Annotated in this window: 58 protein-coding genes and 4 tRNA genes (2 of these 62 cut by a window edge); 22 read left to right on the forward strand and 40 right to left on the reverse strand. The window is 62.3% G+C overall.

Going from position 1 to position 55,548, the window contains the following annotated elements; translation table 11 throughout:
* Positions 1-428 carry the 3' portion of a citrate synthase gene (gene gltA / locus J2X76_RS20625; RefSeq protein ID WP_113128956.1) on the forward strand. 862 nt of this gene lie to the left of the window's left edge, so the window shows 428 of its 1,290 coding nt (coding positions 863-1,290); its start codon lies beyond the left edge, outside the window; the stop codon is at positions 426-428.
* Between the two features lie 26 nt (positions 429-454).
* Here the strand turns inward: gltA and lpxB are convergent, their stop codons facing one another.
* From lpxB to J2X76_RS20715, 18 genes are all read right to left on the reverse strand, one after another.
* Positions 455-1,633 (reverse strand): lipid-A-disaccharide synthase, encoded by a 1,179-nt coding sequence (gene lpxB / locus J2X76_RS20630; RefSeq protein WP_310219171.1) that lies wholly within the window; start codon positions 1,631-1,633, stop codon positions 455-457.
* On the reverse strand, positions 1,633-2,514 hold the full coding sequence (locus J2X76_RS20635; RefSeq protein ID WP_310219172.1) for an LpxI family protein: 882 nt from the start codon (positions 2,512-2,514) through the stop codon (positions 1,633-1,635). Before J2X76_RS20635 ends, lpxB begins: the two co-directional genes overlap by 1 nt.
* A 6-nt stretch (positions 2,515-2,520) precedes the next feature.
* Positions 2,521-3,336, reverse strand: a complete 816-nt coding sequence (gene lpxA / locus J2X76_RS20640; RefSeq protein WP_113128953.1) for an acyl-ACP--UDP-N-acetylglucosamine O-acyltransferase — start codon at positions 3,334-3,336, stop codon at positions 2,521-2,523.
* Positions 3,333-3,800, reverse strand: coding sequence for a 3-hydroxyacyl-ACP dehydratase FabZ (gene fabZ, locus J2X76_RS20645; RefSeq protein ID WP_113128952.1), 468 nt, complete (start codon positions 3,798-3,800; stop codon positions 3,333-3,335). Before fabZ ends, lpxA begins: the two co-directional genes overlap by 4 nt.
* Positions 3,793-4,860, reverse strand: a complete 1,068-nt coding sequence (gene lpxD, locus J2X76_RS20650; RefSeq protein WP_310219174.1) for a UDP-3-O-(3-hydroxymyristoyl)glucosamine N-acyltransferase — start codon at positions 4,858-4,860, stop codon at positions 3,793-3,795. Before lpxD ends, fabZ begins: the two co-directional genes overlap by 8 nt.
* A 51-nt stretch (positions 4,861-4,911) precedes the next feature.
* Positions 4,912-7,275 carry an outer membrane protein assembly factor BamA gene (bamA, locus tag J2X76_RS20655; RefSeq protein ID WP_310219176.1) on the reverse strand — a complete coding sequence of 788 codons (2,364 nt, stop codon included), beginning with the start codon at positions 7,273-7,275 and terminating at the stop codon, positions 4,912-4,914.
* Between the two features lie 197 nt (positions 7,276-7,472).
* Entirely contained in the window at positions 7,473-8,594 is a 1,122-nt protein-coding gene (rseP, locus tag J2X76_RS20660) for an RIP metalloprotease RseP (RefSeq protein WP_310219178.1), read from the reverse strand.
* A 39-nt stretch (positions 8,595-8,633) separates the two neighbouring features.
* Entirely contained in the window at positions 8,634-9,467 is an 834-nt protein-coding gene (locus tag J2X76_RS20665; protein ID WP_113128948.1) for a phosphatidate cytidylyltransferase, read from the reverse strand.
* The gene (locus tag J2X76_RS20670; protein WP_113128947.1) at positions 9,467-10,210 is read right to left on the reverse strand and encodes an isoprenyl transferase; all 744 of its coding nucleotides are present in this window, start codon (positions 10,208-10,210) and stop codon (positions 9,467-9,469) included. Before J2X76_RS20670 ends, J2X76_RS20665 begins: the two co-directional genes overlap by 1 nt.
* A gap of 52 nt (positions 10,211-10,262) precedes the next feature.
* Positions 10,263-10,820 carry a ribosome recycling factor gene (gene frr / locus J2X76_RS20675; RefSeq protein ID WP_113128946.1) on the reverse strand — a complete coding sequence of 186 codons (558 nt, stop codon included), beginning with the start codon at positions 10,818-10,820 and terminating at the stop codon, positions 10,263-10,265.
* A 45-nt stretch (positions 10,821-10,865) separates the two neighbouring features.
* Positions 10,866-11,588 (reverse strand): UMP kinase, encoded by a 723-nt coding sequence (pyrH, locus tag J2X76_RS20680; RefSeq protein WP_113128945.1) that lies wholly within the window; start codon positions 11,586-11,588, stop codon positions 10,866-10,868.
* Positions 11,589-11,704: 116 nt separating this feature from the next.
* Positions 11,705-12,631 (reverse strand): translation elongation factor Ts, encoded by a 927-nt coding sequence (gene tsf / locus J2X76_RS20685; RefSeq protein WP_113283932.1) that lies wholly within the window; start codon positions 12,629-12,631, stop codon positions 11,705-11,707.
* Between the two features lie 231 nt (positions 12,632-12,862).
* On the reverse strand, positions 12,863-13,630 hold the full coding sequence (gene rpsB / locus J2X76_RS20690) for a 30S ribosomal protein S2 (RefSeq protein ID WP_113128943.1): 768 nt from the start codon (positions 13,628-13,630) through the stop codon (positions 12,863-12,865).
* Positions 13,631-13,804: 174 nt separating this feature from the next.
* On the reverse strand, positions 13,805-14,911 hold the full coding sequence (locus J2X76_RS20695) for a substrate-binding domain-containing protein (protein WP_113283933.1): 1,107 nt from the start codon (positions 14,909-14,911) through the stop codon (positions 13,805-13,807).
* Positions 14,911-15,528 (reverse strand): 5-bromo-4-chloroindolyl phosphate hydrolysis family protein, encoded by a 618-nt coding sequence (locus J2X76_RS20700; RefSeq protein ID WP_310219181.1) that lies wholly within the window; start codon positions 15,526-15,528, stop codon positions 14,911-14,913. Before J2X76_RS20700 ends, J2X76_RS20695 begins: the two co-directional genes overlap by 1 nt.
* 8 nt (positions 15,529-15,536) lie before the next feature.
* Entirely contained in the window at positions 15,537-17,120 is a 1,584-nt protein-coding gene (locus J2X76_RS20705) for a VWA domain-containing protein (protein WP_310219183.1), read from the reverse strand.
* Positions 17,117-18,193, reverse strand: a complete 1,077-nt coding sequence (locus J2X76_RS20710; protein WP_113128940.1) for a toxic anion resistance protein — start codon at positions 18,191-18,193, stop codon at positions 17,117-17,119. The genes J2X76_RS20705 and J2X76_RS20710 overlap by 4 nt, the downstream gene beginning before the upstream one ends.
* 227 nt (positions 18,194-18,420) lie before the next feature.
* Complete coding sequence (locus tag J2X76_RS20715) at positions 18,421-19,272, reverse strand: cell envelope integrity EipB family protein (protein WP_113283935.1); 852 nt, start codon at positions 19,270-19,272, stop codon at positions 18,421-18,423.
* 110 nt (positions 19,273-19,382) lie between these two features.
* Here J2X76_RS20715 and J2X76_RS20720 point away from each other — a divergent pair, with 110 nt between their 5' ends.
* Genes J2X76_RS20720 through J2X76_RS20735 form a run of 4 tightly spaced genes read left to right on the forward strand, consistent with a single transcriptional unit; the run spans position 19,383 to position 22,268 of the window.
* Positions 19,383-19,853, forward strand: coding sequence for a RidA family protein (locus tag J2X76_RS20720; protein WP_310219184.1), 471 nt, complete (start codon positions 19,383-19,385; stop codon positions 19,851-19,853).
* Complete coding sequence (locus J2X76_RS20725; protein ID WP_310219185.1) at positions 19,850-20,587, forward strand: glycerophosphodiester phosphodiesterase; 738 nt, start codon at positions 19,850-19,852, stop codon at positions 20,585-20,587. Before J2X76_RS20720 ends, J2X76_RS20725 begins: the two co-directional genes overlap by 4 nt.
* 8 nt (positions 20,588-20,595) lie before the next feature.
* Positions 20,596-21,792 (forward strand): GNAT family N-acetyltransferase, encoded by a 1,197-nt coding sequence (locus J2X76_RS20730; RefSeq protein WP_310219187.1) that lies wholly within the window; start codon positions 20,596-20,598, stop codon positions 21,790-21,792.
* 44 nt (positions 21,793-21,836) lie between these two features.
* On the forward strand, positions 21,837-22,268 hold the full coding sequence (locus J2X76_RS20735; protein ID WP_113128936.1) for an HIT family protein: 432 nt from the start codon (positions 21,837-21,839) through the stop codon (positions 22,266-22,268).
* A 1-nt stretch (position 22,269) separates the two neighbouring features.
* Here J2X76_RS20735 and J2X76_RS20740 read toward each other — a convergent pair whose 3' ends face one another.
* The 8 genes from J2X76_RS20740 to J2X76_RS20775 all read right to left on the reverse strand — a co-directional run bounded on the left by J2X76_RS20740 (position 22,270) and on the right by J2X76_RS20775 (position 29,342).
* Positions 22,270-22,608, reverse strand: coding sequence for an AzlD domain-containing protein (locus J2X76_RS20740; protein ID WP_310219189.1), 339 nt, complete (start codon positions 22,606-22,608; stop codon positions 22,270-22,272).
* Positions 22,605-23,354, reverse strand: coding sequence for an AzlC family ABC transporter permease (locus tag J2X76_RS20745; protein WP_310219190.1), 750 nt, complete (start codon positions 23,352-23,354; stop codon positions 22,605-22,607). Before J2X76_RS20745 ends, J2X76_RS20740 begins: the two co-directional genes overlap by 4 nt.
* 95 nt (positions 23,355-23,449) lie before the next feature.
* Positions 23,450-25,981, reverse strand: a complete 2,532-nt coding sequence (clpA, locus tag J2X76_RS20750; RefSeq protein ID WP_113128932.1) for an ATP-dependent Clp protease ATP-binding subunit ClpA — start codon at positions 25,979-25,981, stop codon at positions 23,450-23,452.
* A 10-nt stretch (positions 25,982-25,991) separates the two neighbouring features.
* The gene (gene clpS / locus J2X76_RS20755; RefSeq protein ID WP_007758328.1) at positions 25,992-26,345 is read right to left on the reverse strand and encodes an ATP-dependent Clp protease adapter ClpS; all 354 of its coding nucleotides are present in this window, start codon (positions 26,343-26,345) and stop codon (positions 25,992-25,994) included.
* Between the two features lie 257 nt (positions 26,346-26,602).
* Complete coding sequence (locus J2X76_RS20760) at positions 26,603-26,953, reverse strand: phasin family protein (protein ID WP_310219193.1); 351 nt, start codon at positions 26,951-26,953, stop codon at positions 26,603-26,605.
* A 297-nt stretch (positions 26,954-27,250) separates the two neighbouring features.
* The gene (locus J2X76_RS20765) at positions 27,251-27,454 is read right to left on the reverse strand and encodes a DUF3126 family protein (RefSeq protein WP_037087332.1); all 204 of its coding nucleotides are present in this window, start codon (positions 27,452-27,454) and stop codon (positions 27,251-27,253) included.
* A 162-nt stretch (positions 27,455-27,616) separates the two neighbouring features.
* Positions 27,617-28,438 carry a serine O-acetyltransferase gene (cysE, locus tag J2X76_RS20770; protein WP_113128930.1) on the reverse strand — a complete coding sequence of 274 codons (822 nt, stop codon included), beginning with the start codon at positions 28,436-28,438 and terminating at the stop codon, positions 27,617-27,619.
* Positions 28,439-28,553: 115 nt separating this feature from the next.
* Positions 28,554-29,342 (reverse strand): alpha/beta fold hydrolase, encoded by a 789-nt coding sequence (locus J2X76_RS20775; RefSeq protein WP_113128929.1) that lies wholly within the window; start codon positions 29,340-29,342, stop codon positions 28,554-28,556.
* Between the two features lie 172 nt (positions 29,343-29,514).
* Here J2X76_RS20775 and J2X76_RS20780 point away from each other — a divergent pair, with 172 nt between their 5' ends.
* Entirely contained in the window at positions 29,515-29,760 is a 246-nt protein-coding gene (locus tag J2X76_RS20780) for a zinc-finger domain-containing protein (RefSeq protein WP_310219197.1), read from the forward strand.
* Between the two features lie 13 nt (positions 29,761-29,773).
* Positions 29,774-30,937: an FAD-dependent monooxygenase gene (locus J2X76_RS20785; protein ID WP_310219199.1), complete on the forward strand. Its 1,164-nt coding sequence runs from the start codon at positions 29,774-29,776 to the stop codon at positions 30,935-30,937.
* Here the strand turns inward: J2X76_RS20785 and J2X76_RS20790 are convergent, their stop codons facing one another.
* Positions 30,938-32,128: a cystathionine beta-lyase gene (locus J2X76_RS20790; protein ID WP_310219200.1), complete on the reverse strand. Its 1,191-nt coding sequence runs from the start codon at positions 32,126-32,128 to the stop codon at positions 30,938-30,940. It lies immediately after the preceding gene.
* 366 nt (positions 32,129-32,494) lie between these two features.
* Between J2X76_RS20790 and J2X76_RS20795 the strand changes: the two genes are divergently transcribed.
* The 4 genes from J2X76_RS20795 to J2X76_RS20810 all read left to right on the forward strand — a co-directional run bounded on the left by J2X76_RS20795 (position 32,495) and on the right by J2X76_RS20810 (position 36,788).
* The gene (locus J2X76_RS20795) at positions 32,495-33,520 is read left to right on the forward strand and encodes an amino acid ABC transporter substrate-binding protein (protein ID WP_113128926.1); all 1,026 of its coding nucleotides are present in this window, start codon (positions 32,495-32,497) and stop codon (positions 33,518-33,520) included.
* Between the two features lie 105 nt (positions 33,521-33,625).
* The gene (locus J2X76_RS20800) at positions 33,626-34,822 is read left to right on the forward strand and encodes an amino acid ABC transporter permease (RefSeq protein WP_113128925.1); all 1,197 of its coding nucleotides are present in this window, start codon (positions 33,626-33,628) and stop codon (positions 34,820-34,822) included.
* 40 nt (positions 34,823-34,862) lie between these two features.
* A complete protein-coding gene (locus J2X76_RS20805) occupies positions 34,863-35,984 on the forward strand; it encodes an amino acid ABC transporter permease (RefSeq protein WP_405030073.1) in 1,122 nt (373 codons plus the stop codon).
* A gap of 30 nt (positions 35,985-36,014) precedes the next feature.
* On the forward strand, positions 36,015-36,788 hold the full coding sequence (locus tag J2X76_RS20810; protein ID WP_113128923.1) for an amino acid ABC transporter ATP-binding protein: 774 nt from the start codon (positions 36,015-36,017) through the stop codon (positions 36,786-36,788).
* Positions 36,789-36,837: 49 nt separating this feature from the next.
* Here J2X76_RS20810 and J2X76_RS20815 read toward each other — a convergent pair whose 3' ends face one another.
* Positions 36,838-37,494, reverse strand: a complete 657-nt coding sequence (locus tag J2X76_RS20815) for a hypothetical protein (RefSeq protein WP_310219202.1) — start codon at positions 37,492-37,494, stop codon at positions 36,838-36,840.
* Positions 37,495-37,990: 496 nt separating this feature from the next.
* Between J2X76_RS20815 and J2X76_RS20820 the strand changes: the two genes are divergently transcribed.
* Entirely contained in the window at positions 37,991-38,164 is a 174-nt protein-coding gene (locus tag J2X76_RS20820; protein ID WP_310219204.1) for a hypothetical protein, read from the forward strand.
* A 117-nt stretch (positions 38,165-38,281) separates the two neighbouring features.
* Here the strand turns inward: J2X76_RS20820 and J2X76_RS20825 are convergent, their stop codons facing one another.
* From J2X76_RS20825 to J2X76_RS20850, 6 genes are all read right to left on the reverse strand, one after another.
* Entirely contained in the window at positions 38,282-38,662 is a 381-nt protein-coding gene (locus J2X76_RS20825; RefSeq protein WP_310219205.1) for a hypothetical protein, read from the reverse strand.
* 266 nt (positions 38,663-38,928) lie between these two features.
* Positions 38,929-39,005 (reverse strand) — tRNA-Arg (locus J2X76_RS20830).
* A gap of 41 nt (positions 39,006-39,046) precedes the next feature.
* Positions 39,047-39,352: an ETC complex I subunit gene (locus J2X76_RS20835; RefSeq protein WP_113128919.1), complete on the reverse strand. Its 306-nt coding sequence runs from the start codon at positions 39,350-39,352 to the stop codon at positions 39,047-39,049.
* Positions 39,353-39,403: 51 nt separating this feature from the next.
* Positions 39,404-39,480, reverse strand: a tRNA-Pro gene (locus tag J2X76_RS20840).
* 103 nt (positions 39,481-39,583) lie between these two features.
* Positions 39,584-40,063 carry a DUF192 domain-containing protein gene (locus J2X76_RS20845; RefSeq protein ID WP_113128918.1) on the reverse strand — a complete coding sequence of 160 codons (480 nt, stop codon included), beginning with the start codon at positions 40,061-40,063 and terminating at the stop codon, positions 39,584-39,586.
* Entirely contained in the window at positions 40,063-40,641 is a 579-nt protein-coding gene (locus tag J2X76_RS20850; protein ID WP_007770272.1) for a cold-shock protein, read from the reverse strand. The genes J2X76_RS20845 and J2X76_RS20850 overlap by 1 nt, the downstream gene beginning before the upstream one ends.
* A gap of 223 nt (positions 40,642-40,864) precedes the next feature.
* Here J2X76_RS20850 and J2X76_RS20855 point away from each other — a divergent pair, with 223 nt between their 5' ends.
* The 5 genes from J2X76_RS20855 to J2X76_RS20875 all read left to right on the forward strand — a co-directional run bounded on the left by J2X76_RS20855 (position 40,865) and on the right by J2X76_RS20875 (position 44,121).
* Positions 40,865-41,305: a VOC family protein gene (locus J2X76_RS20855; RefSeq protein ID WP_113283946.1), complete on the forward strand. Its 441-nt coding sequence runs from the start codon at positions 40,865-40,867 to the stop codon at positions 41,303-41,305.
* A 184-nt stretch (positions 41,306-41,489) separates the two neighbouring features.
* On the forward strand, positions 41,490-42,029 hold the full coding sequence (locus J2X76_RS20860) for a hypothetical protein (RefSeq protein WP_310219208.1): 540 nt from the start codon (positions 41,490-41,492) through the stop codon (positions 42,027-42,029).
* A 121-nt stretch (positions 42,030-42,150) separates the two neighbouring features.
* Positions 42,151-42,225 (forward strand) — tRNA-Glu (locus tag J2X76_RS20865).
* A 450-nt stretch (positions 42,226-42,675) separates the two neighbouring features.
* Positions 42,676-43,803, forward strand: coding sequence for an acyltransferase (locus J2X76_RS20870; protein WP_310219209.1), 1,128 nt, complete (start codon positions 42,676-42,678; stop codon positions 43,801-43,803).
* Between the two features lie 243 nt (positions 43,804-44,046).
* Positions 44,047-44,121 (forward strand) — tRNA-Glu (locus J2X76_RS20875).
* A 48-nt stretch (positions 44,122-44,169) separates the two neighbouring features.
* On the opposite strand, the gene recJ is transcribed toward J2X76_RS20875, so the two are convergent.
* The 5 genes from recJ to J2X76_RS20900 form a co-directional block, all read right to left on the reverse strand.
* Positions 44,170-46,002, reverse strand: a complete 1,833-nt coding sequence (gene recJ, locus J2X76_RS20880; protein ID WP_310219211.1) for a single-stranded-DNA-specific exonuclease RecJ — start codon at positions 46,000-46,002, stop codon at positions 44,170-44,172.
* 85 nt (positions 46,003-46,087) lie between these two features.
* Entirely contained in the window at positions 46,088-46,360 is a 273-nt protein-coding gene (locus J2X76_RS20885; RefSeq protein WP_310219212.1) for a hypothetical protein, read from the reverse strand.
* A gap of 128 nt (positions 46,361-46,488) precedes the next feature.
* A complete protein-coding gene (locus J2X76_RS20890; RefSeq protein WP_113128912.1) occupies positions 46,489-47,811 on the reverse strand; it encodes a homoserine dehydrogenase in 1,323 nt (440 codons plus the stop codon).
* A 63-nt stretch (positions 47,812-47,874) separates the two neighbouring features.
* Entirely contained in the window at positions 47,875-49,092 is a 1,218-nt protein-coding gene (locus J2X76_RS20895; protein ID WP_113128911.1) for an LL-diaminopimelate aminotransferase, read from the reverse strand.
* 127 nt (positions 49,093-49,219) lie between these two features.
* Positions 49,220-49,621 carry a hypothetical protein gene (locus J2X76_RS20900; protein WP_113128910.1) on the reverse strand — a complete coding sequence of 134 codons (402 nt, stop codon included), beginning with the start codon at positions 49,619-49,621 and terminating at the stop codon, positions 49,220-49,222.
* A gap of 124 nt (positions 49,622-49,745) precedes the next feature.
* Here J2X76_RS20900 and J2X76_RS20905 point away from each other — a divergent pair, with 124 nt between their 5' ends.
* The 4 genes from J2X76_RS20905 to radC are packed head-to-tail and all read left to right on the forward strand — an operon-like array spanning position 49,746 to position 54,007.
* Entirely contained in the window at positions 49,746-51,605 is a 1,860-nt protein-coding gene (locus tag J2X76_RS20905; RefSeq protein WP_310219214.1) for a class I poly(R)-hydroxyalkanoic acid synthase, read from the forward strand.
* A 13-nt stretch (positions 51,606-51,618) separates the two neighbouring features.
* On the forward strand, positions 51,619-52,338 hold the full coding sequence (sfsA, locus tag J2X76_RS20910) for a DNA/RNA nuclease SfsA (RefSeq protein ID WP_310219216.1): 720 nt from the start codon (positions 51,619-51,621) through the stop codon (positions 52,336-52,338).
* A gap of 25 nt (positions 52,339-52,363) precedes the next feature.
* Positions 52,364-53,200, forward strand: coding sequence for a type I methionyl aminopeptidase (gene map, locus J2X76_RS20915; protein WP_113128907.1), 837 nt, complete (start codon positions 52,364-52,366; stop codon positions 53,198-53,200).
* A gap of 3 nt (positions 53,201-53,203) precedes the next feature.
* Positions 53,204-54,007, forward strand: a complete 804-nt coding sequence (gene radC, locus J2X76_RS20920; protein ID WP_113128906.1) for a DNA repair protein RadC — start codon at positions 53,204-53,206, stop codon at positions 54,005-54,007.
* Positions 54,008-54,020: 13 nt separating this feature from the next.
* Here the strand turns inward: radC and J2X76_RS20925 are convergent, their stop codons facing one another.
* Positions 54,021-54,911 carry an SDR family oxidoreductase gene (locus J2X76_RS20925; RefSeq protein WP_310219219.1) on the reverse strand — a complete coding sequence of 297 codons (891 nt, stop codon included), beginning with the start codon at positions 54,909-54,911 and terminating at the stop codon, positions 54,021-54,023.
* 101 nt (positions 54,912-55,012) lie between these two features.
* On the opposite strand from J2X76_RS20925, the gene J2X76_RS20930 reads away from it, so the two are divergent.
* Positions 55,013-55,548: the 5' portion of a helix-turn-helix transcriptional regulator gene (locus J2X76_RS20930; RefSeq protein WP_310219221.1), read on the forward strand. 304 nt of this gene lie beyond the right edge of the window; 536 of the gene's 840 nt are visible here — the first part of the coding sequence; the start codon lies at positions 55,013-55,015; its stop codon lies off the right edge, out of view.

Genomic DNA, 55,548 nt, shown 5'->3' on the forward strand with positions numbered 1-55,548 from the left:
ATATCGCGCGCGCCAAGGACAAGAACGATCCGTTCCGTCTGATGGGCTTCGGTCACCGGGTCTACAAGAACTACGATCCGCGCGCCAAGATCATGCAGAAGACCACGCATGAAGTTCTCGGCGAACTTGGCCACAAGGACGACCCGCTCCTGCAGGTCGCGATGGAACTGGAGCGTATCGCGCTCACCGACGAGTATTTCATCGAGAAGAAGCTCTACCCGAACATCGATTTCTATTCGGGCATCACGCTGAAGGCGATGGGCTTCCCCACCACCATGTTCACCGTGCTCTTCGCCCTCGCCCGCACCGTCGGCTGGATCGCCCAGTGGGCCGAAATGATCGAAGATCCGCAGCAGCGTATCGGCCGCCCGCGCCAGCTCTATACCGGCGAAGCGCAGCGTGACTACGTTCCGGTTTCCAAGCGTTGATCGGATAAAGCCAAACAAAAACCCGGTCAGAAATGACCGGGTTTTTTATTGTCCAGAACCTCAAGAACGATGCCGGCGGCCGCCTCGCCGGGCGGCACGGGCACCTGCAGCCGCTCCCAGGTGAGATCGAAACCTTCGATCATGGCGCGGCGCTGCAGCGTGTCGGAAGACAGCCGCTCCGCCCAGCGGCAGAGGCTTGCCGGGCGCACCACGTCGTTCACATATTCGGGCACGACCGCGTAATCGGCGATCAGGTTCGGCAGCGCGCCGGACCAGGTCTTGATGCGTTTCGCGAGCATGGTGATCAGCCAGTCAGTCTTGTAGGCCGAGACGACCGGAATTCCGGCAAGGCCGAGTTCGAGGATGACCGTTCCGGACGCCGCAAGTGCCGCATCCGCCTCGGCGAATGCCGCCCATTTGCCATCCGTATCGGCGGTGATCTCGAGCTTCACGTCGAAACCGGCGGCGATCTCGCGCACCAGCTTCTCCTGGCGGGGAACCGTGGGAAGCAGGAAACGAGCCGGGCCTTTGCGGGCGACGAACTCGCGGGCGGCGTCCCCGAACACCGGCAGCAGCGCCTTGATCTCGGCCGAACGCGAGCCCGGCAGAAGCATGATCGTCTTCTCCTCACCCGGCCCCTTCACCGGACGCCCGGCCCGGATGCCGCGGACCTTGAGGAGTGACGGATCGGCGGTCAGCCGGTGGCCGACGAAGGTGGTTTCCGGCCCGCCGAGACGCTTCATCGCCGCCGGCTCGAAAGGCAGCACGGCCAGAACGTGATCGACATAGGGAAGCATCGCCTTGGCGCGATATTCCTTCCACGCCCAGACGCTGGGGCAGACGTAATTGACGACCGGCAGGCCAGGCAAAGCGGTACGCACTTTTTTCGCGACGCGATGGGTGAAATCGGGGCTGTCGATGATGATCAGCACATCCGGCTTTGCCGCGGTAATGGCGGCCGCCGTCTGGTTGATCCGCCTGATCAGGTTTGGCAGGCGGGCGATCACCTGGGTCAGCCCCATGATCGAGAGTTCCGAAAAATCAAAGAGCGAGGTGAGGCCCTGCGCCTCCAGGGCATCGCCGCCGACGCCGACGAGCTCGACGGGGCCGTCATAGGCCGCCTTCAGGGCCGCGATCAGATCGCCGCCGAGAAGATCGCCGGAGACTTCGCCGGCAATGACGCCGACCCTCAGGGTCCTGACCATCACAATCCTCCTTGCGGCAGACCGGTATCGATGCCGCAGACGAAAAGCCCGGCGGCGTCGGCGGCGGCAATCATCTTCGCTTCTTCCAGCACGAGCGCCCGTCCAGCCTCGACCGCGATGCCGGCGAGCCCGGCCCTGACGGCGTTCTCGACGGTGGACGGGCCGATCGTCGGCAGGTCGGCGCGCATGTCCTGCTGCGGTTTGCAGAGCTTGACGAGCACACCCTTGCGGCGGGCCGAAATGCGGCCCTCGGCGCGCAGGGCCGCCACCCGTTCCAGCATCCGATCGGTGCCCTCGACGCCTTCCAGCGCCACGACACGTCCGCCGACGCAGACCGCGCCCTGGCCGATATCCAGTTCGCCGAGGCGTTTGGCGGCTTCCGAGGCCCGGCCGATATCGCGGCGGTCGTCGTCTGAGGGCACGTGGGCGCCGAGCGGCCCCACCTTCGCGAGCAGGCCGGGGACGATCTCGTGGGCGCCCAGCACCTGGCAGCCCATTGCCTCGATAAGCTTGATGACCATCTGCAGCACCGAATCGTCACCGCCGGACAGCAGCGTGCGGACCACCGACGGGACTTTCAGGATGGTGCGGAAGGTGGGATGGATGTCGCGCCAGTCGGGCCTGCGCGCCACGCCGCCCGACAGGATGACGCGGGTTATGCCCTCGTCGCGAAACAGGCGCTCGATCGCCGACAAATCGCCGACGCCGACGGAAACCGCTTCGAAACCATCGAAACTGTGGTCGGATTCATTGGCGAGCGCGACAATCAGCGGCGTTTCACCGGCCTGCTGCGCAGCCCTCGCCACATAGAGGGGTAAAAACCCCTTCCCGGCGATGATTGCCAGCCGGCCCTTCGGCGCAAGGCTCGGGAGGCCGGCCATGCGGGATCAGCCTTTGCCGCGGAAGGTCGAGGAAATGGCACGATCGCTGTCGGCGGCGATGAAATCCAGGATCTCCATCGCTTCCTTGCAATCGGCGTAGTCGTTGCGGATGGCCGCGGCGTTGGCGCGAACATTGCCCTCGCCCTCGAAGATCTGCTTGAAGGCGCGGCGCACCGTGTGGATGGTCGCCCGTTCGATCCCGGCGCGGGTCATGCCGACGACGTTCAGGCCGCCAAGGACGCCGGGATTGCCGTTCAGCATGCCATAAGGAATGACGTCGTAGTTGACGGCCGAAAGCCCACCGATAAAGGCCTGGCGGCCGATGCGGGTGAACTGATGCACGGCGCAGCCGCCGCCGAGGATCGCCCGGTCCGCCACATGAACATGGCCGGCCAGCATGACATTGTTCGACATGATGATGTCGCTGCCGAGCTGACAGTCATGCGCGACATGGGAATTGGCGAGGAACAGGCAATTGTTGCCGACGACCGTCTTGCCGCCGCCGCCCACCGTGCCGCAGTTCATCGTCACGCCTTCGCGCATCGTGCAGTTGTCGCCGACCGTCAGCGTCGAATCCTCGCCGGCCTCGTGGAGGCTCTGGGAAACGCCGCCGATCACGGCCATCGGGAAAATCCGGCAATTGCGGCCGATCTCGGTGCGGCCGGACACGACGGCATGCGACAGCAACTCGACGCCATCCTTCAGCACAACGCGCGGACCGACATGCGAGAACGGACCGACGACGACGTTTTCGCCGATGACGGCGCCGTCCTCGACCAAAGCTAACGGATGGATGCGCGCGCTGGCTGCGATGCTGCTCATTCTTCGTCCTTGCGCCGGATCATCGCGCCGATATCGGCTTCGGCAACAAGTACGCCCTCCACCTTCGCATCACAATGGAATTTCCAGATATTGCCGCGCTGCTTCTGCTTGGTGACGTGGAATTCGACCCGATCGCCCGGCACGACCGGCTTGCGGAAGCGGGCATTGTCGATGGTCATGAAGTAGACGAGATTGCCGCCCTCGCCTTCCTTGCGGGCACAGATGGCACCGGCGGTCTGCGCCATGCCCTCGACCAGAAGCACGCCCGGCATGATCGGCTGCTCCGGGAAATGCCCGGTGAAATGCGGCTCGTTGGCGGTGACGTTCTTGATGCCGACCGCGGAATTGTCGCCATCGATCTCGACGATCTTGTCGACCAGAAGAAAAGGATAGCGGTGCGGCAGCAGCTTCATGATTTCCTGAATATCGGCCGCGCCGAGCACCGGCTTGGTCTCATCAGTCATTCTTCTTCTCTCCTCTGCGTTTCGCCCGCTCATCCGAACGCATCATGATTTCCGCGATATCGCGGAGGAAATCCGGCATCGGGCGGGCGGGTATGCCGCCATAACGCGCGCCGGCCGGGATATCCGCCACAACGCCGCTCATCGCCGCGATCTGGACGCCGTCACCAATCGAGATGTGTCCATTAATACCGGATGCGCCGCCGATCAAGACGCCGTCGCCGATCCGGGTCGACCCGGCAATACCGGCGCCGCTCGCGATGCCGCAATGACGACCGATGCGCACGTTATGGGCGATCTGAACCTGATTGTCGATCTTCGTGCCTTCGCCGATGACCGTATCGTCCATGGCGCCGCGGTCGACCGTCGTGTTGGCGCCGATCTCGACATTGTCCTGGATGATGACGCGGCCGATCTGGACGATCTTCAGCATGCCCCTCGGGCCCGGCGCAAAACCGAAACCGTCCTGACCGATGCGGACGCCGTTATGGATGATCACGCCATTGCCGATGAGGGCCGCAACCACGCTCGCGCCGGCGGCGATCGTACAGTCGCGGCCGATCTTGACATCGGCACCGATGACGCTGCCGGCCCCGATCCGGGTGCCGGTGCCGATTTCCGCCCGCGCACCGATCACGGCCATGGGTTCGATCTCGACGCCGGGTTCGAGCTTGGCCGTCGGATCCACGAAGGCGGCCGGCGAGATGCCCGGCGCGGCCGAGGTGACCGGCGAAGGCCGCATCGCGATCGGATGGAGGATGGCGCCCGCCTGCGCAAAGGCAGAATGCGGCGTCCTGGTCAAGAGAACCGGAATATGGGCCGGAATGATCGAACGGATCGCGGCATCGCAGATGATCGCGGAAGCCTTGCAGCTTTCGAGCTCGTGACGGCTTTTCCGGGATAGGATATAGCAGATCTCGCCTTCGCCGGCCCGCGCGACGGGCGCAACGGAACGGATCAACCGATCGCCGGCGCTGCCATCAAGCAGTTCGGCCCCAAGAAGGGCGGCCAACTCGCGCAGGCTCACGCCATCATGGGGCGGAAAGAATTCGTTGTGGTCCATAAAGCCAAAGCTCCAGAACAGATTTCCGCCCGCAATCGCGAGCGGAGATGATCAGAACTGGTTCGCCATGCTGAACCGGAATTCCTGGGTTTCGTCGAAGTCTTCCTTGACGACCGGATGCGCGTAGTCAAAGCGGATGTTGCCGAACGGCGACGCCCACATGATACCCGCGCCGACCGAAGCACGCCAGGACATGCCCGTGCCCTGCGCGGTGCTGGTGCCGAGCGGGACGTCGTTCCCGTAAAGCGTACCGGCATCGGCAAAGACGGCGGCGCGCAGACCGAAGTCTTCCGGAACAGCCGGCATCGGCATCGACATTTCGGCGGAAGCCGTAAAGTAGGTCGTGCCGCCAAGCGCGTCGCCATGATCGGTGGTGCGCGGACCGATACCGTCGTTCTCGAAACCGCGGATCTGACGGCCGCCGACCGTGAACTGGTCGAAGACATGCAGGTTGTCGCCGGTGGACACCACATGGCCGGCGCCCACTGCGATGGAGCCGATCAGATCGGCTTCGGTCGACAGAAGCTGGAAGTAACGGGCACGACCGGAGATCTTGTAGAAGTCGGAATCGCCACCGAGACCTGCATATTCATGCGTGATCGACGCATAGATACCTTCGCGCGGCAGCGTCTGGCTGTCGAGCGTGTTGTAGGTCAGCGTCTGCGAGACCGACGACTGGACGAACTTGCCCTGGTCGATCATCGAAACGTAAGGCGACGAGAGGTTGTCGTCGCCCGTGCCGGGAACGCCGTCGGCACCGAAGGCGCCGTCGTTGTCGTAGTTGATTTCCTTGTAGGTGTAACGGAACGTCGTCGCCAGATTTTCGGTGATCGGCGCCGTCACGCGCAGGGTGACACCCTGTTCGTCATAGTCGTAATAGCTGTTCGACGAGGTTTTGCTCTTGAACAGGTCGAAACCGGCCGCCAGACGGTAACCGAGGAAATAGGGCTCGGTGAACGAAAGGTTGTAGCTGCGGGCTTCGTCGAGACCGCCGCCGACCGCAACGCGGATGAACTGGCCGCGGCCGAGGAAGTTCTTCTCTTCGATCGAGGCTTCGAGCAGGAAGCCGTCGCCGCCTGCCGAATAACCGGCGCCGATACCGAACGAACCGGTCGGCTGATCTTCCACGTCGACAACGACGACGACGCGGTCAGGCGAACTGCCCTGCGAGGTCGAGATGTTGACCGAGGTGAAGTAACCGAGCGCCTCAAGGCGGCGCTTGGCGCGCGAGATCATTTCCTGGTTGAAGGCGTCGCCTTCGCTGAAATCGAATTCGCGACGGATGACATAGTCACGCGTGCGGGTGTTGCCGCGGATCTCGATGCGTTCGACATAGGCGCGCTCGCCCTGGTCGACCAAGTAGGAAACGCCGACCGTGTGGCTTCCCATGTTGCGGTCGCCGCGCGGGGTGACGCGGGCGAACGGATAACCGGCCGCAGCGACGCGCTTGGAGATCGCTTCCATCGTCTTCTGGATTTCGCGGGCGTCATAGACGTTGCCGGCGCGGGTCTGAACGAGACCCTGGAGGTCCTCGCTGCTGATGCCCTGAACCGTCGATTCGACCGAGATGTTGCCGTACTCGTAACGCTGACCTTCCTCGACCGTGAAGGTGATGTTGTACTTGTTGCCCGAGGCGTCGAGCACGGCTTCCGACGAGATGACGCGGAAGTCAGGATAACCGTGGTTGTAATAGAACTGGCGCAGCGCTTCCTCGTCGGCGCGCAGCTTGTCCTCGCTGTAAACGTCCTTGCGGGTCAGGAAGGACAGCGGGCCGGATTCCTTGGTGACGATCACCGACTTCAGGCGACCATCGCCATAAGCCTGGTTGCCGTTGAAATTGATGTCGGCGATCTTGGTGCGGTCACCTTCGTTGATGACGAAAGCGAGGTTGACGCGACCCTGGCCGACATCGGCGGTCTGCGTGGTGATCTGAACGTCGCTGCGACCGATCGCGCGATAGGCTTCGCGCAGACGCTGGATATCCGCATCAATCAGGGCCTGGTTGTACGGGCCGAGCGGCTGGGTCTGCACCACAGCCTGAAGCTTGTCATCGGTGATCTTGCGGTTGCCGTTGAACACGACCTGGTTGATGAGCTGGTTTTCGCTCACCGACACGACGAGCGTGCTGCCGGAAACACTGATTTTGACATCCGAGAAATAGCCGGTCGAATAGAGCTTCCGGACCGATTCATCGATGTCGTTGTTGGAGAAGCTGACACCCGGGCGGATGGTCAGGTTGGAACGAACGGCCTCTTCGCCTGCGCGCTGAGCGCCGCGGACCTGAACACTCCGGATAACCGCCGCTTCGGCAGAAAGTGCGGAAGCAAGTACCAGTACACCTGCGCCCGATGCAACAACACTAGCAGACAGCGCAAACGCCGACACTGCGTTCAAAAACCTTGAACCAGCCTTCATTTCAATTCTTACCTTTTCCCGTTGTCCCTCGGCGGGTGGTGCCCGACTCCGGCCACGTGTGTCGTTTTACCTTCTTTTGCCCTACAAGCAAGGCATCGCGTTAATTTCTGTTTACTTACTTCCCTTGCGTGACCCAATGGCCACGCAACTGTTGGAAACATGGTGAATAAACAGTTTCTTTTACGATTTGAAGGACATCAGCCGATGAGATTGCTGATGTCGTTGAAGGTCGCGAATACCATGAGGCTCAAGACCATCGCAAGCCCGATGCGGAAGGCGATTTCCTGCGCGCCGGCACCCAGCGGCCGGCCGCGAACGGCCTCGATCGCATAGAACACGAGGTGGCCGCCGTCCAGAACTGGCACAGGCATGAGGTTCAGGAGCCCGATCGAGACGGAAAGAACCGCAGCCAGCTGGACCACGGCCGCAAAGCCGAGCGTTGCCATCTGGCCGGACGCCTGCGCAACCCTGACCGGCCCGCCGAGCTGGTCCGCCTTCATCCGGCCGGTCACCAGATTGCCGATGTAACGGAAGGTGCCGGTGACGATATGGCCGGTCTCCGTAACGCCTTCGGCCACGGCCTGCAGCGGCGAAAACCGCTCGATGCGGAAATTGCCGCGCTGCTCGTTGGTGACGATGCCGATCAGGCCGAGCTCGACCTTGTTGCCGAACTGGTCGGTGACCTCGGAGCGCTTCGGCACCATCGGCAGATCAAGATCCTGGCCGTTGCGCTCGACCGTCACGATGATCGGGGTCTCGGGCCGGATGCTGACATAACGCCGCACGTCGTCGAAAGTCCTGATCCGCGATCCGTCGAGCGCCACCAGCCGGTCACCGGGCAGCACGCCAGCGGCAAGGGCGGCACTTTCCGGCTGGACTTCGGCGACCACGGGGTCGGCGACCACCTTGCCATAGACGCTGAACAGCACGGCGAAGATCGCGATCGCCAGAATGAAATTGGCAATCGGGCCGGCCGCGACGGTGGCGGCCCTTTTCCAGAGCTTGGCTCCGGCCAGCGTCTGGGCCTTGTCTTCCTCGCTCATGCCCGCAAGGCCGCTGGCGTCCGGCATGCTCGCCGCGTCCTCGTCGCCAAAGAACTTGACGTAGCCGCCGAGCGGGATAGCCGAGATCTTCCAGCGGGTGCCGTGACTATCGGTGAAGCCGACGAGTTCGGGGCCGAAGCCGACCGAAAAGGCGGTGACCCGGATGCCGCACCAGCGCCCGACGAGATAGTGGCCCATCTCGTGCACGAAGACGAGCAGGGACAGGACCAGCACGAAGGGGATGATGTAGCCGGTGAAGAAGCTGAGGATGGCCATCAAAGTTTCCGTTTCAACATTGTACCGGCCGCCCAGACCTCAAAACCCGAAGAGGAAGCCCGCAACCGATATATCAAGATGGCCCGTCGCGGCCGTATAAACAAGCGTCAGCAGGAACGCCGCGAAACAGGCGAAAACGAGGCCGTCGACGCGGTCCATCACCCCGCCATGCCCCGGAATGAGGTGGCTGGAATCCTTCACCCCGAACCGGCGCTTGATGAAGGATTCGAACAGATCCCCCACCTGGCTCGCCACCGACAGCAGGAACGCGATCGCAACCGTCCAGGCGGACAGCCGCGAAAAGACGCCGAGCGTCAGTGCCGAGCTCGCGATCACCCCAGAAACGGTGCCGCCGATCGCGCCGGACCAGGTCTTGCCGGGCGAAATGCGCGGCGCCAGCTTCGGACCTTTCAGGGCGCGGCCGACGAAATAGGCGAGGATATCGGTCGCCCAGACGACCGCGAAGACGAAGAGGGTCGCAACGAGCCCCGCCTGGTCGTCGGCGCGGATCGCCGCAAGCGAAATGCCGCTCAAGCCGGCGTAGAAGATCCCGCCCGGCAGCCACCAGCTGCCCCTTCGCAAAAGCACGAGAAGAATGGCGGTGATCACCGCGCCGCCGAGAATCGGCACCGAAAGCTCGCCGTCGTCAACCACAAGGTCGACGGCGATCAGAAGAATGGCGAGCCAGCCGAAGGCATTGGTCCGGAAATCGCGCTCGGCGAGCCGCGTGATCGTCGACCATTCGTAATAGATCAGGACCGTGATGGCGGCCGCGACGACGCGGAACCACAATCCGCCATACCAGGTGGCCGCGAGAACCACGACCGCGAGAACCAGGGCAGATGCGATGCGGCGCTTCAGCTCAGCGCTCATCAACCGCCCACCGCTATCGTCTTGTCCGACAAGCCGCCGAAGCGCCGGTCGCGGGAGGCGTAGATCTTCAGGGCATCGAGAAACAGTTTCCGATCGAAATCCGGCCAGTAGTCCGGCAGGAAGACGAATTCGGAATAGGCCGCCTGCCAGAGCAGGAAGTTGGAAAGCCGCTCTTCGCCGCTGGTGCGGATGATAAGATCCGGATCCGGGATGCCGGCGGTGTCCAGCCTTGCGCTGATCTTGTCCGGGTCGATCTCGGAGGCCTTGAGAATACCGGCCTCGACATCGCGGGCAAGCATGGCGACGGCACGGGCGATCTCGTCCCGTGCGCCGTAGTTGAAGGCGATGATCAGGGTGAGCGCCGTATTGAACTTTGTCGTTTCCTCAGCTTCGAGAAGAAGCGGGAGAATGTCGCTGCGCAGCTTCTCGCGTTCGCCGATCACCCGGATACGGACATTCTCACGGTGCAGTTCGGCTAGATCCTGTCGGATGAAGCGCCGGAGAAGACCGAGCAGGTCCCTCACCTCGGTTTCGGGCCGGCTCCAGTTTTCCGAAGAAAATGCAAAAAGCGTCAGATATTTGACGCCCGCATCGCCGGCGGCCCGCACCGTTTCGCGCACCGCTTCGACGCCCTTGCTGTGTCCGACCGTCCGAGGAAGCCCGCGCTTGTTGGCCCAGCGTCCATTGCCATCCATGATGATGGCAACGTGTTGAGGGATGATTGCAAGCTCGGGGTTCACCATATTTTATGCGGCTCCTTTGGCCGCCGGAATATGGCGGCAAACCAGGCCTAAGTTAGACCTGCATGATTTCCTTTTCCTTATCCGCAAGCAAGCGGTCGACTTCGGAAATCGTATCGTCCGTCATCTTCTGCACTTTTTCCGACTGCGAGCGGCTCTCGTCCTGGCCGATGTCGCCGTCCTTTTCGGCCTTTTTCAGGCCGTCCATGCCATCGCGGCGAACGTGACGGGCCGCGACCTTGGCCTTTTCCGCATAATCATGCGCAACCTTGACCAGCGACTTGCGGCGCTCTTCGTTGAGTTCGGGCAGCGGAATGCGCAGGTTCTGGCCATCGACGATCGGGTTGAGGCCGAGATGCGATTCGCGGATCGCCCGGTCGACGGCGCCGACCATCGACTTGTCCCAGATGGACACGCCGAGCATGCGCGGCTCCGGCACGGTGATGTTCGCCACCTGGTTGAGCGGCACGCGCGAACCATAGGCTTCGACCGTCACCGGATCGAGAATGTTGGCCGAAGCACGGCCGGTGCGCAGCGATGCGATATCGCTCTTGAACGCGTTGACCGCGCCTTCCATGCGGCGCTTGATGTCGTTGAGATCGATTCCACTCATCCGTCTACTCCCGTATGTTATCTGGGCGGCCCGCGACGCCGCGCCTCAATTGTCCGCTACGATGGTCTTGCGGCCGCCGCCGGTCAAGATTTGGGCGAAGCCGCCCTTCTCATGGATCGAAAAAACAATGATCGGGATGGCGTTTTCGCGGGCGAGCGCCACGGCCGCCACGTCCATCACCGCCAGACCCTTTTCGAGCACCTCGCCATGCGTCAGCGTGTCGAAGCGGGTCGCCGTCGGGTCCTTCTTGGGGTCGGCCGAATAGATGCCGTCCACCTGGGTCGCCTTGAAGATCGCTTCCGCGCCGATTTCGGCCGCGCGAAGTGCCGCCGCCGAATCGGTCGTGAAGAAAGGATTGCCGGTGCCGCCGGCGAAGATCACCACCCTGCCCTGGGCCATGTGGTGCACGGCCTGGCGCTGCGAGAAGCTTTCGCAGATTTCCGGCATCGAGATCGCCGACAGGACCACGGTGTCGACGTTCAGCTTGCGCAGCGAGGTGGCGAGCGCCAGCGCGTTGATCACCGTGCCGAGCATGCCCATGTGGTCGCCGGTCACCCGGTCGCCGCCCTTGGACGCGACCGCGACGCCGCGAAAGATATTGCCGCCGCCGACGACCACGCCGACATCGACGCCCATGGCGCGCGCTTCGGCGATATCGGAGGCGACCCGATCGGCAACTTCAACATCGATGCCGAAACCCTGGCTGCCCATCAGAGCTTCACCGGAGGCCTTGAGCAAGACACGCTTGTAGAGAGGCTGAGGCGACATGGGGGCTCCTTGAAAATCGAAATGCAATGCGGAGGGTCAAACGGGTTGCCGATACACGAAGGGCACCGGCTTGTCACCGGTGCCCTTGCGCTTTCGACAGCTTTAGCTAACGAATATCAGCCTTTGGCGACTGCCGCGACTTCAGCGGCAAAATCCGTTTCTTCCTTTTCGACGCCTTCGCCGAGCAGCAGGCGTGCCATGCCCGTGACTTCGATCGCGGCGCCGGCAAGCTTTTCAGCGTCCTTGACGGCCTGGCCGACGGTGACGTCCGGGTTGATGACGAAAGCCTGCGAGAGAAGTGCGACTTCTTCGAAGAACTTGCGCATGCGGCCGTCGACCATCTTTTCGATGATGGCGTCCGGCTTGCCGGAAGCGCGCGACTGCTCGATGAAGACGTTGCGTTCGCGCTCGGCGACAGCAGCGTCGACTTCTTCGGCGCGGATAGCGAGCGGGTTGGTGGCAGCGATGTGCATGGCGACCTGGCGGCCGAGCGAGGTCAGGACTTCCTTGTCGCCGACCGACTTCAGGGCAACCAGGACGCCGAGCTTGCCGATGCCGTCGCCGGCGGCGTTGTGGACGTAGGTCGCGACAACGCCGTGCTCGACCTGCAGCAGGGCGGAGCGACGCAGGGTCATGTTCTCGCCGATCGTGGCGATCGCATCCTTGATGGTGTCGGCAACCGGCTTGCCGGAAGCCGGATAGGTGGCAGCCGAGATCGCTTCGACGGAACCGTCGGTCGTCAGGGCGACATTGGCGATGCCGCGAACGAGATCCTGGAACGCGTCGTTGCGGGCAACGAAGTCGGTTTCGGAGTTGAGCTCGATGACGACAGCCTTGTGGCCGGCGCTGGCAATGCCGATCAGGCCTTCAGCCGCGGTGCGGCCGGACTTCTTGTCGGCCTTGGAGATGCCCTTGGCGCGCAGCCAGTCGATCGCCGCTTCGATGTCGCCGTTCGTTTCGGTCAGCGCCTTCTTGCAGTCCATCATGCCTGCGCCGGACTTTTCGCGCAGTTCCTTTACCAGTGCAGCGGTGATTTCAGCCATTGTTTGCCTCTTGTCGGTTCAAGTGCGTGTCGCCGGAAAAACGTCGGCGGACTCAAATGTGTTGGGACGAATGTACCCGGAAGTGTGACAGCGTGATGAAGACACCACGAAAGCGATAGCCTCGACGACGGAGCGGTGGCAGTTCGCCTTGAAACGACCAAGGCCAGGGATCGGTATCTCTGGCCTCGATCGAATTCAGAAAGGAGGAGCGGCAAGCCGCTCCATCCCGCCTCAAGCTTCTGCTTCGCCTTCGAGCGCCGGCTCGATCGGGGCTTCGGCAGATGCGCCGATGTCGCGGCCCGAAGCGCCCTGCTGGCGAGCGATACCGTCGATGGCAGCGCGAGCGATCAGGTCGGTGTAGAGAGCGATGGCGCGCGAGGCGTCGTCGTTACCCGGGATCGGATAGTCGATGAGGTCCGGATCGCAGTTCGAATCGATGATGGCGACGACCGGGATACCCAGGCGCTTGGCTTCGTCGATGGCGATCTTTTCCTTGTTGGTGTCGATGATGAACATCAGATCCGGGGTGCCGCCCATGTCGCGGATACCGCCGAGAGCCTTGTCCAGCTTCTCGCGTTCGCGCTCGAGGTTCAGGCGTTCCTTCTTGGAATAGCCGGAAGCTTCCGAATTCAGGATCTCGTCGAGCTTGCGCAGACGGGCGATCGAGTTCGAAATGGTCTTCCAGTTGGTCATCATGCCGCCGAGCCAGCGGGAGTTGACGTAGTACTGGGCCGAACGCTTGGCCGAGTCGGCGATCAGTTCGGACGCCTGGCGCTTGGTGCCGACGAACAGAACGCGGCCGCCGCGGGCGACGGTGTCGGACACGACCTGAAGGGCGCGCGACAGCATCGGAACGGTCTGGGCCAGATCGATGATGTGGATGTTGTTACGATCGCCGAAGATGTACGGCTTCATCTTCGGGTTCCAGCGGTGAGTCTGGTGGCCGAAGTGAACGCCTGCCTCGAGAAGCTGGCGCATAGAAAAATCGGGCAATGCCATGCCTAGTTATCCTTTTCCGGTTGAACCTCCGCAAGGCGAACAGCACTCTCTTCGAGAGCGCCACCGGGCGGAACAGTCCGGATTTCTCCCGGACGATCCCATGCCTTACGTGTGGAATGCGGCTGCCTATACATTCGATTTGCCGCAAAAGCAAGTGCTTTGCCGGAAATTGCCTCAGCGGGCCAGAAGATCGAGCAGCGCCAGCATGGTGCCGGCATCCGGCATCGGCAGGACCGCGTCGATATCGGCGGGCAGCAGGCCGGCGACTGCGCCGGAAGCATTGCCCGTCGGAGCTCCGAGGGGACCGCGAAAACCGTGTTTTTCCCAGGCGAGCTGCTGCAGCGCCGGGGTGGTCAGTGCGTCGACCAGCCGCTTCGCCGCCTCGTCGACGACGATCAGCGGATGGGCGGAATAGACGGTCGGGCGCGGATAGAGCACGACAGGTTTTGCCCCCGCGCCAGCCATGATCCGGTCCCATCGGGCGCGATCGGCAAGAATCCATTCGACGAGCTGGTTCTCGTAACCGACGATCATCGGCTCACCGCCGATGCCGCCGGCCAGATATTGCTCGAACAGTTTTCCCGAGGACGGTGACTTGAAGCCCATGTTGCGGAAGATCGCCTGCGCCTTCGGGCCGAATTCGGCAAGCGATTCCGCGGTGGCGAGACTGCCACTCAGGAGGCTCAGCACCAGGCCGGCGAACATGAAGCCGGAATTCGACCGGTTCGGATCCGTCGAGATGATGCGAGCCCGGCCATAGAGCATGTTGACGCCGAGCTTCGACCAGTCGGTGCCGGCAAGGATGGCGTCGAGCAGCGCTTTCAGGTCGAGCTGGTAGTGCCCCTCACCCGTGCGGGTCACGAGGCCCGCCTTCATCAGCCCATCGGCGACCGGCTGCCAGGAATAGACGACGACCGGGGTATTCAGCACCACCCGGTCATCCCGGATCTTCACGCCGTTCTGGCGGGCGATATCGACCATGATCGACGAGGACGGCCAGAGAAATTGCGGGTTCTGCGACAGAAGCGCCTGTTCGCGCACCATTTCCACCGAGCCGGCCACCCGGCTCTGGACGGTCAGGCCACGGCTGCCGAGCGCGCGGATGACGTCGGGATCGGCGAGAAAGGCCTCCTTCTCGCCGCCGACGAAACCGGTGAGCGTGGTGCGGTTGCCGAGCAGACCCTGTAGCTCCGGGCGATCCTTGACCGCGAAATATCCGCCGGTGCCGGCAACGCCGGTCGCCAGCAATCCCACTCCAAAGGCGCGTCTGGAAATCGCCATCAGCGTTCGAGGTCCTCTTTGAGCGATGCCTGGATGAGGCGAAGGTCGGTGTTCAGGCTGTCGAGCTGTTCGTCGACCAGGCTGTCGGCGTAATGCACGAAGGCATCCTCGAGCTTGACCAAAACGCCGCCGACATCCTGCAACTGTTTTGCATCGGGGGCGCGTTTGGCCTCGATGATCGCGAAACCTTCCGCGACCTCGGCTGCGCGCGGCAGGTAATAGCTGAGAAAACGGCGCACCGCGCCGGCACTCTGCGGATCGGCCTCCAGCTTTGCGAAGACATCGGCGGCGATCTCGGCGAGATGATTTACCCGGGCGGCGGTCGGTTTGTCGGTGATGCGGCCGGCAGCAGCTTCGAGCCGTTCGGCGGCGGGCACGGCGACCGCCATCAGTTCGCGGACGAACTCCAGCCTGCCGCGGCCTATCGTCTTTTCGTCGAGCCCTTCGAACAGCCGGCGCGGCGCCAGAAGGAACACCAGGCCGGCGAAGACGAAGGCGCCGATGCCGGCGGCCACGATGACCGGCATCAGGAACACGAAACTCAGCACGGGAACCACGATCGCGGCGGCAAGCCCCGCCACGACCCAGTTCCAGTCATTGCCGAACCATCTACGCATTCTCGGCCTTAGTTGTAACCGCGCGCGGTGCGGAATGCCGCCGCGAGATCGGAGCCGCCGTTGAATACGCGGGCGGAGGTGGCTTCCGCAAGGTTGTTGAGCTGGGTCTTGTCGGCATCGCCGAAGGTGATGCCGAAGACCGGAACATGCGGCTGCGTCGAGTTCCACTGGTTCATGAACCGGCGGCTATCATCGTCCGACTTGCCGTCGGTCATGATGACGATGGCGGGCAGATAGTTCGGAAGGCCTTCGGTGCGGGCGATCTGACGCATGGCTTCGGCAGCGCAGGCATACATGTTGGTGCCGCCGCCCGGCTGCTCGCCGAGTACGGCATTCAGCAGCCCTTCCTGTTCCATGGGATCGCCGCTTCCCACCAGCGAACGGCGCACGCTGCCGTCGAAGGGGATGACGATGATGCGATCGGCCGGCGACCACTGCACCAGGACCCGGCTCGCTTCGGCCGGCGTCAGCAGGAAACGCATGGCCTGCGTCAACTGGGTCACGCCCTCCCCGGCCATCGAACCGGAAAAATCGAGGCAGAGGGCAGTCAGCGACGGCTTGCGCAGGGCCGCCTGATAGAGCGTCAGCGCCTCGCCGATGACGGCCGGCTCCGGCATGCGGATCGCGGTCACCAGCCGTTTCGGGTCGAAATTCCACAGCGGTTCGGGCGTCGCGGCGACATCGGCGAGCGGAATGCGCCGGCCGGTGGCGGCGATGCGTTTCTGGATGTCGGGTGTACGCAGATAGGCGAGCAGTTCGTTGAAGAAGGTCTGGACCTCCGCACCCCGACCATGATCGACAAAGCCGATCGGCGAATCGGCGACGGCGACGCCGTCGGCGGGATAGATGGCGTAAAGCGGATCCTGCTGTCCGATGCCAGCCAGCTTGTCGTTGGTCTCCTTCAGCACCGCCTCGTAGTTCCACATGGCGTCGTACAGCGTGCCGCGGCGGGCCTGATCCACATAGAGATCGGCGAGCCAGCCGGAGGAGCCGGACGACCGCTCGACGCCGGAGAGCAGCGACCTGACGGTGTCCTGCACCGTCTTGTCCTTGAGGTCGCCGGGCTCGATCACCGGCTTGTTGCCGAGCGCGCTCGACAGCATGGCGAGATAAGCGCTGGCGCCGGAATTGGACTGCGTCGCGGACGTCATCAGGAATTTGAGCGAGCCGGAATTCACCGCTGCCAGAATGTCTTTCATGAACACGTCGCGGCCGATCCAGCCGAGCGCCTGCGCCTTCGATTTACGGACGCCCAAGACGACCGGCGTCTGGGCGATCGAGGTCAGGTTCTTGACACGGCGGCGGGTGTCGAACATGTCGACCCAGACGCTGGAGGCCGGCCAGACTGCATCCTGCGCGACGCCGGCTTCGCTCTGCAGCGCCAGGCCGATATCGAGCGTGCCCTCGTATTTGAAGGTGCAGGTGGCGCTCTTCTCTTTGCAGAACTCTTCCACGATCGGCTGCAGGACCGTGTTTTCCGATCCCGAGACGATCGAGAAATCCGGTCCCTTGCCGATATTGCAGCCGGCGAGCGAGACGACCGCCAGCAGCGCTAAAGCCCAATACGGCGCCCGTCCGATCCCCAAGGTCACGCCCCTGTCATCGCTTTCTTGAGCTCGACTGTAAGCTGTTCCATGCGGCTCTCCGCCTCGGCGCGTTTCTTGCGGCCGTCCTCCTGGACGCGCAGCACGCCGCTGATCGTATCGATCAGGTCGCGGTTTGCCGCTTCCAGCGTATCGATATCGACGATGCCGCGCTGCGACTGTTCCTCGATGGCGATCGCCTGGTCCTTCATCATCGCCGATGCCTCGCGGATCATCTGATTGGTCGCGTCGGTGACAGTCTTCTGCAGGTCGAGCGCCGATTTCTGCCGGTTGAGGCCGAGCAGGATGACCATCTTCTGCTTCCAGGCGGGAACGGTCAGCGCCGAGGTCGCCTGCAGGTTCTCGATCAGCGTCTCGTCGCCCGACTGGACGATGCGGATCTGCGGCAATTGCTGGATGCCGAGCTGGCGGGCCTGCTGCAGATAGAAGATGCGCTTTTCCAGCCGGTCGAGCGCCTGCAGGCTGTCCTGATAGGTCTGCGCCTCGATGAGGCCGCCGCCGGGATTGGCCGCGGCCTGATCGGCGGCGGCCTTCAGCCTCGGCAGTTCATTGGCACGAAAATTCTCGGCGAATGCCTTGCCCGCCTGGACGTAACCGTCGAGCTTGACGATCGACTGCTTGGTCTCCTCATGGAGATCGTCGAGCAGGGCGATATCGCGGCGAAGCGTATCCTTGTGGCGGTCGAGTTCCAGGCCGATCCGGTCGATCTGGCCGGCAACATCCTCGAATTCTTCCTTGAAGCGCTCCAGCCGCGCCTGCGCGGATTGGAACATGCGGCTGAAAAAGCCCTGTTCGCTGATCGACGCCGGATCGAGGTTCTTCGATTTGAGGATGATATCGTTGAGCAGCTTACCGACTTCGCCCATGTCGCGGTTACGGACTTCGCGAAGGATGCGGTCGGCATAATCGGTCACCGATTGCTGCGCCCGGTCTCCGAAGACGGAGATCGACGAGCGGTCGGTCAGGTTGATATTGTCCGAGATGCGGGCGATTTCGGCCGGATCGGCAGAAACCACGGGCAGATTGAGAGTGGAAGTGGTCGCCAAGTCGGTGTCCGCCATCGTGTCATCCCCATAGCGCTCTGTTTCACCGTCAGGCCTTTTCGAGAAAGACCGTCGCGCGGGGATGGACAGGCGAGCCGGCCGGACCGAGGCCAATGCCGGCTCTCAGACGACGGCCCGGCGCAAATCATGCCCGACGCGGACACACACTAGAGAGGATTGCGTGACAGTTTCATGACAGAACGCCGCGGCGCTGATCTGCGGGGCCGGTGAACGGCAATGGCGGGTTATTTCGCCGGCGCCGGCGGGCACGCATCCTGCTGTGGCTTCAGGAGCTCCAGCTTCACCAGGCTGCCGGACAGAACGAAGTCGCCGTAGTCCATGGTGAGATCGCGGGTAATGCCGTTTTCGTAGAGCTTGAACGACATGTTGTAGACCGGGGTCGGATCGCCGGCCGCATTCTCGTTGAAATAGGCGATCGTCACCGGCCAGAACGGGGTCTTGGCGAACTCGCCGGCCTTGTCGGCATCAACGTCATCCTTCTGTGCCGTCTGCGACTTGCCGATCACCGTCGTGGTCAGCAGCGCCTGGTCGCCGTTTTCGGAACCGTCGAAGACCCGCGCCTCGAAGAAGTTCTTGCCCTGCTTGGCATTCGCAATGACATCGAGCATGTGGCTGGTCGGAAAATCGCTCGCCGGCAGGTCGATCTCGCGGCCGTCGGGCTGGGTGATTTCCACCTTGACGCCCTTGTCGGCGATCGAGGCGTCGCCGCTCAGCTGCTTGTCGAGCTGCTCGTCGGTGAAGGACTTGGTCTCGAAATGGAACTGGTTCGCGGCCATGTCCTCGAAGGTCGTGGTCTGCTGGTCGCTGAGACGCGTCTCCTCGCCCGTGTCGATCTTGGTGACGAGGCGGAAATTGGTGGAAAAGCCGGTGCAGGCCGAGCCGGTGAACTCATAGACCATGCGGCCGAACATGCCTTCGATGCCGGAACGTTCCGAGGCTTTCTTGAGTTTCAGGTCGTAAATGGCGCGATGCGGGACGAGCAGCCGGGCGGCACCGTCGGTCGTCGCGTCCGCGGAGGTGGCGCCCAAAAGGCTCAGACCGCCGGCAAGGATCACCCCGAGGCTCATACGCAACATTCACATTCTCCTGTTGGACTCAGTCGGGGATGTTATAAGAACGCCATCTGACCAAGCTAAGGCCTTGATGCAGGATTTTTGAAGATTTTACAACAAAACGGGAGTCGAAAATGACCGAAGCCATCGAAGGCCGTCTGAAGGAACTGGGGATCGTCCTCCCCGTCGCGGCAGCGCCCGCCGCCAATTACCTGCCCTATGTAATCACCGGCAACCTGCTGTTCATCTCGGGCCAATTGCCGAACGAAAACGGCAAGGTCGCAGTCACGGGCCTTGTCGGCGCAGATGTCGACGTGCCGGCGGCGAGCCGCGCCGCAGAGCTCTGCGCCATCAATATCCTCGCTCAGGCAAAAGCTGCGTTGGGTGGCGATCTCGGCCGGATCAAGCGGGTGGTCAAGCTCTCGAGCTTCGTCGCCTCGGCACCCGGCTTTGCCGAACAGCATATCGTCACCAACGGCGCATCGAACCTGATCGCCAACGTTCTCGGCGACGCCGGCAAGCATGCGCGCGCAGCCGTCGGCATGGCGGCGCTGCCGCTCAACGCTTCCGTGGAAATCGAAGCCATCATCGAGATCGAAGCATGACCGACGCCACCTGGATCAAGGACCTTCCGGTCGCCCATCGCGGCTATCACGACATGAACCGTCAGGTCTGGGAAAACACGCTCTCGGCGTTTTCCCGCGCGGTCGAGGCCGGCTTTGCGATCGAATGCGACGTGCAGCTTGCCGCCGACAGCGTGCCGGTCGTCTTCCACGACCATGATCTCGAGCGGCTCTGCGGCATCAAGGGCGATATCCGCGAGAAGACCTCGGCCGAGCTCGGCATGCTCTCGGTCGGCGGTACCAAAGACAAGGTGCCGACGCTGAAGCAGATGCTTGCCCTCGTCGCCGGCAAGGTGCCGCTCGTCATCGAGATCAAGGGACGCGAAGGGGACGGCGAGGACGACGGGTTCGCCGAGGCGGTGCTGGAGGTTCTCGAGGGTTATCAGGGCAAGGTGGCGCTGATGAGCTTCGACTATCACATCCTGCGCGACCTGAAGAACGCCGGCTCGCCCTACCCGCTCGGCCTGACCGCCATGGGGGACAAGCCCGAACAATTCTTCGAGCACGACGAAGCCATGCAACTTGGCCTCGACTTCATTTCCTACCACTATCCCCACCTGCCGAACACGTTCATCACAGCTCAGAGAGCGAGTGGAATTCCGGTCATCACCTGGACCGTGAGGGATGCAAACGGCCGCGAACATACCTATAAATATGCCGACCAGATGACCTTCGAAGGTTTTGATCCGCGGGAGGCTTCCTCCCCCTCCCTGTAAAGCAGAGCATGACCGGCAATCTTACCATCCGCATCGAAAAGTCGTTCTGCGCGATCAGCCCCGAAAGCTGGTCGCGCCTTTCGGGCACATCCAAGTCCTCCTCTTCGGAAACGCCCTACAATCCGTTCCTGTCGCACGCCTACCTGTCGGCGCTGGAAGAATCCGGATCCGCCACCGCCAAGACCGGCTGGCTCGGCCATCACCTCCTGCTGGAAGACGACAAGGGCACGCTGATCGGCGCGGTCCCCGGTTATCTCAAGAGCCACAGCCAGGGCGAATATGTCTTCGACCACGGCTGGGCCGACGCATTCGAGCGGGCCGGCGGGCGTTATTATCCAAAACTGCAATGCACCGTGCCGTTCACTCCGGCAAGCGGACCGCGCCTGCTGGTGTCCAACGGTTACGACAAGGATACGACGGAGCTGACGCTGGCCGCCGGTCTCCAGGAGGTGACCCGCCAGCTCGGCATCTCGTCGGCGCATGTGACCTTCGTTGCGCAAGACCAGGTCGCCGCCTTCGAAGAGGCCGACTACCTGCACCGGACCGACAAGCAATTCCATTTCATCAACGAGGGTTACGAGAACCACGACGCCTTTCTCGAAACGCTCGCCTCGCGCAAGCGCAAGGCGCTGAAGAAGGAACGCCGCGCGGCGCTCGAAAACGGCATCAGCATCGACTGGCTGACCGGCAAGGACCTGACCGAAGGCATCTGGGACCAGTTCTTCGAATTCTACATGGATACCGGCGGCCGCAAATGGGGCCGGCCTTACCTCACGCGACAATTCTATTCGCTGATCGGCGAGCGAATGGCAGACGACATCGTGCTGGTGATGGCCAGACGCAATGGCAAATATGTTGCCGGCGCAATCAACTTCATCGGCGGCGACGCTCTCTACGGCCGGCACTGGGGCTGTATCGAGGACCACCCCTTCCTGCATTTCGAAGTCTGCTATCATCAGGCGATCGATTTCGCCCTGGCGAAGGGCCTGAAGCGCGTCGAGGCCGGAGCGCAAGGCGAACACAAGCTGGCGCGCGGCTATCTGCCTGTCACCACCCATTCGATGCATTATATCGCCCATGCGGGTCTGAGGCGCGCGATCGCCGACTATCTGGAACACGAGCGCGAAGACGTGGAGCAGATGACGGAATATCTCGCGGAACACAGCCCGTTCCGCAAGGGCGAGCGCCAGCAGGAACAGGATTAGAGCCCGGAAGGATCGGGCCGGAAAAACAAGGAGAGGACATCGCGATGAGCGGCCAGGCTTACGACAGCAACAATATCTTCGGGAAAATCCTGCGCGGCGAGATCCCGTGCCATCGGGTCTACGAGGATGCCGATACGCTCGCCTTCATGGATGTCATGCCGCAATCGCCCGGTCACCTGCTGGTGATCCCCAAAACGCCGTCGCGCAACATTCTCGACGCGGATCCGGCGGTGCTTTCGAAGCTGATGCCGGTGGTGCAGAAACTCGCCAAGGCGGCCAAGGAAGCCTTCGAGGCGGACGGCATCACGGTCATCCAGTTCAACGAACCGGCCTCAGGCCAGACCGTCTACCACCTGCATTTCCACGTCGTCCCCCGCTATGAGGGACAGGCTTTGAAGCCCCATTCGGGCCAGATGGAGAACAACGAGGTGCTGGCCGCCAACGCCGAGAAGATCATCGGCGAATTGGGCAATTAAGCTAGAAGCCCACCCACCAGAGACCGGCAACCAGCAGCGCCATCGGCACCGCAACGCCGACCGCGACCCTGCGGCCGGTTGCCAGGAAGACGGCAAAACCGATGCCGGCCGCCCCGAGCCTCAGCCACAGCGGCGAGCCGGCAAGCGTGCCGTTGGGGAAGACGATCAGCTTGGCGGTGACGGCCATGACCAGCGCGGTCGCAACCGCCCTCACCCAATAAAGCGCCTCGGAATCCTCATCGAGGCGGTTGCCGGTGAAGACGCCCAGCCAACGCCAGATATCGGTCGCCAGGAAGCCGGCAATCACGATCACGATGAAGGTCCAGTATTCCGCGATCATCGCCGGCCACCCTTGCCCGCGCGCAACCTGTCGCGCCTTATCCGATCGACGAGATAGGCAATCGTCCCGCCGCCAAGGCCCGCGCAGAGCACATCGAATTTCGGCGTGATCAACGCAAGGGTGGGCCCGAGAACGACGCCCATGACGAAGGCGATCCTGACCACCGGCTGGCGGGCGCTCGCCCAGATCGAGGCGTTGAAATAGACCGGCGTCAGGAAGAAGAGCACACCCGCGACGGCCGGCGGAAAGGCCGAGACGATATCGTAGAAGACCGCCACCACCAGCGTACCGGTGAGGGTCAGGGTCACGCCGAAACCGGCGAAATAGATCGCCCGGTATTCCCGAGGCACGTTGCGAAGCGTGGTGATCGCGAAGACCCAGGACGTGATGGCGATGAAATGCGACAGGATCAGCAGCAGCCAGATCGGCGTGCGCCTCGTGCGCATTTCCGGGATGACCGAGGCGACCATCGGCGTCATGCGGATCGAGGAAAGCGTCACCGCGAGGAAGCAGGCGGCGATGTTGGCGCCGCTTGCCATCGTGCCAATAAGGATGACCTGCGCCGGCAGCGCCCAGATCGCAAAGGACATGAACACCGCCTCTGCACGCGTCAGGCCCGATTCCAGCGCAAACGCACTGAAGCCGACGATCGAAATGAGCAGGATGAGCGCCGGAAGCGACAGAAGGCCCCGCATGCCGGTGAAGAACCAGAAAAAGGCGCTGCGGTCGTCACTGGCTGGAGACATCGATATTCCGGAAATGCGCGAAAAAAGAAGGCGAGTCGTCAAAAAACGACGATGCCGGGACAAGCCCGGCATCGCAAGAGTTCAATCCGAAAGCCCTATTTGGTCTTCGGCACGCGGGGCACAGTCGTGCCCTTGCGCGGCGGCGCCTTGGGCGCTTCTTCCGAAGCGATCACGTCCGCATCCACCATGGCGCGAGCCCGCGCCGGGCCACCTTCCTTGTCCTTCGGAGCCGACTTCTTCGGCGCCTTGGCCTTCACGACCTTGGCCTCGGCTTCCTCGGCCGCCTCTTCGACCTCGGCTTCCGGCTTCGGCTTCACGGGCGTCGCCTCGGGGATCGAGTCGAGGATCAGCTTGTCCTTGCCATCCTCGCCCTTGCCGACGGTGACGCGGACGACGCCGCCCTTGCGCAGCTTGCCGAACAGGATCTCGTTGGCGAGCGGCTTCTTGATGTATTCCTGGATGACGCGCGAGAGCGGACGGGCCCCCATCTTCTCGTCGTAGCCCTTTTCCGCCAGCCAGGCGATCGCATCCTGGTGGAGGTCGAAGGTGACGTTGCGTTCCGAGAGCTGCGTCTCGAGCTGCATGACGAACTTCTGCACGACCTGGTGGATGACTTCGGTCGGCAGCGGCGCGAATGCGATGATCGCATCGAGACGGTTGCGGAATTCCGGCGTGAACAGGCGGTTGATCGCCTCCTCGTCCTCGCCGGTGCGCTTGGACGAACCGAAGCCGATGGCGGCCTTGGCCATTTCCGATGCACCCGCATTGGTCGTCATGATCAGGATGACGTTACGGAAGTCGATCTTCTTGCCGTTGTGGTCGGTCAGCGAACCATGGTCCATGACCTGCAGCAGGATATTGTAGATATCCGGATGCGCCTTCTCGATCTCGTCGAGCAGGACCACCGAGTGCGGATGCTGGTCGACGCCGTCTGTCAGCAGGCCGCCCTGGTCGAAGCCGACATAACCGGGAGGTGCACCGAGCAGCCGCGAGACCGTGTGGCGTTCCATATATTCCGACATGTCGAAGCGCAGCATCTCGACGCCGAGAGAGGCGGCAAGCTGCTTGGCGACCTCGGTCTTGCCGACGCCGGTCGGGCCGGAGAAGACGTAGGAGCCGATCGGCTTGTTCGGTTCGCGAAGGCCGGCACGGGCGAGCTTGATCGCCGTCGACAGGGCCTCGATCGCCGCATCCTGGCCGTAGACGACCGAACGCAGTTCCTTTTCCAGGTTGGCGAGAACCATCTCGTCGTCCTTGGAAACGGTCTTTGCCGGAATCCGCGCCATGGTGGCGATCGTCGCTTCGATCTCCTTCTCGGTGATCAGCTTGCGGCGCTTGGAGGCCGGCAGCAGCATCTGGGCCGCACCGGTCTCGTCGATCACGTCGATCGCCTTGTCCGGCAACTTGCGGTCGGAGATGTAGCGGGCCGACAGTTCGACGGCCGACTTGATCGCCTCGTTGGTGTAACGCAGCTTGTGATAGTCCTCGAAATAGGGTTTGAGGCCCTTCATGATCTCGATCGCATCCTCGATCGACGGCTCGTTGACGTCGATCTTCTGGAAACGGCGAACCAGGGCCCGGTCCTTTTCGAAGAACTGGCGGTACTCCTTGTAGGTGGTCGAGCCGATGCACCGGATCGCGCCCGAAGACAGGGCCGGCTTCAGGAGGTTCGAGGCGTCCATCGCGCCGCCTGACGTAGCGCCGGCGCCGATGACCGTGTGGATCTCGTCGATGAACAGGACCGCACCCGGATACTCTTCCAGCTCCTTGACGACCTGCTTCAGGCGTTCCTCGAAATCGCCGCGATACCGGGTGCCGGCGAGCAGCGTGCCCATGTCGAGCGAGAAGATGGTGGCGTCTGCGAGAGCCTCCGGGACCTTGCCTTCGATGATCCGCTTGGCCAGCCCCTCGGCGATCGCCGTCTTGCCGACGCCCGGATCACCAACATAGAGCGGGTTGTTCTTGGAGCGGCGGCACAGGACCTGGATCGTGCGGTTGACTTCGGCATGGCGGCCGATCAGCGGGTCGATCCGGCCGTCACGGGCCTTTTCGTTCAGGTTGACGCAATAGGCCTTGAGGGCATCCTGCGGCTTCTTGGCGGAGCCTTCTTCCTGGTCGCGGGAGGAGGGCTTGGCTTCCTGCTCGTTGTCGTCAGCGCCCCGCGGAGTGCGGGTCTGGGAGGAACCGGCGCGCTTGCCGATGCCGTGCGAAATGTAGTTGACCGCGTCGTAGCGGGTCATCTCCTGCTCCTGCAGGAAGAAGGCCGCATGGCTTTCCCGTTCCGCGAAGATCGCGACGAGAACGTTGGCGCCGGTCACTTCCTCGCGGCCGGAGGACTGGACGTGGATGACGGCGCGCTGGATGACGCGCTGGAAGCCGGAGGTCGGCTTGGAGTCCTCGTCATAACCGGTGATCAGGTTGGCAAGTTCGTTATCGACATAGTCGGTGACGGTCTTGCGCAGTGTTTCCAAATTGACGTTACAAGCACCCATGACCGCGGCTGCATCGGCGTCGTCGATCAACGCCAAAAGCAGGTGCTCGAGCGTGGCATATTCGTGATGCCGCTCGTTGGCAAAGGTCAGTGCCTGATGCAGCGCCTTTTCTAAGCTAGGCGAAAATGTTGGCACGTCGGGTTCCTCACTTCTTTTCCATGACACATTGCAGCGGATGCTGGTGTTGCCGGGCGAAGTCCATGACCTGGGACACTTTGGTTTCCGCTACTTCGTATGTAAATATTCCGCATTCCCCCACGCCGTGGTTGTGGACATGGAGCATGATCCGCGTTGCCGCTTCCCTGTCCTTCTGAAAGAAACGCTCCAGAATGTGGATGACGAACTCCATGGGCGTATAATCGTCATTCAGCAGCAGTACGCGGTAGAGATTTGGCTTCTTGGTTTTTGGCTTCGTGCGGGTAATGACCGAGGTACCGCGGTTCGCGTTGTCTCCGTCGCCACCCTTTTCAGCTTGCATCAAGATCGGCAGTGCGATCATCTTCATTCATTCCCCAGTCATCCGGCGGGTTCGTCCGAATGGCCGAACGGCCGGACTTCAGTCTTCCTAACTTAGTTCATTGGATGCGGATTTTAAGCCCCCTTTGCAGCCACGCAATCACTATTCCGCTAAAGAGATCATGGAACATGCCGAAATTCGGAAATTTCCGCATTGGCATGAATCAAAAAAGGCCGGCAGCGTCGAACGCCGCCGGCCTTCTGTCTGTGAAGGCGTCGCTGGGAGGGCCGCTATGCGCGTTACGCGGCGTTTGCGGTCACCACGGCGGTCGACTTTGCAACCGGCGCCTCGTAGCGTTTGTAAGCCGTCTTGGCGAGATCGGCATACATGTCGGTGATCTTGGTCGACTCGGCGATGAAGCCTTCATAAGTCGACTTCACGTATTTGGTCTGGAGCTCGAAAACCGCTTCGACGCTGCGGGTGGAGGCCAGCGCCTCCACGAAACCCGCCATGTCCTGAAAGGACTTCTTGGAATAATCGGTCGCTTCGGTCGCGATCGCCTGGAAACCCTTGGCGACCTCGGAATAGCTCTTCAGCATTCCGTCCATCGCTTCCTTGCTCTTCTTGTTGGCTTCATCGAAATTGAACATCGCCTGTCCCTTTGTTCTATTCGGATACGCTGATAGAAAGCGGCATGCCGGCAAAAGTCAAGGGTGATTTGTGCGGCGCAAAATCACCCAAGGTTGCAAAAGGATTCATGCAAATGCATGGATGGATTCAGGCTGCTGATTTTGCGAAGATATATCAGCACCTAGCGTTGCCCGCGCAAAAACGCCGCAGCCATTTTATTTCGCCCGGCGCTTTCCGCGCGAATCGAAAGGCGGGCCTGGAAGCCCGCCTTCAAGTCCTGCGACGCAGCCGATCCAAGACCGGCGCAGAGCGATCGATCAGAGATCGACGTCCAGGATCGCCATCGAAAAGTTGTAGGAGCGATCGCCGTCCTCGTCGTCGATATAGATGACGCCGAGAAACTCGTCTCCGAGGTAAACTTCGGCCGAATCGTTCTTGCGCGGACGCGCCTTGACGATCGCCTGCGGATTGATCACGCGCTTGAAGTAGGCATCGAGCTTCTTGATTTCGTCCGGTTTCACGTTTCTCTCCGTCAGCGGTTCGGTTGCGGCGCTTTTGGCATGGGACAAAGGCGAAAGTAAAGCCGCCAGAAACAGCCTTTTCCGCTCTTTCCCCGACGTTCGGCGGACGGAGGATATTCCGTCAGCCTCATGCGGCCGAGCGGCAAGGCGAACGCAGACGAATCAGTCGTCGGCACCGAGAAGCTGGTCCATCAGGCGCGACGGTTCCGAACACCCTGCGCTCCCGACCACCTTCGCCGGCACACCGGCCACGGTCGACTTCGGCGGAACGGCCTTCAGGACCACCGAGCCCGCGGCAACGCGCGAGCACGACCCGACCTCGATATTGCCGAGAATCTTGGCGCCGGCGCCGATGAGGACGCCGTTGGCGATCTTCGGATGGCGGTCGGCGCCCTCCTTGCCGGTGCCGCCGAGCGTCACGCCGTGCAGGATCGAAACGTTGTCGCCGATGACGGCCGTCTCGCCGACCACCAAGCCGGTGGCGTGATCGAGGAAGATGCCCTTGCCGATGCGGGCTGCCGGATTGATATCCGTCTGGAAGACGCTGGAGGAACGGCTCTGCAGATAGAGCGCGAAGTCCCGTCTGCCGCGCATGAACAGCCAATGCGCCAGCCGGTGCGTCTGGATCGCGTGAAAGCCCTTAAAATAGAGAACCGGCTCCATGAACCGCAGGCAGGCGGGATCGCGGTCGTAGACGGCCTGGATATCGACGCGCATGATCGCGCCCCATTCCGGCCAGTCTTCCAGCATTTCCATGAAGGTCTGGCGCAGAAGCACGTCAGGCACATCCGCATGGGCGAGGCGTTCGCAGATGCGGTGCACGACGCATTCTTCGAGCGAGCGATGGTTCAGCACGGCAGAATAGAGAAATGCGGCGAGCAGCGGGTCCTGCTCGGTTGCCATGCGCGCTTCCTGGCGCAACGTATCCCAGATGGGATCCACGGTCGCGAGCGACTCCTGGCGGATTTCAGTTCTTGCGGCCATCGCCGTCTCCTCGTTTGCCGTAAGGCAGAGCTTCGTGCAGCATTATATAGAATAAGTTTATGCCAAGACCAATGGCTGCAAAATCGCATTCCGTTGATGGTAAGAATGAAAGAACCTACGGCCTTGCGGAGAGTTCGGCATAGAACTCCAGAACCGCCTTTTTGAACACCCGGTCGCCGACGGCGAGCATGTGGTCGCGGCCCGGGATATCAAGGGCAATTGCATGCGGCATCAGCGCGGCGAGTTCCTGCGGGGAGCCGGCGATATCATCCTTGGTTCCGACGCCGATCAGCGTCGGCGCGTCGATACGCCCCATGTCGGCCCGGCTGACGAGGTCCCGCGAACCGCGGATACAGGCCGCCAGGGCTTGCCTGTCACTCTTCGTCTGGTCTGCAAAGGCACGGAACATGCGGCCACGGGCGTGGCTGACGTCATCGAGCGAAGGGGCAAGCAGGGCGTCGGCGATCGGGTCCCAGTCCCCTACCCCGTCGGTCATGCCGATGCCGAGGCCCCCGAGCACCAGCGAGCGCACCCGATGCGGATGCGCGAGTGCGGAAAAGACCGAGATGCGGGCGCCCATCGAATATCCGAACAGATGCGCTTCGGGGATCCGCAAATGATCGAGCAGCGCCATCGAATCCTCGGCCATCACCCATGGCCTGTAGGCTTCCGGATCGAGCGGCTTGCCGCTTGCGCCATGCCCGCGATTGTCCATGGCAATCACCCGGTAACCGGCATCGCCGAGCGTCTTCAGCCAGCCCGGATGCACCCAGTTGACCAGCGCGCTGGAGGCAAACCCGTGGATGAGCAGCACCGGATCGCCGGACGGATCGCCTTCGTCGAAATAGGCAAGATCAAGACCATCATGGGAGAACGTGGAGAAGGCAGGCGCATTGAGATTCATCGAGGCAGTCCTTATTGACGCCGGGAAGATAAGGGATGAACGGCTGCGTTTGAACCCGTGAAAGACAGGAAATCAACGTGGCTGCGGCGGTTTTCCCACTACACAATCACTGAACGGGCGGCTAATGTCCGGCGCAAATCAGAAGCGTCGCATTCCAGTATCGGAGACCATCATGGCCGGGCACAGCATTCCCCACTTCCAGAACGACGGCGGGCATCGCTTGATCCAGATCGGCGTCAAGGAATTCATGTGCACCGGCGCTTCGGTTCCCTTCGACCACCCGCACATCTTCATCGACATGGGTGACGACAACGAGAAGGTCTGCTCCTACTGCTCGACCCTCTACCGCTACAATCCGTCGCTGAAGGCCGAACAGACCCACCCGCCGGGCTGCGTCTTCCACGTCAAGGCCGCCTGATCGGCAACCCGACATGTCCATCGAAAGAGTAGCGGTCATCGGCGCCGGCATGGCCGGGCTGACGGCCGCGCTCGCCTTCGCCCGCCACGGCATAGCCTGCGACGTTTTCGAGGAGGCCGCCGACCTGATCGAAGTCGGCGCCGGACTGCAGGTCTCGCCGAACGCCTCGCGCGTGCTTTCCGAACTCGGCGTCCTGCCGGCGCTCGAAGCCGTCTGGACCGAGCCCGAGCGAATCGCGCTCGTTTCCGGAACGTCGCTCAGGCCGCTTGCGCATGTTCCAGCCGGACGGTTTGCCCGCGAGCGCTGGGGGGCGCCCTACGGCGTTCTCCACCGCGCCACGCTGCAGAAGGCACTGCTTGCGGCCGTGGAACGGAACCCGCTCTGCAGCGTCCACCTCGACACACCGGTCCGGCAGGATCCGCACGGGGCGCTGACCGGGATTACCGGCAAAGCCTATCCGCTGATCGTCGGAGCCGACGGCGTCTGGTCCAATCTGCGTGCCGGCATCCCGGACAGCCCGGAGCCGGATTTTTCGCGCAACGTCGCGTGGCGCTTCACGATCCCCAGCAGCGCCCGGCCAGACTGGCTGGACGCCGGCCAGGTCACCGCCTTTCTCGGTCCCTCGACCCATGTCGTCGCCTATCCGCTGAGGGAGATCGACGGGTTCAACATCGTCGCGATCGCCTCGGGCATCAGTCCCGGCAAGACTTGGGACGCGCAGGCAAGCGACGCCCAGAGGCGCATGCTGCTCAGCCAGTTCCATCGCTGGGACCGGCGCATCGTTCGACTGATCGAAACGGCAGAGCGGCCGACCTTCTGGCCGCTTTACCAGGTGACCGCCGGGCGCTGGCACAATGGCCGCGACATGGCGCTGATCGGCGATGCGGCGCATGCGATGATGCCGTTTGCGGCGCAGGGCGCATCGATGGCGATCGAGGACGCGTTCGTGCTGGCAAACCGGGTGTCCGGTCCCCTGCCCCTAGCGCAGGCGCTGACGGATTTCGAGAGCGAACGGACGGCGCGGATCGCCAAGGTGCGCGCCCGCGGCCTGTTCAACCGCTTCGCCTACCACGCCCGCGGGCCCGTGAGGCTCGGCCGCGATATCGTGCTCTCGCTGCGTCCGCCGCAATCGCTCGCGGCGGATCTCGACTGGCTTTACGGTTTCAAGGCGGCCTGATCAGACCTCTGCGGCGGCTGCAAAGCCCGCTTCCAGATCCTTTTTCAGATCTGCGACATCCTCAAGGCCGATCTGCAGGCGGATGACCGGACCTTCCGGCGGCGCCTTGGCGATGGTGCGGTCCGACAGATTGACCGGTACGGCAAGGCTCTCGTAACCGCCCCAGGAATAACCGAGGCCGAAGAAGGTGAGCGCGTCCAGGAAAGCGTGCGCCCTGGCTTTCGCCTTGTCGCCATCCGCCTTCAGCACGAAGGAGAAGACGCCGCTAGCGCCCTTGAAGTCGCGCTTCCAGATCGCATGGCCCGGGAAGCTCGGAAGCGCCGGATGAAGGACGCGCGCGACGTCTTCACGGCTCTCCAGCCAGGTGGCGATATCGAGCGCGCTCTTCTGATGGTGCTCGAGCCGCACGCCCATGGTGCGCAGACCGCGCAGGATCTGGTAGGAATCATCCGGCGCGCCGCAGATCCCGAGCGTGACGCGGGCTTCCTCGAGTTTCGGCCAGTGCCTGGCATTGGCCGAGACGGAACCCATGATGATGTCCGAATGGCCGGACGGATATTTCGTCGTCGCATGGATCGAGACATCGACGCCGAAATCGAGCGGCCGGAAATAAAGCGGCGTCGCCCAGGTATTGTCCATCGTGACGACGCAGTCGTGCCGGTGGGCCACCTCCGCGATCGCCCGGATATCCTGCATCTCCATCGTGTTGGAGCCTGGCGCTTCGGTATGGACCAGCCTGGTATTCGGCTTGATCAGCGCCTCGATGCCGGCGCCGATCTCCGGATCGTAATACTCGACCGCAACGCCCAGGCGCTTCAGCATCGTGTTGCAGAAATTGCGGCACGGCGCGTAAACGGAATCGACGATCAGGGCGTGGTCGCCAGCCGAGAGATAGGCGAGAAACGGCACCGAAATCGCCGCAAGCCCCGAGGGAACCAGAATGGTGCCGGCCGAACCTTCCAGTTCGTCGAAAGCGGCGCAGAGCGCATCCGTGGTCGGCGTGCTGCGCGTCCCGTAGGTGTATTTCTGGGCCCGCTTCTCCATCGTCGCGACATCGGGAAACAAGACGGTGGAAGCATGGACGACCGGCGGGTTGATAAAGCCGTGGTAGCTGGACGGGTCGTTGCCCATGTGCGCCAGACGCGTGTTCGGGCCAGCGCCGGTGAACAGGGACTCGTTCGTCTTTTTCATGTCGGGGGGAGCTTTCGTTGGCAATGGAGACGGCAAGTTTTGCCGCGGGAAAAAGGCTCGGTCAACCCCAGCGCGGGCGGCCCGGACCAGCGGCATCAGGGAGCCTGCCATGCTGCGGAAAACGCATCCCTTTTGATCATATGCTGCCCAAACTTTGGGTAACTGGGCGTTTTCTGAGCCGGGTTAACGAATTTACCTCATTTCGGACGCAATTCGAAAAAGCGACACTTGACCCTGCGTTGTTTTGCGAATGAGATAGCAACGCCCGCACCGGGAGGGTTAGCGGGCGGCCTGCCGTATTCGAAAGACAGGGGAGCGGCACGGTGTCATCAAATCACAGAACACGATAGATAAAGGTTGGGAAAAATGAAAAAGACGCTTCTGTCAGCCGCGCTTGGCACTGCGGTTCTGGGCTTTGCTTCGGCGGCTTCCGCCGCGACGCTCGATGATGTGAAGGCGAAGGGCTTCGTCCAGTGCGGCGTCAACACCGGTCTTGCCGGCTTTGCACAGCCGGATTCCGCCGGTAACTGGAAGGGTTTCGACGTCGATTACTGCAAGGCCGTCGCCGCCGCCATCTTCGGCGACGCGACCAAGGTCAAGTACACGCCGACCACCGCGCAGAGCCGCTTCACGGCGCTGCAGTCCGGCGAAATCGACCTGCTCGCCCGTAACTCGACCTGGACGATCAACCGCGATACCGCGCTCGGCTTCAACTTCCGTTATGTCAACTACTATGACGGCCAGGGCTTCATGGTGCCCAAGAGCCTCAACGTGAAGTCGGCTCTCGAACTTTCCGGCGCCGCCGTCTGCGTTCAGGCGGGCACGACGACCGAACTCAACCTCGCCGACTACTTCAAGGCCAACAAGCTCGAATATAAGCCGGTCGTCTTCGAAAAGCTCGAGGAAGTGAACGCCGCCTATCAGGCCGGCCGTTGCGACGTCTACACGACCGACCAGTCCGGCCTCTATTCGCTGCGACTGTCGCTCTCCAACCCGACCGACCACGTGATCCTGCCGGAAATCATTTCCAAGGAGCCGCTCGCTCCGGCCGTGCGCCAGGGCGACGACAAGTGGTTCGACATCGTCACCTGGACCGGTTATGCGCTCGTCCAGGCCGAAGAGTTCGGCATCACTCAGGCCAATGTCGACGACATCAAGAAGAGCTCCACCAACCCGGACGTTCGCCGCTTCCTCGGCGTCGAGAAGGACACCAAGATCGGTACCGATCTCGGCCTGACCAACGACTGGGCCTACAACATCATCAAGGGCGTCGGTAACTACGGCGAAGTCTTCGAACGCAACATCGGCGCCAACACGCCCCTCAAGATCCAGCGCGGCCTGAACGCACTCTGGACCAAGGGCGGCCTGCAATACGCTCCGCCGGTTCGCTAAGCTCCGGCCTTATGAACCCCGGCAAGGCGGCCCGCCGCCTTGCCGACTACCAAAAATAAAAAATCAAAAACAAAAAAGGCCTAAAGGCCAACGGGGAAAGGCAGTATGACAGATCACGCCATAAGTGTGTCATCTCACAGGGGAGAGCCTAGGGTTTCCCCCATATACGACCCGAAGGTGCGCAGCATCTTCTTCCAGATCCTCACAGCAGTGATCGTGGTCCTGGTCACCTGGTCGATCAGCCACAACGTCTCGGTCAATCTCGCGCGCGCCAATATCGCTTCGGGCTACAGCTTCCTGGCCGGCCGTTCCGGCTTCGACATCGGCTTTGCGATGATCTCGTATTCGAGCGACTCGACCTATGGCGACGCTCTGCTTGTCGGCCTGATCAACACGATCCTGATCGCCATCACCGGCATATTCACCGCGACGATCATCGGTTTCCTCATCGGCATCGGCCGCCTTTCCCGGAACTGGCTGATTGCCAAGCTGTGCACGGTCTATGTCGAGGTGTTCCGCAACATCCCGCCGCTGCTTGTCATCTTCTTCTGGTATTCGGGCGTACTTTCCTCGCTGCCGCAGGTGCGCGACTCGCTGAAGCTGCCCTTCAACATGTTCCTCAACAACCGCGGCCTGGCATTCCCGAAGCCACTCTGGGGAGACGGCGCGTATCTGATCTCGGTCGCCGTCCTCGTCGGCGTCATAGCAACCCTTGCGATCGCCATGTGGGCGAAGCAGCGTCAGATGCGCACCGGCAAGCAGTTCCACACGATCTGGGCCGGTGCCGGCCTGATCGTCGGCCTGCCGCTGCTGACCTTCCTGGCGCTCGGCGCGCCGCTTTCCTTCGACTATCCGATTGCCGGGCGCTTTAATCTTTCGGGCGGATCGGTGATCGCCCCGGAATTCGTGGCCCTTTATCTGGCGCTTTCCTTCTATACCGCCGCCTTTATCGCGGAAATCATCCGCGCCGGCATCCGTGGCGTTCCGAAGGGTCAATCGGAAGCCTCCTTCGCGCTCGGCCTCCAGCCTTCGACGACCACACGCCTTGTCGTGATCCCGCAGGCGATGCGCATCATCATTCCGCCGCTGACGAGCCAGTATCTGAACCTCACCAAGAACTCCTCGCTCGGCGTTGCGATCGGCTTCCCGGAACTCGTTTCGACGGGCGGCACGACGATGAACCAGACGGGCCAGGCGGTCGAAGTCATTTCGATCTGGCTCGTCGTCTACCTGACGATCAGCATCGTAACCTCGCTGTTCATGAACTGGTTCAACGCCAAGATGGCACTGGTGGAGAGGTAAGATCATGGCCGATTCCAACCCCTCCTACGTGCGTCACGAGATGCTGCCGGCTCAGCCGGCACCGATCGCGACAGGCAATATCGTCGGCTGGATCCGGGTGAACCTGCTTGCCACGCCGAAGGATATCGTCCTGACCATCCTGGCGCTGGCCGTATTGGCCCTTGCCATTCCGCCCGCGTTGAACTGGCTGTTCCTCCAGGCCAGCTGGTTCGGCAGCGACCGGTCGGTGTGCGCCACCGTCGTTCAAGGCGGCATCCAGCCCGACGGCTGGAAGGGCGCCTGCTGGGCTTTCGTCAAGGATCGTTTCGTGCAGTTCATATTCGGGCGCTTCCCGCTCGACGAGCGCTGGCGGCCGATCCTGGTGATCGTCATGCTGATCGCCCTGCTTGTGCCGATGCTCGTCCCGAAGGTGCCGCGCAAGGGTCTCAACGCCCTCCTGCTCTTCATCGTTTTCCCGATCGTCGCCTTCTTCCTGCTGCACGGCAACGTGTTCGGCCTGGAACGGGTGGAAACGCCGCTCTGGGGCGGCCTGATGGTGACGCTGATCCTGTCCTTCATCGGGATCGGCGTATCCTTTCCGCTCGGCATCCTGCTTGCGCTGGGGCGCCGGTCGAAAATGCCGGTGATCAAGACGCTCTGCGTCACCTTCATCGAGGTGATCCGCGGCGTGCCGCTCATCACCGTGCTCTTCATGGCGAACGTGATGCTGCCGCTTTTCCTGCCGGTCGGCTGGACGATCGACAACCTTCTTCGCGCCTTGGTGGCTGTCGCCCTGTTTACCTCGGCCTATATGGCGGAAGTCATACGCGGCGGCCTGCAGGCCATCCCCAAGGGCCAGTCGGAAGGCGCCGATTCGCTCGGCCTCGGCTACTGGCAGAAGATGCGGCTGATCGTCCTGCCGCAGGCGATCAAGCTGGTCATCCCCGGCATCGTCAACACGTTTATCGGCCTTTTCAAGGATACTTCGCTCGTGTCGATCATCGGCATGTTCGACTTCCTGAACATCGTGCGCCTGAACTTTACCGACACGACCTGGATCACGCCGGTGACGCCGATCACCGGCCTGATCTTCGCAGGCTTCATTTACTGGCTGTTCTGCTTCAGCATGTCGCGCTACTCTGCCTTCATGGAGCGGCATCTCGACACGGCCCACAAGCGCTGATCGCCAAAACAGAATTACAAGGGGAAAACAATGGCTGATGCCCAACCCAAAAAAATGACCGTCTCCGCCACCGACGTCGCCGTGGAAATCATCGGCATGAACAAGTGGTACGGCGACTTCCATGTGCTGCGCGACGTCAACCTGAAGGTGATGAAGGGCGAACGCATCGTCATCGCCGGACCGTCCGGTTCCGGCAAGTCGACGATGATCCGCTGCATCAACCGCCTCGAGGAACATCAGGCTGGCAACATTATCGTCGATGGCATCGAACTTACCAACGACCTGAAGAAAATCGATGAAGTGCGCCGGGAAGTCGGCATGGTGTTCCAGCACTTCAACCTCTTCCCGCATTTGACGATCCTGGAGAATTGCACGCTCGCGCCGATCTGGGTCCGCAAGATGCCAAAGAAGCAGGCGGAAGAGATCGCGATGCACTACCTGAAGCGTGTCAAGATCCCGGAACAGGCCCATAAATATCCGGGCCAGCTATCCGGCGGCCAGCAGCAGCGCGTGGCGATCGCCCGGTCGCTGTGCATGAAGCCCAAGATCATGCTGTTCGACGAACCGACCTCGGCGCTCGATCCGGAAATGGTCAAGGAAGTGCTCGATACGATGGTGGGCCTCGCGGAAGAAGGCATGACCATGCTGTGCGTCACCCACGAAATGGGCTTCGCGCGCCAGGTTGCCCATCGGGTGATCTTCATGGACCAGGGCCAGATCGTCGAGCAGAACTCGCCGGCGGAATTCTTCGACAATCCGCAGCACGAGCGCACCAGGCTCTTCCTCAGCCAGATCCTGCACTGACCGGCTTTGCGGGCGCGCAATCAGGGGCGCTTCGGCGCCCCTTTTTCGTTCACCAGCTCAAGGAATAACGGGCGTTGACGCTTGCGACCGGCTCGGGCGCATCCGACGTTCGGTCGAGCGCGCCGCTGAGGGTCATATAACGGCCGAGCTTCTTTTCCATGGAAACACCTGCCCCGAGCGTGCGAAACCCATTGCTGCCGCTGGCACGTCCGACCAGCGCCGTTCTGCTTGGGCCATGCGACAGGCGGACCGACTGGCTGACGTCGACGCCGCACCATTCCCCCGAGGTCCCGTCATATCGCATGCCGTAGCTGCTGCGCCTCTCGATGTCGATCGTCGGCGTCGCGACCTCCTTTTCGTAATAATTCATGCTGATCCCGGCACTGCCGGTCTTGCCGTCGAGGTCGACGCCGACGCCGCGGTTCAGCTGATAGGCGGGCGTCTGAATCTTTTCGGCCGTGAAATTGCTCCAGAACTTGATGGGCGTGTCGACCGGCGTGCCGCTTGCCGTCGTATCGACGCCCATCGAAACGCCGGCCTCGGTCTCCAGCCGGGTCGGCAGCTTCAGGCCGAGCTTGACGGAGTAGCTGGTGTCGGAATTGCGGGCCGGCTTCCAGATCAACGGCTTGTCTTCCGCAAGCCCCGGGCCTGCTGTCCAGAAACACGCGAGCGCAAGGACCGCGCTTGCGGATATTATCCTGTTCATATCAAATTCCCACTCGAAGGTTCAAAGACAATGCAAGGGGCCCGGGCAATCGGAACTGCCCGAATGAAAACCATATCAATGTGTTGAAGGCGTCTGCCGGGGCCTCGCCCCGTACGCGCCGATCTGTCTTCCACCCGCGCTTCTTGGCGGCACCGACAACGCTGATGATACTCAGCAATGCGGCCATTCCGAATCCGCAATACGGCAAGAATGGGGTTTGGGCTCTCGCAACAATGTTTGTATGCGACCTTCGATCTCAATCAAGTATTTGCAGGAAAATCGTAGCGCCCACTGTAGTTCTGTGGAGCAAAAGGGATTTCAACAAACTTGCCGCCAGGTCGCCCAAACGGATTATTGAAATTACTGTTGAATTGCAGACGCGCTGTCGTACCGTGTGATGCCCTGGGAAGGCCCTTTGGGATTATCTCGGTGCGGCTGAAAGACACCCTCTTCAACGGTGCCGCTGAGTGACAAAGACCGGTATCTGCTCTGCCAGATGGCGATCGAGATTCCCGTTAAAGACCTTGTTCAATCTGCCGTGCAAGCGGGCCGGAATGAAACGGAGATTCTGACGGCGATTATAGAAGTAGCCGACAATCTCATGCTGACAGCCAAGTTTTATGCGGAAATCGATACGCTACCGGCGGCGCTGAAGCGGAAGTTGGAATAGATCTTGTCTCGGGACCAAGGCCGCTTGGTCCGCGTCCGGAGAAAGCGGACACCTGCCTCTGACGTCAGCTTCGCGTGGCAAAGCCGCCGAGCCGGGGCGTGGGATTCCAACTGGTGACTAATGTCCCAGATTGTCGAGTTCCGGAAACGGGTAATATTTGAGGCGGCTGTCTTGGCAACGGACATCGTTGAGCGTGTAGCCCAGAATCTTTCCGTCGCGCATGGATACGCCGTAACGGGCGGGATAATTATATCGTCGCCCGAAGCCGGAAACGCAAAAGGCGTAGATATTCTTTCCTGGATCGAGAAGGACGACGCTTGAAATCTGCCCGCCGTAGATGTCCTGATCGCGAAAACCCATGCGGTGGGCAGTTCTCAGCACTTCTCGCTTCACGGCGTCCGTGGGCGGCTTCTGCGACGACGCGACGCTTTCCGGCACGGATGTCTGACAGCCTGTCAACAGCAACAAACCAGCAAATGCCGCAATCAAAAATTTCATGAACCACCCGACTACCCTTACAAGGCGGCAGAATACAGAACCAGATCAATCGGTCTACTCGCGCCGCCATTTTGGCGCGAAACTCTCAGAGGGTGTGGACATGTTGCAACTTCCGCTGCAGCCTGTCCCCTTTGACGTATGCAGCGGGTCTGCTCCTGGCGCAACTTTGCGACAATGTTTCATGCTCGCTGGCGTCGTTGCATGCCGAACGGAATGCAGGTCGCAGTCGTCGCACGTAGTATCTATCAAGAGCTTAAGTGCAATATTGGCGACCCCTGCAGGACTCGAACCTGCGACCTGCTGCTTAGAAGGCAGCTGCTCTATCCAGTTGAGCTAAGGGGCCGATCTCGGCTGCGGCGCCCGGAGGACCCGGGCGGTGGAACATCAATGCGTCCAGGGCTGAGTACGGTTGAAGCGGAAATTGTCGGTATAGGATACGATCTGGCGATTCGGATCCTTCGGCTGGATGACGCGGTATTCGATGCCTTCGCGCTTGGCATAGGCTTCCGCCTGCTCCTGGCTCTCGAAGGTGAGCCGAAGCTGCTGCTTCATGTCGCCTGAAGATGTGTAGCCAAGGATCGGATCGATGCGACGCGGCTGTTCCTGGTCGAACTCCAGCACCCACAGGTGGGTCTTGGCCTTGCCGGACTGCATGGCGGTCTTTGCGGGACGATAGATCTTGGCGGCCATTCCTGTAACGCTCCATGGAATGGAACGGATGAGAAGCCTCACCTGAAAGCGTGGTCGGAGTGGAGAGATTCGAACTCCCGACCCTCTGGTCCCAAACCAGATGCGCTACCAGACTGCGCTACACTCCGTTCCTACGTTGGTTGCGAGATACACGGTTCCCCCTTGTGCCGCAACAGCAAAATGGAACCTCGGTGAAGCTAAAGCAAACAGGCCGAGGATAACCGCAAGAGATCACCACTGATTGCCGATACGCTTGCTGATCACCTTGTCGCCCACCTTGAGCCCAAGCGATTTCGAGCGGCCGGCATTGAGCTCCAGCACGAATTTCACCGGTCCGTGCGAATCGATGATGTCGCGTGCATAGGGCACCGCGTTTTCGCGGATATGCGAGATCGTGCCGTCGCCCTGGATGAACAGCATGTCGAGCGGCAGGATAGTGTTTTCCATCCACATGGAGACCGGTCGCGGCATGCCGAAATCGAAGAGCATGCCGGCATCCGGCGCCATGACCTTGCGGTACATCAGCCCCCGCTCGCGTTGCGCGTCGGTGAAAGCAAGCTCGACCGAGAACTTGTAGGTCTGGCCGGCGGCGGTCCTGATCGACAGCTCGTCGCGCGGGAACGTGATTTCCTGCGCAACCGCACTGCCCGCTAGGATGAGAAAAAGCGCCGCAAGGGCGCTTTTGATGAAGGACGGAAACGAGATACGCATCAGTGCGACCGGCTCACGGGATTGGGATTGTCGGGATGGATTTCCGCCGCCATCAGGCCCTTGTCCCCAGGCCCGAACCGCACCAGCACGACCTGGCCCGGCCGCAGCTCGGTGAGGCCGAAGCGGCGAAGCGTTTCCATATGGACGAAAATGTCCTCGGTCCCCTCGCCGCGCGTCAGGAAGCCGAAACCCTTGGTGCGGTTGAACCATTTCACCAGCGCACGCTCAAGGCCGCTGGTTGCCGTCACCTGCACATGGGTGCGCACCGGGGGCAGCTGCGACGGGTGAACCGCGGTCGACTGGTCCATGGAGAGTATGCGGAACGCCTGGTAGCCGCGATCCCGCTTCTGGATCATCGCGACGATGCGCGTCCCTTCCAGAATGGTCTGGTATCCGTCGCGGCGAAGGCAGGTCACGTGCAGAAGCACATCCTGCATGCCGTTGTCGGGAACAATGAAGCCGAACCCTTTCGCCACATCGAACCATTTGACGACGCCAGTGATTTCGATCAGCTCGACCGGCTCGCCCGGGAGCTCCTCGAAACTGCCAACGTCCTTCGATGACATCCTGTCTGCCATATCCTGTCGGCCCCTCGATTACGCGTTACGACGTGACGATCAACTGATTCTTAGAGGATAGATTAACATCTTGCTAACCATGCAGCGCAAGTCCCTGCCTTGGCTTTATCCACCTCCATCTCTATCTAGAGTGGCTTGCTCCAGGCTGGCGCCTGCGCCATATCCGGCACGGGGCGCCCGCGGGGCTTATCGGCGACTGCTTTTGTCGGAGGGAGACATCATAATGCGTTATCTTCATACCATGGTCCGGGTGAAAGACCTGGACGCTTCGCTTCATTTCTACACCACCGTTTTCGGCCTCAAGGAGGTCCGCCGCATCGAAAACGACAAGGGGCGCTTCACGCTCGTCTTTCTCGCCGCTCCTGACGATCTCGGCAATGCCAAGGACAATCTCGCGCCCTGCGTCGAGCTGACCTACAATTGGGACACGGAAGATTATACCGGCGGCCGCAACTTTGGTCATCTCGCCTATGAGGTCGATAACATCTACGATTTCTGCCAGCACCTTTCGGACAACGGCATCATCATCAATCGTCCGCCGCGCGAAGGCCGGATGGCTTTCGTCCGCTCGCCGGACGGCATTTCGATCGAGCTCCTCCAGAAGGGCGACAACCTGCCCGTCGCCGAACCCTGGGCTTCTGCACCGAATATCGGCAGCTGGTAGGATTTTTCAACGCGGCGGCTCTCCTTTTACCGAACCGCCGCGTCCCTCCCCGCAAGCTTGCGCCAGGCTAACCTCGCCACGGCCGGCCGGGCCCAGGCGGCTTGTCCACGACGCTCTTCCGCGTGATGCTCGGAGACGATGATTCGCGGCATGACGCCCGCGAGACGAGCTGACGGGGCATACCTTGCCGAAAACACTTTTCCTTCGTTCGAATGTCCGCATGACGCTGGCGATCGTCTGTCTTTCCGCGCTGACGCTCGGCGGCTGCACCACGACGAAAAAGACCGCCGACGCCACGACGCCCGCGCCGCGGACCACGGTGCCGGCGAGCGCCAGGGGAATCCCGGCCAAGGGCACCACCGCCTCCAACCGTCATGCCGACCCCTTAATCTCCAAGGCCCCGGCGCAGCAGGCTCAGGCGTCGGCCGCGTCGGCGGCGGTTCCCACGGCCGAAAACACCTTCCCTCCCGCGCCCGCCCAGCCGCAGCAGGCCTCGATTGCCGGTCTTGCGACGCAACCGACCGGCGTTCGTGCCGATAGCGGCACGATCTTTTCGTCGAGCCCGCCGATGGCCGCCGCCGCATCCTCCGGCAATGGTCCTGTTCCAGCCGATCTGCCGAGGCGGAATTTCAACGCCACCACCGCCAGCGTTTACAGCGCCCCGCAGCCCTCGCCCGCGGCAGCCTGCGGCGCCGACGCACAGGGCCATCCTTTAAGCTGCTGATTCGACGCAATTTTCGTTAAAACAATCAGCGTCGCGACGCCCGTCATTTTTTTGTAAAAAAGATCGCTTTGGCGCTTGCGGGAAAGAAATCCCCTCTCTATAAGAGCGCCACGAAGCGCAGGCGCCCTTCGTCTATCGGTTAGGACACCAGATTTTCATTCTGGGAAGAGGGGTTCGACTCCCCTAGGGCGTGCCACTTCTCTCTCCCCATTCATGTGTCGAATATGATGCGTTTCGGAGCGCTTCTGCTCCGCGGGGGTGCCGGCGTCGGCGGACGCCTGTTATCATCTTTTCTCGAGTGGCAACACAGACTTTAGTGACGGCCTGCCCGGCTGGCTACGACTTATTTGCCTCCGCCCACAGGCTCCTGCATCAGGCTAATCCTTTCGGCTGATCAGCCAATTGCTTGATTGCGCTCGTATTTACGGGATTTCGCGGGACTGTATACTTTGCGCGATTACGCAGGGATGGGTGGATAACGACACGTGACCGCAAACGTCTTCCGTAAATCCGATATTCCGGGCGCATCGTCTTCTGCGCCTGCAAAACCGAACCGAGCTTCAAAATCTTGATCTACCGCGCCGCCGTCATCGATTCACGATAAACCCCACCAGCCCTGGGACAGATCGGGCGCGAGAGCTTTGCAATGCCGCAGGGACAGATCATTTCGCACACCTCGATCCGAGGCATCGCCGCGTTGCTGGTGGTGGTCTATCATCTCCAGTTCGGCGCACCGTTCCGCTTCTCCTGGGAAACCGCAACGCCCTTTTTCACCAGGGGCTATCTATGGGTCGATCTGTTCTTCATTCTATCCGGCTTCATCATCAGCTATTCGACCGGGGCCAGCGAACCGGGCCGGAATAAATATTTCAAGATAAACTACTTCTATGTCAACCGCGTCGCCCGCATCCTGCCCCTTCACGTGGTCACGCTGTTCCTGCTGCTGATCGTTCTTGGCGTGGAAAACACGCTGGGGCGTTTCACCGGCATTGGCGGATACAATCCCGATTTCGCCTCGCCACTGAATATCGCCGCCTTTTTCGAGCAGTTGTTCCTGCTCAACGCCTGGGGCCTCACCGGCGTCATCGCGTGGAACGTTCCGAGTTGGTCGATCAGCGCCGAGATGGTCGCCTATCTGGTCTTTCCGTTCCTGGCAGTCGCGGTCGCGCGCTGGCGCCGGCCCAGTCTCGCGCTGATCGCGCTTGGCGCATTGCTCTTCTATCTCTGGGTCGCCTCCACCACCGGCATTCTCGACATCGTCAGCCGCACGGCGCTGCTGCGCTGCCTGTCGGGCTTCGGCCTCGGCATGATCCTCTACGCCGTCCGGGAGCGGATCGCGGCGCAGGACAACCGAACTCTCGGCGCCGTGCAGGCGGTCGGAGCCACCATTGCGCTCGGCACGATGATCGGGGGCTTCAACGATGTCTTCGCCGTTGCCGGCTTCTTCCTTCTCGTTGCCGCCACCTGGCCGGACCGGGGCTGGCTCGCAACGATCCTGAAGCTGAAACCCCTGCCCTGGCTCGGCGACATCTCCTATTCGATCTACCTCAATCATTTCTGGGTGCTGGCAGGCTGGCATTTCGTCATACCGCGCCTGCTCAAGGTGCTTGGTGCCGATCCGGTGGTAACCCGGGCTATCGTCATAGCCGGGGGGATTGCCGCCATCCTCGTCATTTCACATTTCACCTTCCAGCTGATCGAAAAACCTGCCCGCAAGGCGCTTCTCTCCGCCTACGCCGCCCGTCAGGCGCGGCCATTGCCAACGGCAGGGTAGAATCGGGCCATGGGCAGCCTGAGAAACGGGTTGGTTTGAAGCCATTGAAACGCCATCTTCCGGCGCAACCCGGGGACACGCCGATTCAGCCTCGTTCAAGGCGTTGATTTCGCTTCGATATCGACCTCTGGCAGAGCGTTCTGCGGCGCCTGGATTTTTTCTATTCGCATCCGCAGAAAAACTGAACTTTGCGCTTGCGGGATACAAACACCCTGACTATAAGGGCGCCACCACGAAGCGCACGCGCCCTTCGTCTATCGGTTAGGACACCAGATTTTCATTCTGGGAAGAGGGGTTCGACTCCCCTAGGGCGTGCCACTTCTCTCTCCGCGAAAGCGGATCCCTTCCCAAAAAATTGAGTACTTCCTACGGCGCCTTCACCGCGTCGAGCAGGCGAAGCTGCATCCGGCGCGTGCCCTGCCATTGATCGGCGCTGAGGCAGCCGGCGGCGTGGATCTGGGCACCCCTCGAATTCAGCAGCATGTTCCCAAGCGGCGTCTCCGCCGCCCGGAAGGCGATGCCTTCGAGACGCGAGCCGTCGGCTGCCTCCAGCGTCACCTTGATATGCGCCGTGCCGACGAGGCGGGCATCCTTCAGGCGGTGGGCGGGGATGGCAAAGACCGGCTGCGAATGGCCCGAGCCATAGGGGCCAGCCTGTTCGAGCTGGTCGAAGAGTTCGAGCGTTGCACCGGAGGCCGAAAGCGCGCCGTCGATCTTCAGCACGTGATTGGCGACCAGCGCCGGCACGCCCTCGCCCGCCATCTCCTCGAAAAATGCGCGCAGGCGACCGAGATTGCTGCGCTCGACCGTCAGCCCTGCAGCCATGGCATGGCCACCGCCCTTGACCAGCAGGCCTGCGTCGACAGCCTCCCGGACCATGCGGCCCATGTCGAAACCGTTGATCGAGCGGCCGGAGCCCGTGCCCTTGCCGGACGGATCGAAGGCGATCGCGAAAGCCGGCCGCTTGAATTTCTCCTTCAGCCGCGCGGCGATCAGCCCGACAATGCCCGGATGCCACTTGTCGCGCGCCGTGACGATGACGTTTGCCCCCTCGCCGTTGCCATATTCGGCCAGTACCTCGGCTTCCGCCTCGGCGAGCATGGCGGCCTCCATGGCCTGGCGCTCGCGGTTGAGCTCGTCCAGCCGACCGGCGATCACCTCCGCCTCGATCGGGTCCTCGAGGGTCAGCAGGCGGCTGCCGAGCGCCGCATCGCCGATGCGCCCGCCGGCATTGATGCGCGGCCCGATCAGGAAACCGAAATGATAGGGCGTCACCGGGCCGCCCAGCCCCGCCTTGCGAAACAGCGCAGCCAGCCCTGCATTGCCCATATGGCGAGCCGCGATGAGGCCCTTGACCACATAGGCGCGATTGAGGCCCTTCAACGGCACCACGTCGCAGACGGTCGCCAGCGCCACGATGTCGAGCCAGGCGAGCAGGTCGAGCGATCTCGCCCGCGGGTCGCCGATTTCGCGCAGATGCCGCGCGGCCGCGACCAGAACGAGGAAGACGACGCCGGCAGCGCAGAGATGGCCCTGGCCCGAAAGGTCGTCCTCGCGGTTAGGATTGACGAGCGCCAGGCATGGCGGCAGTTCGTGGCCGAGCTGGTGGTGGTCGATGACCACGACATCGCAGCCTTCTTCGCGGGCGGCGGCGAGCGCATCATGGCTGGTCGAGCCGCAGTCGACGGTGACGATGAGGCTGGCGCCATTGGCGATCAGCTGGCGAATGGCCGTCGGGTTGGGTCCGTAACCTTCGAAGATGCGGTCGGGGATGTAGATTTCCGCCTCGACGCCGAAATGACGGAGGAACCGGTAAAGCAGCGCCGAAGAGGACGCACCATCCACGTCGTAATCGCCGAAGATCGCCACCTTCTCCCGTCCGGCGATCGCCTCCGCCAGCCGGTTCACCGCCTTTTCGCAATCAGTGAGCGTGTAGGGATCCGGCATCAGCGAGCGGATGGTCGGATCGAGGAAGGCGGGGGCATCGTCCAGTGTCACGCCGCGGCCGGCAAGCACACGGGCGACGAGATCGGGAATTCCGTGGACCTGCGCGATCGCCAGCGCCCGGTTCTGCGCCGCCTGGTCGAGACGCGACACCCAGCGCTGGTCGCCCGCCGAACGTTCGACGCCGAGGAATGCGCGCGGGACGGGATCAACCGTTTCCGCCGTGGACGACAACGCGGAGAAAATTCTGGTCATGGAGCGCTTCTAGCGTATCGCGGGTGCGAGAGGAATCGATTTGACGGGATCGGCGGATGGATCGGGCCATTCGACTGCCGGTCCATCACAGCAGCGACCAGACGAATGCCGAACCGCTGATGCCGGCCGCAGCCGCGAAGAAGACGAGCAGGAAGGCAAAACTCCGTCGCCCGTCGAAACCGTCGCAGCTCGCCTGATCGTTGGCGTGGTCAAGACGCCGGCAGTCATGCGCCCTGGGGCCGACCTGACCGAGTTTCAGCCGGTACCCCTTGTTCCCGGCGCTGTTTTTCCGCGTATTCATAGCCCGCGTCTTCATGGCGATCGCGCAAGCCTCCTCGACGGTGATTGTCTCTGACAATCTACGTCCGGTGGCCCCTCAGCGGCCAGTCGGGGATCCTTTGCGGCATTCGTTTTCGCAGACGTTCTGGAAAGGTTCCTGCGTTTCCCACAGGAAACAGCAGGAGCGACTTCAGAACGCAGCGTTTTTTAGAAAGCCTTGGGCCGCTCGATGCGAATCACCTGCGGCTCGCCGACGAGATAGCTCTCGGCCTTGATCGCTTCGACCGCCTTGCGGACCGAGTCCTCGGTGGTCGCGTGGGTGACGAGGATGATGGTCTTCGGCGTGTCGGCCGCCGCATCCGGCTTGGGGCGCTGCATGATCGATTCCAGCGAGATGCCGTTTTCGGCCATGCGGGCGGCGATGCTGGCAAAGACGCCGGTGCGATCGGCAACCGTCAGGCGGATGAAGTAACCGCCCTCATGGCTCTGCATGCGGGCGCGCTTGTAGGGCGCGAGAGCCGCGGCCGGCGTGCCGAGAACCGGAACCCGCTGCGCGCCCGGGCTGCTCTTGGCGATGTCAGCGATATCGCCGAGAACGGAGGATGCGGTTGCATTGCCGCCGGCGCCGGGTCCGACCATCAGCAATTCGCCGAGGATATCGGATTCGATCGCCACCGCATTGGTGACGCCATCGACCTGCGCGATCACCGAGTCATGCGGCACCATGGTCGGATGCACGCGCTGCTCGATGCCGCTGTCGGTCTGCTGGGCGACGCCCAAGAGCTTGATGCGATAGCCGAGGTCGGCCGCCGCATGAATGTCCTCGATCGAGATATTGCTGATGCCTTCGAGATAGATCTCGTCGGCGGCGATCTGCGTGCCGAAGGCGAGCGTCGTCAGGATCGCGAGCTTGTGGGCCGTGTCGTTGCCCTCGATGTCGAAGGCGGGGTCGGCCTCGGCATAACCGAGGCGCTGAGCTTCCTTGAGGCAATCGGCGAACGACAGGCCTTCCTTCTCCATCCGGGTCAGGATGTAGTTGCAGGTGCCGTTCATGATGCCGTAGACGCGCGACACGGTATTGCCGGTCAGCGACTCGCGGAGCGCCTTGATGACCGGGATGCCGCCGGCGACGGCCGCTTCGAAATTGAGAAGGACGCTTTTTTCTTCGGCGATCCTGGCAAGCTCGACGCCGGAAGCGGCAAGCAGCGCCTTGTTGGCGGTCACCACATGGAGACCGCGCATCAAGGCCGCCCGCACGGAATTTGCGGCAGCGCCCTCGGCACCGCCCACCAATTCCACGAAAACGTCGATATCGGCCTCGGCGGCCAGCTTTTCCGGCGTGTCGAACCAGGTAATGCCGGAAATATCGATGCCGCGGTCGCGGGACTTGTCGCGTGCCGTGACCGCCGTGATCTCGATCGCACGGCCGCAAGTCGTGGCCAATTCGTTCGCACGGGTCTGGATGATCCGGACGAGCGAGGCACCCACAGTGCCGAGACCCGCAATGCCGACTTTGAGGGCGTCTGCCATGCTATTCTTCCTGATTGCCTGGGAGGTGGCGGCCCAAGCGGGCCGCCGGAAATGCTGGTCCGATCAGCGGCGGGTGTTGAGCGAGATGACGTTGTGCATCGTCTCGTCGGCCGTCGACAGGAACTTCTTGATGTTGCGCGCCGCCTGGCGGATGCGGTGCTCGTTCTCGACGAGCGCCAGACGAACGTAGTCGTCGCCCATCTCGCCGAAGCCGATGCCGGGAGCGACCGCGACATCCGCCTTCTCAACCAGCAGCTTCGAGAATTCGAGGCTGCCGAGATGGCGGAACTTTTCCGGGATCTTCGCCCATGCGAACATGGTGGCGGCCGGCGGCGGCACTTCGAAACCGGCCTTGCCGAACGAATCGACCATCACGTCGCGGCGCCGCTTGTAGACGTTGCGAACTTCGGCAATGTCGGAACCGTCGCCGTTCAGCGCATGGGTCGCGGCCACCTGGATCGGCGTGAAGGCACCGTAGTCGAGATAGGATTTCACGCGCGTCAGCGCCGAAATCAGCCGTTCGTTACCGACGGCAAAGCCCATGCGCCAGCCGGGCATGGAGAAGGTCTTCGACATCGAGGTGAATTCGACCGCGATATCCATCGCGCCCGGAACCTGCAGGACGGACGGTGGCGGCTCGCCTTCGAAATAGATTTCTGAATAGGCCAGGTCCGACAGCACGATGATGTCGTGCTTCCGGGCAAAGCTCACCACCTCTTTATAGAAGTCCAGCGAAGCGACGTGCGCGGTGGGGTTGGACGGGTAGTTGATAATCAGCGCCAGGGGCTTCGGAATCGAATGCTTCACGGCCCGCTCGAGCGGCGGAAAGAAGCTGTCGTCCGGCTCGACGTTCATCGAGCGGATCACCCCGCCTGCCATCAGAAAGCCGAAGGCATGGATCGGATAGGTCGGGTTCGGGCACAGGATGACGTCGCCGGGCGCGGTGATCGCCTGCGCCATGTTGGCGAAGCCTTCCTTGGAACCGAGCGTCGCGACGACCTGGGTGTCCGGGTTCAGCTTGACGCCGAAACGGCGGGCATAATAGGCGGCCTGGGCGCGGCGCAGGCCGGGAATGCCCTTGGAGGACGAATAACGGTGGGTGCGCGGGTCCTGGACCACTTCGCACAGCTTGTCGACGATCGCCTTCGGCGTCGGAAGGTCGGGATTGCCCATGCCGAGATCGATAATGTCCGCGCCACCCGCTCGCGCGCTGGCCTTCAAACGGTTGACCTGTTCGAAGACGTATGGCGGCAGGCGTCGGACTTTATGAAACTCTTCCATCTTTCTCCCCGTGGAGGGCGCGCAACGTCGAAAGCGACGCGCCGGTGTCGCATGATTGGCGATTTTTTGCTTTGCGACCAAACACGCCGAAACGCAAGCGCTATTTGCCGATATGCGTTCGGCAGGACTACTTGGCGATATGGGCCAAGGCGTCCTTGCCGTGCTCGGCGGCAAGCTTGCGGTATTCGGCGACGCGGCGCTGGTATTCGGCTTCCGAAATCGAGCCTGACCTGCGCTGGCGGGCGAGCGACGCCAGGCGCGGCTCGGCCTTGTTGTATTCCTCGTCCTCGATCTGCTCGGCCGCGGCCCGCAGCGTCGGATCGAAGCTCGGATAGGTGCCGGTGTTGCGCTTGGTGACGGGACCGGGCGGCGGCGCGGTCTTGGTCTGGACGACCACCGCGGGCGGAGCCGTGTTCGGAATGCCGTCGTCCAGCGCAAAAGTCTTGCTGTCGCAGCCGGCCAGCAGAGAGAGCGCGCCAAGACCGATGAAAACCGGTAAGCTGCCGATCCGATGCCTCAGTTTTTCCATTTCCGTAACCCAGTTTCCGCCGTCGACCAAATGCACCTGAAAGCGCCGATTGCTGGCACTTGTATTCGCTTTCAGGCACAATGTACAAACGAAAACAAACAACAAACCTGTGGGGAGGCCGTGCGTGGCGGAAAAGACCGAGGATAAGGGCAAGCCCGGCCAGGAATTTCCCGGTTTCGACCCCAAATCGGTCGAGGCCTATGTGGTCAAGGACCCGCAGGCGCTCGCGATGAACTTCGCCCGGGCGCTGGAAAACCTCGGCAAGGCAGCCTCGGAATGGCTCGGCCCGCGCGAGCGCGGCGAGATCACCGATTCGGTCGCGGACCCGGTGACCGATCTCGTGAAGACCCTTTCCAAGGTCACCGAATACTGGGTTGCCGATCCGAAGCGGACCCTCGAGGCGCAGACCCTGCTGTTCTCCAGCTATATCGGCATCTGGACACGCACGCTCAATCAGTTTTCCAGCCAGTTCTCGGGCCAGCCCGCCGCGCCGGAGGCCGATACCCTGGCGAAGGACAAGCGTTTCGCAGACGACGACTGGACGAAGAACCCGTTCTTCGCCCTGCTGCGCCAGCTCTACCTCGTCACCGCCTCATGGGCCGACAAGCTGGTCACCGAAGCCGAGGGCCTCGACGAGCATACCCGCCACAAGGCCGCCTTCTACGTGAAGCAGATCACCGCCGCCCTTTCGCCGGTCAATTTCGCGCTCACCAATCCGGAGGTCTTTCGCGAGACCGTCGCCAGCAACGGCGCCAACCTGGTCGCCGGTATGAAGATGTTCGCCGAGGACATCGCGGCCGGAGGCGGCGACCTCAGGCTGCGCCAGACCGACGCGACCAAGTTCGCGATCGGCCGTAACATGGCGCTGACGCCGGGCAAGGTGATCGCCCAGAGCGAGGTCTGTGAGGTCATCCAATACGAGGCGTCCACGGAAACGGTGCTGAAGCGCCCTCTCCTCATCTGCCCGCCCTGGATCAACAAATTCTACATCCTCGACCTCAACCCTCAGAAGAGCTTCATCAAGTGGTGCGTCGACCAGGGCCACACGGTCTTCGTGATCTCCTGGGTCAACCCGGACGAGCGCCATGCGATGAAGGACTGGGAATCCTACATGCACGAAGGCATCGACTTCGCGCTGACGACGGTGGAGAAGGCCACCGGCGAAAAACAGGTGAACGCGGTCGGTTATTGCGTCGGCGGCACGCTGCTTGCCGCGACCCTTGCCTATCACGCGCAGAAGAAGAACAGCCGCATCGCGTCTGCGACCTTCCTTACCACCCAGGTGGATTTCACCCATGCGGGCGATCTCAAGGTCTTCGTCGACGAGGAGCAGATTTCGGCGATCGAAAAGCAGATGAATGCGGTCGGTTATCTCGACGGGTCGAAGATGGCGACCGCTTTCAACATGCTGCGCGCCTCGGAACTGATCTGGCCCTATGTGGTCAGCAACTACCTGAAGGGCCAGGAGCCGATGCCGTTCGACCTGCTCTACTGGAATTCGGACAGCACCCGCATGGCGGCCGCCAACCACGCCTATTACCTGCGCAACTGCTATCTCGACAACAACCTGAGCAAGGGCGAGATGAAACTCGCCGGCAAGACGATCTCGCTGAAGGACATCAAGATCCCGATCTACAATCTTGCCACCCGCGAAGACCATATCGCGCCCCCGAAATCGGTGTTTCTCGGGTCGTCGCTGTTCGGAGGGCCGGTGGATTTCGTTTTGACCGGTTCCGGCCATATCGCCGGCGTCGTCAATCCGCCCGACAAGCAGAAGTACCAGTACTGGACCGGCGGCAAGGCCGAAGGCCAGTACGAGGACTGGATGACGGGTACCGAAGAGCACAAGGGATCGTGGTGGCCGCACTGGCATGCCTGGGTCGAAGCCAAGGACGACAGCCGCGTGCCGGCCCGCAAGCCTGGCGGCAAGGCGCTGAACGCGATTGCCGACGCACCCGGCACCTATGTTCTGGAACGCGTCTGAACCTTATTCACAGATGCGCTTCGATCCCCCATTGGTGCCTGCGACCCTAATCCAACGCTACAAGCGTTTCCTGTTCGACGCCGTGCTGGAGGACGGCACGCCGTTTACCGGCTCATGCCCGAATACCGGTTCGATGCGCGGCCTCACGACGCCCGGCTCGAAGATCTGGGTGTCGCTGCATGACAGCCCGACACGCAAATACCGGCACATGTTCGAGATGGTCGAAGTGGACGGCGAGCGCGTCGGCATCAATACCGGGCTGCCGAACCGGCTTGCAGAGGAGGCGATCCGCGCCGGGCTCATTCCGAGCCTTGCCGACTACCAGACGATCCTGTGCGAACAGCGTTATGGCAAAAATTCCCGCATCGACTTCCTGCTTCTGGGCGGCGAGCTGCCGAATGCCTATGTGGAGGTGAAGAACGTGCACTTCTGCCGCGAACCCGGACTGGCGGAATTTCCCGATACGGTCACCAAACGCGGTGCCAAACATCTGGAGGAACTGGGCGACATGGCGCAGGCTGGTCACCGGGCGGTGATGGTCTATCTCATCCAGCGGCACGACTGCTCGCGTTTCCGCATCTGTGGCGACCTCGATCCGCTCTACGCGCTCGCCTTCGAGCGTGCCAGGGCTCGTGGCGTCGAGGCCTATGCGGTCCATTGCCGCGTTTCGCCGGAGGAAATCGCGCCGGCGGGGCTGATCGCGATGGACGAACGGGGCTCCGCTGTTTTATGAACGGAGAGATTGCGAGAAAAGAACCATGGTCAACTATATCGAGGCGGTTTCCGCCCCCCTGAAGAATACGGGTGCGATCCGGCTCTATACGGCGGAAGACTTCGCCGGCATGCGCAAAGCCTGCCTGCTGACGGCGCGCTGCCTCGACGAGCTTGCTTCGATCGTGCAGCCCGGCGTCACCACCAATGCCATCGACCGCTTCGTCTTCGAATTCGGCATGGACCATGGCGCCCTACCGGCGACGCTGAACTACCGGGGTTACACGAAATCCTCCTGCACGTCGATCAACCACGTGGTCTGCCACGGCATTCCGGACGACAAGCCGCTGCGCGAAGGCGATATCGTCAATATCGACGTCACCTACATCCTCGACGGCTGGCATGGGGATTCGAGCCGCATGTATCCGGTGGGGCAGATCAAGCGCGCTTCGGAGCGCCTGCTCGAAGTCACCTACGAATGCCTGATGCGCGGCATCGAGGCGGTTCGTCCCGGCGCCCGGACCGGTGCGATCGGCGAGGCGATCCAGACCTATGCGGAGTCGGAGCGCTGCTCGGTGGTGCGCGATTTCTGCGGTCATGGCGTCGGCCGGCTTTTCCACGACTCCCCGAACATCCTGCACTACGGCCGCGCCGACGAAGGCCCGGAACTGAAGGAAGGGATGATCTTCACCATCGAGCCGATGATCAATCTCGGCAAGCCGCATGTGAAGGTGCTTTCCGACGGCTGGACGGCCGTCACGCGCGATCGGTCGCTGTCGGCGCAATACGAACATGCGATCGGGGTCACCGCCACCGGCTGCGAGATCTTCACGCTCTCGCCGGGAGGCTTCGACCGGCCCGGCCTGCCGCCGCTTTCGAGGTAACGGATGGCCAACCGCCCTGCTCTTCCGCCGGACGAACAAACGTCCTTCATCGAGGATGAGCGCGGTTTTTTCGCCGAACAGATGACCAAGCCCAAGGCGCTCAAGAAGCCACCACCATCCGACAGGGACGAGCCGGCCGCCCATTATCATGGTCATCGCGAGCGGCTTCGCACCAAATATCGCGATCACGGCGACACGGCACTTGCTGACTACGAAATCCTCGAACTGATCCTTTTCCGGCTGATCCCCCGCCGCGATACCAAGCCGATCGCCAAGGCGCTGATCGACCGGTTCGGCAACCTTGCGGGCGTGTTCGGCGCACCGCTCGGATTGCTGCAGGAGGTCAAGGGCGTCGGCGAAGCGGTGGCGCTCGACCTGAAGCTTGTGGCGACCGTCGGCCAGCGGATGCTGAAAAGCGAGCTGCGCGGCAAGCAGGTCCTGTCGTCCTGGTCTTCGGTGATCGACTATTGCCATGCGGTGATGGCCTACGAGCCCCGCGAGCAGTTCCGCATCCTGTTCCTCGACAAGCGCAACGCGCTGATCGCCGACGAAGTGCAGGGTCACGGAACCGTCGACCACACCCCGGTCTATCCCCGCGAAGTGGTGCGCCGGGCGCTCGAATTGTCGGCGACCGCGATCATCCTCGTCCACAACCATCCGAGCGGCGATCCGACGCCGTCGCGCGCCGACATCGACATGACGAAAACGATCGTCGACACCGCAAAGCCTCTCGGCATCACGGTGCACGACCACATCATCATCGGCAAGGATGGGCATGTCAGCCTGAAGGGTCTCAGGCTGATCTGAGTTTTCGTCCGCCTCAGGCGGCGAAATAAGCTTCCCGATCGATATCCGCCAGGAGGCCCGCCTGCTCCGGCTTCCAGCCCGTCAGCTCGCGGGTCCGGGCGCTCGAGGTCGGTGCATCCATGCCCGCGAACCCGGCAAACCAGCCGAAGTGGTCGCCGGCATCGTCGGTCTTGCCAACGACCGGGATGGCGAGGCGGCGTCCGATCACTTCGGCAATGGCCTTGAACGGCACGCCCTCCTCGTCGGTCGCGTGGTAACGGGCTCCCCTGGTGCCCTTTTCGAGCACAAGGCGGTAAAGACGCGCGGCGTCGAACCGATGCACGCCCGGCCAGCGGTTGAGACCTTCGCCGATATAGGCGGCGCTGCCCTTCTGCCTTGCGAGGGCTATCAGCATCGGAACGAAACCGTGGTCTCCGTCACCGTGAACCGAGGGGGCAAGCCGGACGACGGACACCCGGACACCCCGCGCAGCCACCGCATCGGCGGCGGCTTCCGAGGCCCGGGGATAGGCGTCGGAGACGGCCGGCACCTTGTCGTCCTCGGTTGCCGCCCGGCCGGCGGCGAGATGCGCGACGCCGGACGTCACGATCAGCGGCCGGTCCGACCCCAGAAGTTCCTCCCCCATCGCTTCGATCGCCCGGCGGTCCGTCTCGCAGTTTTCCTTGAACCGGGAAAAATCATGATTGAAGCCGGTATGGATGACTCCGTCGGCGGCAGCAGCGCCGCGACGCAGGCTGTCGATATCCTCCAGGCTGCCCCGGTGGACCTCGGCGCCCGCGGCTGAAAGCGACGCGGCGCCGGCATTGGAACGTGCAAGACCGAGAACCTGATGGCCTCCGGCAACCAACTCCCGAACGACGGCAGACCCCACGAAACCTGTTGCACCCGTTACGAATACACGCATATGAAAAACCTCATTCCATGAAAGACGGGCTCTTACTGCGCTCAACACTTTCGCGATAAAAGTCGTGACCTTATACCGGTATCGGAACTAACAGGCTGAACATGGCGCCAGTCGAGGACGACAACCCGTTGGGACATTATCTGAAGGACCGGCGCGCGAAGCTCGATCCCGCCGCCTTCGGCATCGCCACCACGCGCCGGCGCACCCCGGGCCTCCGGCGCGAGGAAGTGGCGCAGCGGGCCAATGTCAGCGCCACCTGGTATACCTGGCTCGAACAGGGCCGCGGCGGCGCGCCTTCTGCGGATGTGCTCGATCGGCTCGCCAGGGCGCTGTCGCTCAACGACGCCGAGCGCGAACACCTCTTTCTGCTGGCGCAGCACCGGCCGCCCGAGATGCGGTTCCAGTCCTTCGAGCCGATCACACCGCAGCTTCAGCGCGTGCTCGATGCGATGACCTACAGTCCGGCCGTGGTGCGCACGCCTCTCTGGGACGTGGTCGCCTGGAACCGGGCGGCAGCGATCGTCATGACCGATTATGCCAGCCTGCCGCCTGAACAACGCAACATCCTGAAGCTGATCTTCTGCAACGACCGGGTCCGCGGCCATATGGTGAACTGGGAGCGTGATGCGCGGTATGC

Origin of the sequence: Neorhizobium sp. 2083 (assembly GCF_031455615.1) — a bacterium.
Classification (GTDB): Bacteria; Pseudomonadota; Alphaproteobacteria; order Rhizobiales; family Rhizobiaceae; genus Neorhizobium.

Coding starts and splice junctions, on each gene's coding strand:
- lpxD (WP_310219174.1), bottom strand. CDS start 4,860: ATGGACCACAACGAATTCTTTCCGCCCCATGATGGCGTGAGCCTGCGC.
- radC (WP_113128906.1), top strand. CDS start 53,204: ATGGCCAACCGCCCTGCTCTTCCGCCGGACGAACAAACGTCCTTCATC.
- J2X76_RS20725 (WP_310219185.1), top strand. CDS start 19,850: ATGACCGACGCCACCTGGATCAAGGACCTTCCGGTCGCCCATCGCGGC.
- recJ (WP_310219211.1), bottom strand. CDS start 46,002: ATGACCAGAATTTTCTCCGCGTTGTCGTCCACGGCGGAAACGGTTGAT.
- J2X76_RS20820 (WP_310219204.1), top strand. CDS start 37,991: ATGGCGATCGAGATTCCCGTTAAAGACCTTGTTCAATCTGCCGTGCAA.
- J2X76_RS20810 (WP_113128923.1), top strand. CDS start 36,015: ATGGCTGATGCCCAACCCAAAAAAATGACCGTCTCCGCCACCGACGTC.
- sfsA (WP_310219216.1), top strand. CDS start 51,619: ATGCGCTTCGATCCCCCATTGGTGCCTGCGACCCTAATCCAACGCTAC.
- J2X76_RS20740 (WP_310219189.1), bottom strand. CDS start 22,608: ATGATCGCGGAATACTGGACCTTCATCGTGATCGTGATTGCCGGCTTC.
- J2X76_RS20635 (WP_310219172.1), bottom strand. CDS start 2,514: ATGGCCGGCCTCCCGAGCCTTGCGCCGAAGGGCCGGCTGGCAATCATC.
- tsf (WP_113283932.1), bottom strand. CDS start 12,631: ATGGCTGAAATCACCGCTGCACTGGTAAAGGAACTGCGCGAAAAGTCC.
- J2X76_RS20790 (WP_310219200.1), bottom strand. CDS start 32,128: ATGAAAAAGACGAACGAGTCCCTGTTCACCGGCGCTGGCCCGAACACG.
- J2X76_RS20670 (WP_113128947.1), bottom strand. CDS start 10,210: ATGGTGAACCCCGAGCTTGCAATCATCCCTCAACACGTTGCCATCATC.
- J2X76_RS20710 (WP_113128940.1), bottom strand. CDS start 18,193: ATGGCGGACACCGACTTGGCGACCACTTCCACTCTCAATCTGCCCGTG.
- lpxA (WP_113128953.1), bottom strand. CDS start 3,336: ATGAGCAGCATCGCAGCCAGCGCGCGCATCCATCCGTTAGCTTTGGTC.
- J2X76_RS20870 (WP_310219209.1), top strand. CDS start 42,676: ATGCCGCAGGGACAGATCATTTCGCACACCTCGATCCGAGGCATCGCC.
- J2X76_RS20795 (WP_113128926.1), top strand. CDS start 32,495: ATGAAAAAGACGCTTCTGTCAGCCGCGCTTGGCACTGCGGTTCTGGGC.
- J2X76_RS20800 (WP_113128925.1), top strand. CDS start 33,626: ATGACAGATCACGCCATAAGTGTGTCATCTCACAGGGGAGAGCCTAGG.
- J2X76_RS20845 (WP_113128918.1), bottom strand. CDS start 40,063: ATGCGTATCTCGTTTCCGTCCTTCATCAAAAGCGCCCTTGCGGCGCTT.
- J2X76_RS20715 (WP_113283935.1), bottom strand. CDS start 19,272: ATGTTGCGTATGAGCCTCGGGGTGATCCTTGCCGGCGGTCTGAGCCTT.
- J2X76_RS20760 (WP_310219193.1), bottom strand. CDS start 26,953: ATGTTCAATTTCGATGAAGCCAACAAGAAGAGCAAGGAAGCGATGGAC.
- J2X76_RS20895 (WP_113128911.1), bottom strand. CDS start 49,092: ATGGAAGAGTTTCATAAAGTCCGACGCCTGCCGCCATACGTCTTCGAA.
- lpxB (WP_310219171.1), bottom strand. CDS start 1,633: ATGGTCAGGACCCTGAGGGTCGGCGTCATTGCCGGCGAAGTCTCCGGC.
- fabZ (WP_113128952.1), bottom strand. CDS start 3,800: ATGACTGATGAGACCAAGCCGGTGCTCGGCGCGGCCGATATTCAGGAA.
- J2X76_RS20890 (WP_113128912.1), bottom strand. CDS start 47,811: ATGGCAGACGCCCTCAAAGTCGGCATTGCGGGTCTCGGCACTGTGGGT.
- J2X76_RS20735 (WP_113128936.1), top strand. CDS start 21,837: ATGAGCGGCCAGGCTTACGACAGCAACAATATCTTCGGGAAAATCCTG.
- pyrH (WP_113128945.1), bottom strand. CDS start 11,588: ATGTCGCCTCAGCCTCTCTACAAGCGTGTCTTGCTCAAGGCCTCCGGT.
- J2X76_RS20850 (WP_007770272.1), bottom strand. CDS start 40,641: ATGGCAGACAGGATGTCATCGAAGGACGTTGGCAGTTTCGAGGAGCTC.
- J2X76_RS20925 (WP_310219219.1), bottom strand. CDS start 54,911: ATGCGTGTATTCGTAACGGGTGCAACAGGTTTCGTGGGGTCTGCCGTC.
- J2X76_RS20730 (WP_310219187.1), top strand. CDS start 20,596: ATGACCGGCAATCTTACCATCCGCATCGAAAAGTCGTTCTGCGCGATC.
- J2X76_RS20665 (WP_113128948.1), bottom strand. CDS start 9,467: ATGAGCGCTGAGCTGAAGCGCCGCATCGCATCTGCCCTGGTTCTCGCG.
- bamA (WP_310219176.1), bottom strand. CDS start 7,275: ATGAAGGCTGGTTCAAGGTTTTTGAACGCAGTGTCGGCGTTTGCGCTG.
- cysE (WP_113128930.1), bottom strand. CDS start 28,438: ATGGCCGCAAGAACTGAAATCCGCCAGGAGTCGCTCGCGACCGTGGAT.
- J2X76_RS20855 (WP_113283946.1), top strand. CDS start 40,865: ATGCGTTATCTTCATACCATGGTCCGGGTGAAAGACCTGGACGCTTCG.
- J2X76_RS20745 (WP_310219190.1), bottom strand. CDS start 23,354: ATGTCTCCAGCCAGTGACGACCGCAGCGCCTTTTTCTGGTTCTTCACC.
- J2X76_RS20805 (WP_405030073.1), top strand. CDS start 34,863: ATGCTGCCGGCTCAGCCGGCACCGATCGCGACAGGCAATATCGTCGGC.
- J2X76_RS20900 (WP_113128910.1), bottom strand. CDS start 49,621: ATGGAAAAACTGAGGCATCGGATCGGCAGCTTACCGGTTTTCATCGGT.
- J2X76_RS20815 (WP_310219202.1), bottom strand. CDS start 37,494: ATGAACAGGATAATATCCGCAAGCGCGGTCCTTGCGCTCGCGTGTTTC.
- J2X76_RS20785 (WP_310219199.1), top strand. CDS start 29,774: ATGTCCATCGAAAGAGTAGCGGTCATCGGCGCCGGCATGGCCGGGCTG.
- J2X76_RS20825 (WP_310219205.1), bottom strand. CDS start 38,662: ATGAAATTTTTGATTGCGGCATTTGCTGGTTTGTTGCTGTTGACAGGC.
- J2X76_RS20700 (WP_310219181.1), bottom strand. CDS start 15,528: ATGCGTAGATGGTTCGGCAATGACTGGAACTGGGTCGTGGCGGGGCTT.
- map (WP_113128907.1), top strand. CDS start 52,364: ATGGTCAACTATATCGAGGCGGTTTCCGCCCCCCTGAAGAATACGGGT.
- J2X76_RS20695 (WP_113283933.1), bottom strand. CDS start 14,911: ATGGCGATTTCCAGACGCGCCTTTGGAGTGGGATTGCTGGCGACCGGC.
- J2X76_RS20835 (WP_113128919.1), bottom strand. CDS start 39,352: ATGGCCGCCAAGATCTATCGTCCCGCAAAGACCGCCATGCAGTCCGGC.
- rseP (WP_310219178.1), bottom strand. CDS start 8,594: ATGGCCATCCTCAGCTTCTTCACCGGCTACATCATCCCCTTCGTGCTG.
- frr (WP_113128946.1), bottom strand. CDS start 10,820: ATGAGTGGAATCGATCTCAACGACATCAAGCGCCGCATGGAAGGCGCG.
- J2X76_RS20780 (WP_310219197.1), top strand. CDS start 29,515: ATGGCCGGGCACAGCATTCCCCACTTCCAGAACGACGGCGGGCATCGC.
- clpS (WP_007758328.1), bottom strand. CDS start 26,345: ATGATCGCACTGCCGATCTTGATGCAAGCTGAAAAGGGTGGCGACGGA.
- rpsB (WP_113128943.1), bottom strand. CDS start 13,630: ATGGCATTGCCCGATTTTTCTATGCGCCAGCTTCTCGAGGCAGGCGTT.
- J2X76_RS20775 (WP_113128929.1), bottom strand. CDS start 29,342: ATGAATCTCAATGCGCCTGCCTTCTCCACGTTCTCCCATGATGGTCTT.
- J2X76_RS20720 (WP_310219184.1), top strand. CDS start 19,383: ATGACCGAAGCCATCGAAGGCCGTCTGAAGGAACTGGGGATCGTCCTC.